The sequence below is a fragment of the Streptomyces hygroscopicus subsp. hygroscopicus genome, from assembly GCF_030269125.1.
Classification (GTDB): Bacteria; Actinomycetota; Actinomycetes; order Streptomycetales; family Streptomycetaceae; genus Streptomyces; species Streptomyces hygroscopicus_C.
This window is the reverse complement of record NZ_BSSM01000008.1, coordinates 115,343-173,013: the sequence shown is the minus strand read 5'-3', so window position 1 is coordinate 173,013 and position 57,671 is coordinate 115,343. Positions and strand designations below refer to the sequence as shown.

Here is a 57,671-nt window from a genome sequence, read left to right as displayed (position 1 = left end):
CGCACCCTGCTGGTCGTCGGCGACGTCATGGGCCACGGCCTGGAGGCGGCCGTCGACATGACCGCCTACCGCTCCTCGCTGCGCTACATCGCCTCCGCCGACCTGCCCCCGCACCGGGTGCTGCGCCAGCTGGACGACATGGCCTCCGACGAGCCCGAACGCAGGCCCGCCACCTGTCTGCTCGCCCAGGTCGACCCGAACCGGGGCCTGGTGACACTGGCCAGCGCCGGGCATCTGCCGCCGTTCACGATCGACACGGACGGCCGGGCCGCCCCGCTGCCGGTGCCGGTCGGACCACCACTCGGCACCGGGCTCGGCGGCTATGAACCGGCCACCTTCCGCCTGGCGCCGGGCCGGACCCTGATCCTGTTCACCGACGGGCTGGTCGAGCGGCGCGGGGAGGACATCGACCGCTCGCTCGACCGGCTCGCCGCCCTCGACTTCGGGACCGCGCCGGCCCTGGAGGACATCCTCGACACGGTGGTCGCGCGCCTCGACGCCCGTCACGCCGAGGACGACGTCGCCGTCCTGGCGGCCCGCCTGCGGCCGCGCTCGGGACCGCAGCCGGGATGACCGCCGCGGTCCCGTCCGGAGACCGGACGGGACCGCGTGGAGGACATGGACCGCGGCGCCGGCGGCCGCAGTTCAGCTCCGCTGGTAGAACTCCACCTCCGCGAGCGCGACATGACGGCCGGCCCTCAGCCCCGTGACCGAGTGCAGCACCAGCCGCACGCGCACCACGTCGCTGATCCCCGTGGTCACCGTCTGCGGACCCGCCTTGTCGCTGAGGGAGACGGACTCGCGGTGCACCGTGCCGTCCGAGGACGTGACCTCCATGTCCATCCGGAGCGCGCGGGCCTCGGTCGCGTACTGCTCGGGCGAGTCCGACGCGCCGTTGGTGATGATGAGGTCCACCAACCGGAACGGCTTGCCGAAGGTGTACGTCACCGAGGCCCCCGGTCCCGGCGCGCCCCAGTAGCGGTTGCTCAGGCCGTCCTCGGTGTTCGACGCGGGATGCCCGGGGACCGCGGCACTCGCGGTCACCCGGGTCGCGGTGACGGCCTTGGTGCCGCCGAGCTTGTCCCGGGTGTCCTCGAACAGGGCGCGTCCGGCGGGCAGCAGCAGGAAGCCGCCCGCGCACAGCGCCAGCACCACGAGAAGGATCACCAGCAGCCGCACCCACCGACCGGAGCCCGCCCGCACCCGGCGCCGGAACGGCCACACCGTCCGCCACCACGGCAGCGGCGCGGGGGCCGCCTGCGGATTCAGCGGGGTGGCGCAGCGCCGGCAGAACTTGCGGCCGGGCGGGTTCGGCGTCCCGCACGCGGGGCACGGCGGGCCGACCACCTCCTCGCGCGCCGCCACCGGCCGCACGACGGGCCGCGGCGCGACCGGCTTCCCGGGCAGCACGGGGGCGGGCTGCCGGGCCTCCGGCTCGGCAGCCTCGGGCGCACGGGGCGCGCGAGGGGCCGGGGACGCCGGTCGCGCGGGGGAGACCGCAGACGGCGCGGACGGCGGGGACGTCGGTGATGGCGGAGGAACGGATGGCGTGGGAGACGGCGCGGGAGGCGTACGGGGTGCCGGAGGCGCCGCCGGTGCGCCGGGCGTACCGGACGTGCCGGACGACGCGCTGGGCGTACGGGGTGTGCCGGACGTGCGGGACGACGCGCCGGGTGTACGGGGTGTGCCGGACGCGGTGGGCGCCGTACGAGGGGCCGGCGGGGCCGGGACGTCCCCGGCGTCGTCGTCGGTGCCCCCGGTACGCGTCGTGCGGCCCTCCTCCGTGCGGCGGGCCGTACCCGGCTCCTCCGCACGGGGCCGGGCGTCGGCCGCCGCTCCCGGACTCCCCGCGCTCGCGGGCTCGTCCGCGGAGCCGGTGTCCGTGACCGCGGGACTCGACGCGGGGCTCGGACTCCCGTCCGCCGCGGGGCCGTCGTCCGTCGTCGGCGTCCGTGCGGCCCCTTCCGAGGACCACCCCAGGTACGCCCCGCAGTTGCCGCAGAAGTCGTCGTCGGGGCCGTTGGACGCCCCGCACGCGGGACATGCGCGCATGGCGTCACCTCCCTTCGTCGGCGGGCGGGCCGGAGAGGATCTCGACCCGGCAGGGGACATGGACGGGACAATGGGCGCGGACGATGTCGCGGACGCGGTCCGCGTCCACGACCGGCTCCCGGCCCGGCCACACCCGGACCAGCGCCTCGCCCGACGGCGCCGGCGGCAGCGGGGTGCCCGGGGTGCGGGACCACACCGCGCCGCCGTCGCCGGTGACATCGGCGTCCACCCCGAGCGTGAGCCGCAGCCGCTCCACCAGGCCGCGCCGGGTGCCGCGCCACCGGTGCAGCTCGACCGCCCGTACCACCGCCTCGCGGCGCAGCCCGGCCGGCCACTCGGGCTCGTCGGCGGCGCCCACCCACGACGCCAGCCAGGCCACGAAGTCCGCCGGGGCGACCCGGGGGTCGAGATAGGCGGCCAGATTGTCGAGGGTGGAGAACACGGGCGCGAGGACGGTGTCCAGGCCCGCGGTGAACCGCTGGGCGAAGTCGTCCTCCGCGTACAGCGCGGGCAGCATCCCCCCGATCGGATGCCGGCTCGGCAGACCGGGTACGGCGGCGCGGCTCATGGGCGGGCCTCCGGCTCGATGGGCTGGACGACGACCTGGTGCTGGTAGGAGAAGACCAGTGCGCCCGGACCGACGTCGATGCGGTCCACCGGCGCGCCGCGCCGCCCGGTGATCGGGTCGGCGGCGAACAGCCGGATCTCCTCCACCAGCGCGTTGCCGGTGGCCCGCTGGAGCACGCCGAACACCTCGCCGTACTGCACCGGACGCCCGAACGGCCACCCGGTGCCGTCCGGCCCGCCGCGCAGCGGGTTGAGGTACCGGAACAGGGCGGCGAGCGCCGCGTCCCGCACCCGGTCGGTGTCGGCGGGCGCGGTCGCGAGCCGGGCGACCACGGTGACGCCCTGGTAGACCGGCGGCTCCACCACCAACCGGGTACCGATCAGGCGCCGTTCGTCCAGACTGTCGGTGATCGCGGCCAGCACCTGGTCCGAGGGGATGAGCTGTTCGAAGCGGAGCCGGTCGCCGTCGTCGGCGACCGCGTCCGGCACCACCAGCACCCGGACCGCGCCCGCCCCGTCCCCGGCGGGCAGACAGCGCACCCGGCGCACCGAGGGCGCCGCCTGCCGCGCGATGATCTCGTGGTCCTCCGCGGTGACCGCCCGCTCCTGCATGCGCAGCGCGTCCGGGGCACGCAGCTTGGCGTTCGCGACGCTCTCGCCGTCCACACCCCCGCGCGCCGCCTCCCGGTTGACGACCCGCGCGATGTACGGGACCGAGCTGCGCAGCACCGAGATAGCGCCGCGGGCCACGTTGCCGGCCGGGCCGCCGCCGGTGCGGTAGCGGGCCACCCGGATGTGGGCGCCCTTCTCCGGCACCGCGCCGCACAGCCGCAGCGTGCCGTCCGGTTCGCGCAGCGCCGGCGGGAAGCTGAACTCGCCGGTGGTGGCGTCCACCCGGACGTGCCGGTCGCCGGGACCCGAGCGGCCGAAGTGCTCGACCACCTCCCAGCGCTGCCAGCCGTCGGCCGAGGAGACCTCCACCAGCGGCGGCCCACCGTCCAGCAGTACGGGCGGGCGGCCGAGCCGGAACGTCTGGCCCGCGACCCCCTCCGAGGTGCCGAGCGGCACATCGGTGACGGTCTCCGCGTGCTCGACCGGGGTGGTGCCGCCGACGGTGAACACCGTCGCCTCGCGCACCGTCGGTGACTCCGAGTAGAACGGCTGGCCCGGCTCCGCCTCGGTGACCCGGCAGCGCAGCCAGCCCGCCCGGGTGCCGCCGATCACCGACGCGGTGTGGCCGCCCGGCACGTACACGATCACCTCGCCGGGCCGGTTCAGGCCGCCCGTGCTGTCCGAGCCGGTCTCGCACGGCCGCCAACGGCCGCCGTCCCACGCCTCCCACACCAGCGGCGGCTGGCGCGGGTCCACGCCGACACCCTCGACCCGGCTGTCCAGGCGCACCGCCACGATGCACCGCGGCACCGCCGTGGGCAGCCCGAACAGCAGGGCGTCACCCGGCTGCGGGGCGGCCTGGAAGCACCGCACGTCGCGGCCCTCGGCGAGCTCCCGGGTCCGGTCGGTCTGCTCACCGGTGCGCGGCGCGGTCACCAACCGGGTCAACTCACTGGGCATGATGCGCAGTTCGTCCTTGGTGGCGAACACGACCGGCTCCTCGGCCTCGCCGTCCGCGGTGGTCACCTCGGTGCCCGCGGGCAGCGTCACCGCGTCCTGCTGCGGCGCCGACAGCCAGAAGTCGACCTCGGCCCCGGCCGCCGCCGGCGGGAAGAGCCGGATGCCCAACAGGTCCAGGAACGCCGTGTAGTTCTTGTCCGGCACCCGGTTCAGCCGGTACAGCAGCTGGTCCACGATGTAGGCGAACGTCTCGATCAGGGTGACACCCGGGTCGGAGACGTTGTGGTCGGTCCACTCCGGGGCGCGCTGCTGCACATAGCGCTTCGCCTCGTCGACGAGCTGCTGGAAGCGCCGGTCGTCCAGATTGGGGGAGGGCAGGGCCATCAGTCCGCGACCGCTTCCTCGGCCCCCTCCTCGGAGGGGATCGTGTAGAAGGGAAACACCAGGTTGCGCCGGTCGTTGGTGGAACGGATCGTGTAGCGCACATCGATGTAGAGGGTGCCCGCGTCGACCTCGTCGAAGGCGACGACCACCTCGTCCACGCCGATCCGCGGCTCCCAGCGCTCCAGCGCCTCGCGCACCTGCTGGGCGATCCGGCCCGCGGTGGCGCCGTCGCCCGGCGCGAAGACGTAGTCGTGGATGCCGCAGCCGAACTCGGGGCGCATCGGCCGCTCGCCGGGAGCGGTGCCGAGCACCAGCCGGATGGCCTCCTCGATCTCCCGCTCCCGCTCCACCAGCGCGATCCCGCCGGTCGGGCCGACCCGCAGCGGGAACGCCCAGCCCCGCCCGATGAACCGCTCGCTCATCACAGCCCCCCGATCTGCACGTTCAGGGCCCCGAGCACGACGTTCGCGCCGCACGCGGTCTTGTCGCCCGCCCGTGCCGCCGGCAGGCCGCCGATCAGCACCTGGCCTTTCAGCAGTGAGGCGGGGCCGGGCAGGATCACGTTGGCCGGGCCCAGGGCCGCGTGCGGGGGAATCGGGCAGGTGTGCAGGCTGCCCACGACGGCGGCGGGCCTGCCGCCGATCAACACCCGCGCCACCGTCGCGGCGGCGCCGGGCGGCGGGGTGGCGACCACCCCGCCGTGGCTGGTGGGGTCGCCGGAACGGGCTGCGCCGGGCATGTGGGGCTCCTCCTGGGAAATCTCTGGGTCTGGCAGGTCAGTTGATGCGTACGAGGTCCGCCTTCAGCACCCCCAGCAGACCGCCGTCGAGCGTCAGGTCGGTCTGCCCGGAGACCGTCGCGGAACGGCCGTGCACCCGCACCGAGTCGGTGCCGTCGATGTCCACGGAGGCGCCCTTCACACTGACCTTCCCGGTGCCCGCGTCGAGGGTGATGCCGCTCTCGTCCAGACGCACCGAGGACAGCGCGCGCCGCCCGCCGGCCGCGTACACGGTCAGCTCGATCCGGTCGTTGCGGTCGTCGAGCAGCACCTCCATGCGCTCGTCCGCGGTGCGCAGCCGTACTCCGGAGGGGCCCGGCGCCCGCGCGTCGAGCAGCTCCACCCGGTGCCCCGAACGGGACACCAGGGAACGGCGGTTGACCTTGCCGCTGGTCCCGTCGATCAGCGGCACGTCGTGCTTGGACGGGGTGTCCACGCCGTTGTACAGACCGCCGATGACGTACGGGCTGTCCAGCAGGCCCTGTTCGAAGCCGACCAGCACCTCGTCGTTGACCTCGGGACTGACCACGCCCCCGCCGCCCTTGCCGCCCCACTGCACGGTCCGCACCCAGTCGGACACGTACGTGTCGTCCAGCCAGGGGAACTTGAGCCGCACCGCGCCGCTCTGCGCACCGCCCGGCTCCCGCACGTCCGTCACCACACCGATCGCGAGGCCCGGGATGCGCGGCCCGCGACCGGGCGCGTTGGCGCCGGTCGCCAGGCCCGCGAGGGACCGGTCCGGGCTGGCGCTGACCCACACCGTGGTCCGGTAGCCGCCGTGCGGGTCCAGGCTGTGGTGCACGGCCGTCGCCGTGTAGCGGCCCGAGAACGCGGGCCCCACGTTGCCGAGCGCCACCGGCACCCCCGCCCGCAGCCGCGGACTGCCCTCCACCACCACTTCCAGCTCGCCGAACCCTGCGGCCACTTGCGCGGAGATCGCCGCCGCCGCGGCCGTCGTCTCGGCCTGTGTGCGGTACGGGGTGTCGGTCACCGTCAGCTTGGCGCTCGCCCCGAACGCGGACGCCAGCGAAGGGGAGAGTCCGGGCTGCACCGTCTTGCTGGTCACCGACGGCTGCCGGGCCACCAGCGGTGTCTTGGTGGTGACGTCCCAGCCGCGCACCTCCACCTGGGCCGCGCCGTCCGCACCCGACAGCGCGGCCCGCAGCGCCAGCAGGTTGCGCCCGTACTCCAGCACCATCGGGCTCTGCGTCGCCGGGGTCGACGGCGCGGGCGCCCCCGACGCCGGCTCGGGCCGGGTGAACTGGAGCACCCCCTTGTCGTCCACCCGCACCTGCGCACCGCTCTCGCCCGCCAGGTACTGGAGGAACTCCCAGTCGGAGACATTGGCCTGCGACAACTGCTTGTACGTGACCGGCGCGGCCTCCACCTTCCCGCAGGGCAGACCCGCGCTCGCGGCCACCTTGCGCACGATGGCGGCGGCCGTCATGTTCCGGTACGCCACGACCTTCCGGCCCCGCTGGAGCCGGTGCGCCTTGGAGTAGGCGCGCACCACCGTGAACGACCCGGTGCCGTCCCGGTCGATCTCGACCGCCGTGACCTCGCCGTTGAACAACTGCTCGCGCGCCTGTCCCGCGACCGTCACCACCGACACCCGCAGCGGCGTGCCGAGCGTGATGCCGGTCGACTTCAGGAACTCGTTGTCCGGATCGCGATAGGTGAGCACCGCCGTGTCCGGCAGCCCCACGTTCTCGTCCACCGCGCAACTCACCAGCTGCGCCGCCCAGATCTGCGGCAGCTCACCGGGCGCCTCCACCACGGGGTCCGCCGCGAACGACCGGCCGCCCCGCGCCTCGGGTGTCGTCACCGCTCCTCCTCACCGCCCGCGTCCCCGAGCGCCGGCACCACCAGTTCGGTGCCCGGCGGCAGGTCCATCGGGTCGTCGATCCCGTTCGCCTCCGCGATCACCCGCCAGGCCGTCGCGTCGCCGTACTCCCGCCAGGCCAGCAGTGCGAGGCTGTCCCCGGCCACCATGGTGTGCGTGCTGCGGGCCGTGCGCGCGCCCGAGGTGGGGTTCTGCCCCGCCGGGTCGACGCTCGCCTCCTCCACCGACAGCGAGCAGGTCGCCCGCAGCGGCTTGCCGTCCACGTCGAACAGCGTGTACGTCACCGAAAGCCCCGACATCACCCCGTCGAACGACGTGGTGCGGGCCGTGCCCCACTCGAACCGCACCCACGGGCTCGCCGGCTTCTTGCGGGCGAGGCTCGCCGGGGTCGGCACACACGCCTTCATCAGCTTCTCCACCGCCTGCTCGACCGAGTCGTCGTGCGTCGACGTCGCGTCGAGGAAGACCTCCAGGCTCAGTTCCCGGGGTCCGCTGCCCACGAACTCCGGCAGCGCCGACTGCCCGGCCATCCGGGAGGGGGTGCGCCGCCAGGTGGTGCTCTTGCGCAGCTGGAGCGTGGACGGATTGAACTGGAGGTTGAGCTGCGCGATGGTCCCGCCGGGTTTCGCGCCCACCGCCGACGGGGGCTCCTTCAGGGTCAGTTGGGCCCGAGCACGGCTGGTGCGGGGGGCGGCGGACATACCGGGAACTCCTTTCGGACGGATCGGGGGCGACGGGGTGCACGGGGGCGGGTCAGGAGGGCCGCAGCCCCTCGTGGGCGATCTCCAGGGTCTCCACCGCGGCCTGCGAGTTGGCCGGGTCGAACGACGGCCCCTCCCAGCGCACCGGCACGATGCCGAGCACCTGCCAGCTGATGATCCGCGACAGATCCGGTTTCAGCGCCACGATCTCCCCGTCCTTGGGCTCCACACGGCGCAGGGTCTGGTCCAGCCAGCGGCTGATCTTCATCGTGTCGGCGGTGACCGGCCGGGTCAGTGTGATGTTCGACCAGGTCACCCGGCCCGGCAGCTGCCAGGTGAAGCCGTTGTTGCCGCCTTCCGCGTAACTCTCCAGCTCCACCTGCGCGCCCATGCCGGAACACGTGTGGAAGGCGCCCAGATCGTTGCCGCCGATCTGGAGCCGGAAGAACACGCTCGTCGCGAAGATGTTGTCCGTCATCCGTGGGTCATCCGTTCCATGTCCGCTAGCGCCGTCCGTCGTAGGGGCGTCCGGCGCGTTCCCGTCCCCGCCGCATGTCGGCCCGGAGCAACCGGGCCAACGGGTCCAGCAGCCGCCGCGCCAGGTCCTCCAGGTCGACCCCGGGGTCCTGCGGCGCGGTCTGCCTCCTGTCGGCCGTCGCGGCCGGCGCCGGGAAGGAGGGCGGGGCGGAGGCCGAGCGCGGCCGGCCGCCCGCGGCTGCCTTGGCGTTCTTGGCGTCGCGCTGGACGAACTCGACGGGAACGGCCCCGGAGAGCACGGGGTCCGGCTCGGCCGGGCGGGTCGCGCGGACCACGGGCACGGGGAGGCCGGCGGGCGCGTCCGGCGGGGCCGGGGACGCCTGGAGCGGGGGAGCCTGCGCCTCGGTCAGGGGCAGGGCGGCACCGGTTGCCGCCCGCTGGACGGGGGTGTCAGGTCGTACGACGGGAAGCCCGGGGCGTGCCACGGGGGTCTGCCGCGCCTGGGGCGACCGGGGGGCGGCCGACCGTGCCTCCGGCGCCGGGTCCCGACGCCAGGAGGCGGCCACGACGGGGGGTCCGGCGGGAGCGGCGGGGGCGCCGGCACGTTGCATGCCCTCCGGCGCACGGGTGTTGGGGGTGAGCGGGCGGGCGGACAGCAGGGACAGGGCCGCGGTGGTCGTGGACCGCCGGGGCGCCGCGACGGCACGGGCCGTGACGACCGGGCTCGTGCCGTTCCCGCCCCGGGGGCCCGGCCGTCCGGGCGCCGCCGTGGTGCGCTGTACGACGCCGGACGCGTCCGTCGCCGGGGTGTCCGGCCGCGCGCCGGGCCGGGTCACCAGGGGAGTGGCCTGCGCGGAGCCCCCGGCGGGCGACGAGACGGGCGCCGGGCCTTGGGAGCCGGCCGTACCCGCCGCCCCCAGCAGCGGAGCCGTGGACGTGGGTACCGGACCGGCGTCCGTGCCCGGCCTCGCCACCCCGCGCTGGACGGGGGACGGGGCAGGGCGGCCACCGGTTTCCGCGGGACCGCGCGGTGTGGCGGTCGGCGGCAGTGAGGGAAGGGGCGCACCCAGACCGCAACGGGCGCGGGCCGCCGACGAGCCGGTCCGCTCGGCTCGGCGGGACGGAGCGGTCTCTTCGGGGACGGCCCGCCCCGGTCCGGACCGCGCCGCCGGGACGGCCGCGGAGCCGGGCTGACCGGAGGCGTCCGGCCGGCGCTGTACGACCGGCAGCCCCGGCCCGGTCGACGGCTCGGCGGCGCCCGACCGGTGGGCCGTGGCGGGGAGTTCCCCGTCGGCGGCACCGGCCGAGTCCCCTCGGCGCCGCGTCGGCGACAGCAGCGGGGCCTCGGTGCCGGGCACCGCCGCCTGCCGCCGCTCGACGGGCACCACGGGTCCGGGTGTCCGCCGCGCGTCGCCCGGGGTGGAGCCGGAGGCGTCCGCCTGGCGTTGGACGACGGGGAGCGCCGGTCCGGTCGCGGGGGACGCGTCGGGCGCGTGGGCGGCGGTCGGGGCGGGGGTCTCGTGTCCGGCGCCGGGAGCGTCCATCCGGCGCCGGACCCCGGGGAGCAGCGGCCCGGTCGGCGCCTGGGCGGCGGGCGCGGTGGAGCCGGCGGCGTCCGCCTGGCGTTGGACGACGGGGAGCGCCGGTCCGCTCGTGGGCGGGGTGCCGGGTGCGGGGGATGCCGCGGGCGCGTCGGCGGCGGGCCGGGCGGGGGTTTCGTGTCCCGTGGTGCCGGAGGCGTCCACTCGGCGCTGGACTCCGGCGAGCAGCGGCCCGGTCGGCGCCTGGGCGGCGGGCGCGGTGGAGCCGGCGGCGTCCGTCTGGCGCTGGACTCCGGGGAGCAGCGGCCTGGCTGTCGCCGGGGCGTCGGCCGCGGCGGCGCGAGAGGTCCCGGGGCCGCCGGCGGTCGGGAGTTCGCTGCCGGTGGCGTCGGGAGCGCGCTGTACGACCGGCAGCACCGGATCGGCGGCCGGCCGGGACTCGGCGGCGGCGGCGCGGACGACCTCCGGGCCGTCGGCGGCGACGGAGCCCGCGGCGTCCACCCGGCGCGGCACGTCAGGGAGCAGCGGCCCGGACGTGGTCCGGGCGTCGGAGCTGTCCGCCCCGGGCCGGACGACCGGGGGCAGCGGCCGGGTCGGCCGGACGTCGGCCGTGCCCGTCTCGCGCTGGACGACGGGAGACAGCGGGCCGGTGGCCGGGGAGACGCGGGCCGCGACGGCCGCCTCGGCGGGGGAGCCCGGAGCGGCTGCCCCGCGCCGCACGACCGGCAGCGCGGGACCGCTCGACGAACGGACCTCGGCCGTGACGGAACGGGCAGGACCGTCGGTCGCCAACGGAGCAGCCGTGGAGGGGAGTTCGCTCAACGGCGCACCCAGCGGGGCCCGCCCGGCCGGCCGGTCGGGGGCGGAGGCGCGCTGGACGGCACCGGTGGCGGGTTCCGGCCGCAGCGCGGCGACGCGGCGTACCGGACCGGCCGTCACCCGGCGGGCGACGGTCAGCGGGGGGCCCAGCGGCCGGGGTCGTACAACCTCCGCCCCGGCCCGCTCGGCACCCGTGGTCCGCGGCGCGGCTCCGGCGGCCGGAGCATGCGGCACCACGGCGACACGCCGTACCACCGGAAGCTCCGGTCCGGTCACCTGCCCGGCTCGCTCGGGGGTTTCCGAAGCGGCCGGAGAGCGCCGCGCCTGACCGGGGCCCCGTCCCCCGGCCCGCGCCACCCGCTGGACCCGGGCCGAGCCGGAACCGGACGCGGGAGCGGCACCCCCGCCGTCCCCCGCCTCCTCGGCCCCGTGTTCCGGCAGCGACCGCAACAGCAGCGGCCCGCCGCCCTCGTACCCCGATCTCTGTACGGCGGGTTGCGTGACGCCATGCACCAGGCCCGCCGGCGCCGAGGACAGCAGCCCGTGGCCGAGGCCCGTGTCGAAGGTGGGGTTCTGCCAGGAGGCGAGGCCGGAGCGGAAGGCGAGGCCGTCGCTGACGCCGAGCGGCGCGCGGGCCACGGTGAGCGTCGCGGGCGTCACCTGGCGCCAGCCACCGTCCCAGTCACCGGGCACGGACGACGACGCGCCCGCGGGCTCGGGGCCGGACGGAGCCGACGGCGCCGCCGAAGGCGTGTCCACGGGCCCGGCCAGTCGGCGTCGTACCCCCTCCCACCACCCCATGACCTCAACCACCCTCGTTCATACGGGCGTTGATACGAGCGATCTCGCCCACCCACTGCCGGCGCTCCGCATGGGTGAGGTCGAGGATCTCCTCGCGCTGCCAGTGGAAGTGATAGGCGATGTACGCGACTTCCTCCCGGAGCCGGGGAAGCGCGTACGTCACGATTCCCCCAGGCGCCCACCCGAGAGGTCGACCTCGAAGGCGCCCTCGCAGTGCGGGCAGGTCACCGCCGCGCGGGTGTGGCCCTCGCTGTTGACCCGACGGTAGAAGTCCTGGAGGAAGGCGACGTCGGTGGCGTACATCCGCTCCACGATCCCGGCGTGCACGTCGGTGATGCTGCCCAGCCGGGTGATCACCTGGCTGAGCAGCACCACACTGAGGTACGCGGGGTTCTCCTTGACCCGCAGATCGATCTGCGGCCGCAGCTCGTCGCGGGCCGTGGCGAGCCGCATCGACCCGCTGCGGTGCAGCGTGCCCGACTCGTCCACGTACCCGCGCGGCAGCTCGAACTCGAACTCGGTGCGCAGCCCGTGCTGGTGCGCGGCCGCGGGACCGGACGGTGGCGCCGGGGCCGGCGGCTGCTCGGGGGCCTGGGCGGGCGCCGTCGCGTCGAGGATCTCCTCCAGGCTGCCCGCCGTCACCGTACGGCGCCTCATTCGACGACGATCTCCTCGAACACGATGGTGACGGTCTCGGTCGCCGCCGCGGACTCACCCGCCTTGAGCGAGGGACCCTCCCAGCGGGAGGCCCAGCCCTGCATCAGCTGGATCCGGCGCACCGTCTCGCCCTTGGAGTCCTTGATCTCGATGGTCAGGTTCTGCCGGGCGGTGTCGACGGCACCGTTGTTCAGGGTCTCCTTGATCCACTTGGTGAACTCGCTGGACTTGTCGAGTCCCCGGGTGATCGTGATCTCACCCGCCTGCCGGGCACCCGGCTGCTTGCGGATGATCTGCTTGCCCTCCGAGGTGACCTGCCGTACCTCGACCACCTCCTCCTCGACGGTCAGCCCGCTGATCTCCTGGATCGACTCCACGAGATAGCCGCCGAGCTGCACGCCGAAGACATGGGTGGAAAGAGCATCGCCCTCTGCCATGACTGTTCGTCACCTTTCCTTGACCGACCCGCGGGTCACTGGTCTCACTCGTCGATGAGGCTGGTGCTGTCGGAGAACTGGGCCAGCCGGAAGACCACGAACTCGGCGGGCTTGACCGGCGCGACGCCGATCTCGCACACGACCCGGCCCTGGTCGATGGACTCCTGCGGGTTGTTGTCCCGGTCGCACTTGACGTAGAACGCCTCCTCGGCGGTACGCCCGAACAGCGCGCCCCGCCGCCATTCCTCGGTGAGGAACGCGGTGACATTGCGCCGGATGCTCGACCACAGCCGGTCGTCGTTCGGCTCGAAGACCACCCACTGGGTGCCCAACAGAATGGACTCTTCGAGGTAGTTGAACAGCCGGCGCACGTTCAGGTAGCGCCAGGCCGGGTCGGAGGACAGGGTGCGGGCACCCCAGATCCGGATGCCCCGGCCGGGGAAGGCCCGTACGCAGTTCACGCCGATCGGGTTCAGCAGGTCCTGCTCGCCCTTGCTCAGCCGCAGTTCCAGGTCGACCGCGCCGCGGATCACCTCGTTGGCGGGCGCCTTGTGCACACCGCGCTCGGCGTCGCTGCGCGCCCACACGCCCGCGACGTGACCGCTCGGCGGGACCGTGGTGTTGCGGCCGGCCGCCGGGTCGAAGACCCGAACCCAGGGGTAGTAGACGGTGGCGTACCGGGAGTCGTAACCGGCCTCGTCGTTGCGCCAGGTGCGCACCTGCTGGGCGGTGAGGCCCGGCGGGGTGTCCAGGACGGCCACCCGGTCGCCCATCTGCTCGCAGTGCGAGATCACCGCGAGCTGGACCGTGCGCACGCCCTCGGCGTCGATGTCACCGCGCTGATAGGCCCCCATCAGGTCCGGGACCGCCACCATGGTGATCTCGTCGATGGCCTCCAGACCGCCGAAGCCGGTGCGGGCGGCGGAGTCGCCGACGTACTCGGCCGGATCGAGGCGGGACACCTCGCCCGCGGCGGGGACCGCGGGGGCGCCCGGGGCGTCGGGCAGGGCCACCGTCTGGGCGGCGGGCCGGGCCTGGGTGGCGTCGCGCTGCTCGGTGACCTCGATCAGCTTGGAGGCGCGGACCTGGTTGACCACATAGCCCTTGACGTTCTTGCGGGTGGAGACGTCGTAGTTCTCCACCACCTGCTCACCGCGCCGGACCAGCAGCCTGAAGCGGTCCTCGGGGCTGTTGTCGCCCTCCGGGTCGGCGATCTCCACCGACACCCCGGACACGCCGGGCTTGGCCGCGACCAGGAACCCGCCGAGCGCAACCGGCTCGGGTGCCTGGACCTGCCGGGGCACCGACCCGCCGGCCGCGGGCGCGGCGGAGTCCCGGCCCGACCCGCCGATGCGGACCACGTAGGCCGCGCCGCCGCCGTTGGCGAAGTAGCCGTAGACGGCGTGGGCCAGGTAGGTGCCCTCGGTGAAACCGCCGAACAGCTGGGTGTACTGGTCCCAGTTGGTCACGAGGGTGGGTTCGTGGAAGGGTCCGGTCTGGGCGAAGCCGACGAACGCGGCGACGGCGGTGCCGACCCCTTCGATCGGTCGCGCACCGGACTGCACCTCCTCCACGTACACGCCCGGGGTGAGGTACGTCGGCATGCTCGCTCCTTCATGTGCCATCGGTGTCACCTGCGTCGACGTCGAGTCTCCGAGGCGGGTGCGGCATGGCGACAGGGGCGCACGGACCTGGGCGAGGGCAACCCCGCTGCCTTTCCGGGCGTCCGTACCCGGCACCGCCTTCCCTTTCGGGCAACGCGGGCCGCCGACAGGCCCCAGGACGGGGGAAGGCCGCTGGACAGCGGGTTCTTCAGGAGTCCGCCAGCACGTCCCGCGTCCACGGTCCGAACTCGCTCTCCAGTACGAGCCGGCCGAGCTTGCGGTACTCCTGCGCGACGGCCGCCACCAACTGCCGCATGGTGAGCGGAAGTCCGGACTCGGCCGCCAGGTACGCGGCGGTCACCGCGCACGCCCGGATGGAACCGCCGGCCAGTTCGAAGCGTTCCGCGCAGAAGCCGAGGTCGAGGTCGGCGGCGCGCGGCAGCTGCCCGCCCAGGCACCGCTCCCACAACGCGAGCCGCCCGCCGGTGTCCGGCACCGGGAAGTCCGCGATCACATCGATCCGCCGGGTGAACGCCTCGTCCAGGTTGGCCCGCAGATTGGTGGTCAGCACGGCGATGCCGTCGAACGACTCCATGCGCTGGAGCAGGTACGCCGACTCGATGTTGGCGTGCCGGTCGTGCGCGTCCTTGACCTGTGAGCGCTTCCCGAAGATCGCGTCGGCCTCGTCGAACAGCAGCACCGCGTTGACCGCGGACGCCTCGGTGAAGATCCGCTCCAGGTTCTTCTCGGTCTCGCCGACGTACTTGTCGACCACCGTGGACAGGTCGACCACGTACAGGTCCATGCCCAGATCGGCCGCGACCACCTCGGCGGACATGGTCTTGCCGGTACCCGACTCCCCGGCGAACAGCGCGATCACCCCCCGCCCGCGACCGCCGCCGGGCCGCATCCGCCACTGCCCGAGCACCTGCTCACGGTGCCGGGCGCGCACCGCCAGCTCCCGCAGCCGGCGGTGGGTCGGCGCGGGCAGCACCAGGTCGTCCCAGCCGACGGCCGGTTCCACCCGGCGGGCCAGCCGCGCGAGCCCCGCCCCGTTCTGCGCCCGTACGGCGGCCCGCAGATCGTCGGGACGCACCGCGCGGTCGGCCAGCGCGGCCGTGCGCACCGCGGCGCTCGCGGCCCGGCGCAGCTGCCCGCCGTCCAGCCGGTGCGCGGCGACCGCCGAGGCGAGCGCCTGCGCGTCGGCCGGGGCGATGCCGTCGGAGCCGGCCCGTTCGAGCGCGTGCCGCCAGCGCGCGGCCTGGCGCGCCGGCGAGGGCGGGGCCACCGGGAGGACCACCGGGGTGTCGGCGGCCCAGGCCGGGTCCCAGCCGTCCGTGCCGTACGTGAACAGCGGAATGCCGCGCAGCGCGGCGCACAGGTCACGGGTGACGCGCTCGCGTTGGGCGGGCTCCGGGGGCAGCGCCTCCAGCGGGCCGAGGACGACTCCCGCGCCGGACAGCCGGGCCTCCAGCGCCGCCACCCGGGCGAGCGCGGGCACCTCGGCGGAGCGCCGGGCGAGCGCGGCCGTGTCGAGGACCAGGGGGCGGAGCCCGGCCGCGAGCAGGGCCGCCACCGCGAGGCCGGACGCGTCGCCGCCCCGGTCCAGCAGGTGCACCAGTCCGGGGCCGGAGCGGGCCGCGGCGGCCGCCCGGTCGACGTCCGCCGTCCCGGCCGTGGGGTCCGGGCCGGCCTCGCCGAGCACCCCGGCGAGCCGCGCGTCCGGCTCCGTGCCGCCCAGCAGGTGCGCGCTCACCCGGTCCGGAACCGCCAGCACCCGCGACAGCGGCGGCCGCTCCGGCTCGGTGACCTCCAGCAGGCCGCCCGCGATCAGCGGAGCCCCGGGGGAGAGCCGGAAGCGGGCCGCCGACGCGGTGGGCAGGCCGCACAGTTCGAGCGCGAGGCCGACCGTCGGACGGCGGCGCGTCAGATCGTCGTTGAGATAGCCGTACAGCCGCTCGAAGCGGGGGTCGAGGTCCGGTGCGAGGGCGACCAGCAGCAGATCCAGGTCCAGTGGCGAGAGACCGAACCGCCCGGCCAGGAGGCCCGGTCCGGATGTCGGCGGCACCGGCGGCGGCTCGTGGCCGGGCAGGCCGAGGCCGCCCCGCTCGTCCAGGATCCGCTCGACCGCCTGCGGGGTCAGGTACTGGCCCCGGTACGGGTCGTCGGGATCCGGATCGACGGCGCGCCGCGCGGCCACCGCGTGCCGCACCCGCTCCTCGACCAGCCGCAGCCGCGCCCACAGGGCGTCCACCTCGGCCTCGGTGGCGTACATCAGGGCTGCCGCCTCCCCCTGCGCCGCCGGGCCGGAACCGGGGGCCGCTCACGCGGGCCGGCGAAGCCCTCCGTGCCGGGATCGCCCACCTCCTCGTACCGCAGCCGCCGTCCCGGCGCGGGCTCCTCCCCGGGCCGCGGCCCACCGGTGCGCACCACGAGTCCCTCGGTCACCGGCGGCGCGGCCGGACGCGCCGCGGCGGCGAGCGGAGCGCGCACCAGGACCCCGAGCGACGGCTTCAGCTCCCCGTCCAGCGCCGACCACACGTCGGACGCGGACGGCGCGTCGGCACCGGCCGCGGCGGTCTCCAGCGAGACGGTCAGCCCGAGGTCGGCGAGCGAGCCGGTGAGCAGGTGCTCCGGCAGCGCGTCCGCGCTCACCAGCGTGCCCAAGACCTGTGACAGCAGACGGTGTTCGTCCTGCGGACGGCTCGCCCACGCCGTGACGAGATACGTCAGCTCGAACCAGCGCGGCGGGGTGCGCCGCGCCACCACGTACCCCTCGGCGTCGTGCACCTCCCCGGCGCCGCTGCCGCGCCGGGTGGCGTCCTCCTGGATGTGGCACAGGAAGACGCAGACCGTGGGCGCGTTGCGGCGGGCCGCCCACTCGCGGGTCGGCGCGTCGAAGACCACCTCGACCCCGGACGCCTCCAGCCCGGACCCGGCGAGCAGCGCGCGCAGCGCCTCGTCGACCTCGTGGATCACCGGCGGGTCACCTCGTCGGGCGGCTGCACGCTGCCCGTCACGACCAGGAAGTCGGTCTTCACCGGGGAGAAGCCGGGTCCCCGCGCGGTGATGGTGCGCGGTCCCGTCTGGTCCTTGGCGAGGATGAGCAGCTGGCCGATGAAGGTGCCGTCCGGCCCCGGCACGGTCGGCGCGGCGGCGGCGGTGATGCCCGGCTTCCAGGTGAAGCGCACCGGCACGCCGGGCGGGAAGTCCTTGCCGCGCACCGAGGTGACGAAGCCGGGCTTGCCGATCGGCGGCACCGCGACGATCTTCGGCTGGAGGACGCGCAGGGTCGTGCCGGCCTTGTTGTCCCGCGGGTCGGCGTCCGTTCCGGTGGTGGTCAGGACGCCGGTGGCCCGGCCGGTCAGCGCGTGGTCGGGGGCGAGTACGACCCGTACGACGGTGCTGTCACCCGGCGACAGGTCCGGCAGCGCGCACACCCAGGAGCTGTCGCAGCCCGGCGGCGGACCGCCGTTCGGGATCCCGGCGGGCAGCGAGACGCGCAGCCGGAGCCCGGTCGCCAGCGCGTTGCGGCCGTTGCGCACGGTGTACGTCACCACGACGCGGCCGCCGACATAGCCCGGTTCGGGCTGGGCGGTCACCCGCACCCCGGGACCGGCCTCGGGCGCGGGCGGCGGAGGCGGCGGGGTGGGCGTGGGGGTCGGGGTGGGGGTCGGGGGCGGCGTCGGCGGGGCGGGCGGGCGCACCGGCACCACGGTCCGCGCGGCGTTGTCCCCGGGCCGCGGGTCGATCACACTGCCGGTGACCGACCAGTCGATCGGCTGGTCACCGGTCACGGTGCCGGTGACCGCCACGGTGACCGGCACCGTCCTACCCGGCGGCACCACCCCGAGGTCGCACTGGAGCGTGGCCGCGTCGCACGTGCCGCCCGGATAGGTGACCCCGGTGACGGTCACCCCGGCCGGCGGCGCCACGGTCAGCCGGGTGCCGGGCGAGGCGGCCGGGCCGTTGTTGACGACGTCCACCCGCAGGTGCGTGGAGCTGCCGACCGTCACCGGGGGAGCCGTGCCCGGGGCGTGCACCGCCAGGTCCACCGACTGCTCGACGCCGGGTTCCTTCTGCCGCCCCGGCAGCTGGGCGGTGAGCGGGGAGACGTGACCGGTCGCCAGGGTCAGCACGTAGAGGTGCTCGGGGCAGTTGACCGGAGCGTCGTCGCGCGCGCTGAACACGATCCGGGAGCCGTCCGCCGTCCAGGCCGCGTCGCGCGGCTGGTGCGGTCCGGTGACCGTGGTGTCGGGCAGCTGCCGGTGGCAGGCGTCCGCGGTGTTCCGCGCCGCCTCGGGCAGCAGCACCCGGCAGTCGCCGCCGGAGACGGAGGTGAGCACCAGGCCGTTGCGCTCGTCGACGAGGCCGCCGCCGTTCTTGCGGTTGAAGGCGATGGAGCGGCCGTCGGGGGAGAACGCGGGACTGTCGTCGATGACCGAGCAGGTGCCGGGGCAGTTCGCCGCGCTGAGGTCCTTCTGCTGGTTCAGGTCGTCGATCGGGACGGTCCAGATGTGCTTGTTGCCGCCGTTCCCGTCGATCACCTCGTTGCGGGTGAAGGCGAGCAGGGTGCCGTCCGGGGACCAGGTGGGCTGGGCGTCGCTGCCGCTCTGCTGCCCGGCCGGCGGAACCACCTCGTGCACGATCGCGCCCGTGCCGGCGTCGGCGATCAGGATGCGTCCGGGACCGGACGCGGAACCGACCCCGCCGGGCGAAGTCCGGGTGAACGCGAGGTACTTGCCGTCGGGGGAGAACGTCGGGTCGGTGTCCCAGTCCCGCGGACCGCGCCCCGCCAGCGGCATGGCCGCCTTGTTCGTGCCGTCGGCGTCCGTCGTCCAGATCCGCTCGATCCGCTCCTGGCCACCGCCCTCGAACCGGGTCACCACGATCCTGCGCCCGTCCGGCGTGTAGTTCTGCCGCTCGGTCCACGGGTCGTACCCGGCCGCCGGGTTGAACAGCGGGTCCTTGGCCGGGTCGGTGTTGGTGTCGGCCGCCGGGTCCTCCTTGAGCACGTCCACCCCGAGATCGCGCGGATCCGAGCCGTCCAGCCGCACGTCCTGGAGCGTCGCCACATGCGCCTCGGGCTCGCTGAGCCGGACCACGACGGGGTAGCCGCCGTCCGCCGGACCGACCCAGGTCGCGGAGGTGACCTCGCGGTTCTCGCTGAGGATCAGCTGCGGGGTCTCGTCCGCGCGCGCGTGGATCCGGAACACGTGGTCCCAGTCGCCCTCGCAGTTGCACGTGCGGTCGGTGCTCAGGAACAGCACCCGGTCCCCGTCGGGCAGCCACGCTGCCCCGTGGGTGCGCCAGTTCGCCCACGAGCCGGCGAGCAGCGGCTGGTCACCGTCAGGACCGCCGGTCTCCCGCAGCCGGGGCCCGGTCTTCGAGTCCGCGGTGTACGTGTACGCCAGGAGGTCCCGGTGCGCCGCGTCGTTCACCGGGTTGAACACCGGCTCGGTCGCCTTGCCGCCGAGTGCTCCGGTGAGCGCGGTCGGGTAGCCGCCGGCCAGCGGGCGCGCGTAGATCTGCGCCCCGGCCCCCGCGTCCGGGTTCGCGCTGTAGGCCAGCCGCTTTCCGTCCGCCGACACGGTGGGGCTCTGCTCGTCGTACGGCGTGTCGGTCAGCCGGGTCAGGCCGGTGCCGTCGGTGCGCACCAGCCACAGGTCGCGCTGCTTCTTGCCGTTCGGGCCGCCCGGCTCCGCCGAGTCGAACACCACCGAGCCGCCGTCCGGGGTCAGCCGCGGATGTGCCGCGTCCCGGCCGCTGGTGAGCTTGCGCACCGAGCCGTCCGGTGCGCGCAGGTAGATCTGCGGACGCCTCTCGTCGCGGCGGCTCGCGAACACCAGGGTGTCCCCGAGCGCCGTCGCCTGGACGTCGTAGTGCGCGGGGCCCGTGCCGAACAGCGGATCGCTGGACTCGGTGGAGGAGACCCGGCCCAGGCTGCGGTGCCCGGTGCCCGCGTACGCGACCCGCGCGGGCGCGGTCGAGGCGGCCGTGGGCCGGACGGGGTCGGCCCCGCTCGGTGCCGAGGCCGCGGTCACCGCGAGCAACGGGACCAGCAGCAGCAACGAGGCGCCGAATCTCCCCAGCCGGCGCTGCCCGCCGGGGCCAGCGGTGCCGTTCACGGTCCACCTCGCAGTCTCGGTACACATGGGTGCGCCCTGCCACTGTGCGGTACGGGCGCGCGGCGCGGCAGGGCGGCGGGGACTCTCCCGGGGGAAGGCCGGCTTGCGCTTTCGGGCAGCCCCCGGGTGCCCGGACAGCCGTCCGCCCGCCGCCGAGCCCTTCTCAGATCAGCCCGTTGCGCAGCGCGTACCCCACCGCGTGGGCCCTGTTGCGCAGTTGGAGCCGTGTGGTCACCTCGTGCAGCACGTTCTTGACGGTCCGTTCGGAGTACGACGTCTTCTCGGCGATCTCGGCCGTGTCCAGACCCTCCGACACCAGGCGCAGCATGTCCGCCTCGCGCGCGGTCAGCGTGGACAGGGACAACCCGCGCGGATCGAGCGCAGAACGCTGAAGGCTGCCGACGTGGGTGAGGAGCTTGCCCAGCAGGTCGCCGGGCAGCACGCCCTCGCCCCTGGCCAGCGCCAGCACCAGGTGCAGCAGCCGGTCCTGGTCCGCCTCGGAGCGCCGCAGCACCGCGCCCACCCCGCACTCGATCACCCGTTGCAGCGCCGCGGATTCGAAGGTGCCCACCACCAGTCCGGTACGGGTGGCGGTGTTGCGCTGCAGCCGTTGCAGCAGGGCCGTCACCTCGTCGTCCACGGTGTCCACGACCACGAGCGAGATCTGCGCCCCCTCCGCGTCGCCTTCGGACAGGAGCTCTAACTCCGGGCGCTGCCGCAGCTGCTGGACGACGCCGATGTGCAGGACCAGATCCTGGGCATAGACGGCCACGGTCACCCGGGCCGGGCGGCCTACGGAGGCGGGTGCGGTCCCGCCGGGCATATGGACGATCATGAGCGTACTTTCTTTCGCAAAGCCGGACGTGGCTGGCGTACTTCAGGACGCGGCCCGAGCGACGGCGGTGGCGCCCGGGTCGGTGGGATGGAGCACACATGACGCCTCGCGGCGTCAGCGGCCGTACCTGTCGGTGGAGTCGGCCTTGGCCGCTGCGGGCACCTCGACTGCCCGGGTGTTGCCCCCGCATCTCTCGTGGCACGTCGGCCGGGGCCCTACCGTCGTGGCGTGACGCCATCTGCAGCCTCTTCCGGACCCGGCGCCCCCGGCCTCGACATCCCGGCCGTGTCGGTGACCCCGGGCGGCACCGCGACCACCAGTCTGACCGTGCGCAACGACAGCGACATCGTCGAGGCGTACACGCTGGAGGTGGTGGGCGACTGCGCGCCCTGGGCGACCGTGGAACCCGCGCGCATCTCGCTCTACCCCGGCACCTCCGAGACGGTGACCATCACCCTGGCCCCGCCCCGCTCGCCCGAGGTACGGGCCGGCGACGTGCCGCTCGGCGTGCGGGTGCTGCCGGCCGAGCATCCCGAGTCGGTCACCGTGCCCGAGACCACGGTGCACGTCGAGGAGTTCCACGAGCTGCGGACCGAGATCCTCCCGCGGCGCCGGCGCGGCTGGCTGCGCGGCCGCTACCGGGTGGCGGTGCGCAACGAGGGCAACACCCCGACGCGGATCGGCTTCCGGCCCGAACAGGCCGGTGAGGAACTGCGGTTCGGGTTCACCCCGGCCAACCTGGACCTGGCGCCCGGCGAGTCGGCGGAGACCCGGCTGCGGGTGCGCATCGGCAAGCCGGTGTGGTTCGGCAAGCCGGCCGTCTGGCCGTTCACCGTGCACACCACCGACGGCGCGGCCGAGGAGCATGCGCAGGCGGATGCGGGCGCCCGGCCCGCGACGAACGTACGGCCCCCGCTGGACGCCGAGTTCGTCCAGATCCCGATCTTCCCGAAGTGGCTGCTCGCACTGCTCGCGGCCATCCTCGCGCTGCTGCTCGCCTGGTTCGCCCTGGTGCGTCCGGCGGTGCGCAGCGCGGCCCGGCAGGCCGCCGACGAGGTGGTCCAGCCGCGGCCCACGCCCGGTGGCGGCAAGAACGGGCAGTCGCCCGGCACCGGCGACGGCACAGGCGCCGGCAACGGCACGGGGAAGGAACAGGGTGGCACCGGGCAGGGCGTGCCCGCGGGCGGCGGGTCCGGCGGCACCGGCGCCGGCACCTCGGTGGGCGGCGGTGAGCAGAGTTCGACCACCATCGACGTGGAGACGTCCGGCGGGCAGGACAAGACCGGCAGCTACACGGTCCCGCAGGGCAAGGTGTTCGGCATCACGGACATCGTGGTCGCCAACTTCCAGGGCGACGAGGGGGTCATGACCATCACCTTCGGCGATCGGAAGATCACCACGATCGCGCTGGAGACCTTCCGCAACCAGGACTACCACTGGGTCACCCCCATCGAGATCCCCGCGAACGCCACCGTCACCGCGAAGGTCACCTGCGCGAAGCCGGGCACACCGGCCACGGGCCGTCAGGCACAGCAGTGCCATGAGGTACTGAATGTAAGCGGTGTCCTCGCTGACGTCGCACGATGAGGTGGCTTTTCTGAAAATAGTTCGCCTGGTGTGGCCGGTGAGGGAAGGGGAGACTTTCACTCCGTCCGAAAACCGATACCGGGACGATCCGCGCGAAGAACGCGCAGGTCAGTCTGGATGACCTGAGAATCCAAGGTCGTCCGCGGGCAGGACCGAGACCGGGGGTTCCTCCGCCGCCGGAGGGAATGGCCAGATCTTTACCGTTCATGTGGGGGACGGGCGTGAGAGGGGGCGCACGGGCACGCGTACGCCCCCCTGCGTCCCGAGGGGTGCCCTTTCCGACGCCGTGAAACTGCCCTCCCGGGCACGGCGAAGGGCGCCCCCCGGGCAACGGCCCGGGACAGGCGCCCCTTCCGGGAGCGTGGCGCTACGATCTGCGCCGGCGCTCCGACGTCCGGGTCGCGGACTCGACCTCCTCCGCCACGGCGTCCAGCCCCCCGTCCTCCAGGACGTGATCGCCGTACAGGTCCTGGAGCCAGTTGGTCTGGTAGACGGTGTCGAGATAGCGCTCGCCCATGTCGGGCGCGATGGCGACGGCGGACAGTCCGCGGGCGTCATGCCGGGCCAGCCAGTCGGTGGCCCCGCTGACGACCGTCCCGGTGGAGCCGCCGAACAGGAAACCCCGGCGGGCCATGCGGTGGCACATGCGGATGGTGTCCGCCTCCTCCACCCGGATCACCTCGTCCACGATGGACTCGTCCAGCAGTGGCGGGCGCATGCTCATGCCCAGGCCCGGGATCATCCGGCGGCCCGGCTCGCCGCCGAAGGCCACCGAGCCCACGCTGTCCACGGCGACGATCCGCACCGACCGGTGCCACTGCCGGAACCAGCGGGCGCAGCCCATCAGGGTGCCGGTGGTGCCGGCCCCGATGAACACCACGTCCAGGTGCGGGAACTGCTGGGCGATCTCCGGGGCCGTGGTGCGGTAGTGCGCCCGCCAGTTGCCCGCGTTGGTGTACTGGCTCAGCCAGATGTACCGGTCGTCGGAGGCGCACAGCTGGCGCACGTACTCGATCCGCGTGCCCAGGAAGCCGCCGTTGGAGTCCTGGTCGGCGATGACGTGCACCTCGCTGCCGAGCGCCTCCATCAGCAGTCTGGTGGACAGGTTGCAACGGGAGTCCGTCACACACAGGAACTGGTAGCCCTTGCTGGCGGCGATCATGCTGAGCGCCACGCCGAGGTTCCCGGAGGAGGACTCGACGAGGATGGACTCCGGCGTCAGGAGTCCGTCCCGCTCGGCGCTCTCCACCATCTCGTTCGCGGCCTTCAGCTTGATGGAGCCGGCGAAGTTGAAGCCCTCGCACTTCAGATGGAGGGGTTGTCCGCAGATCGACTCCAGGTCGACGAAGAGGTGGCCCTCGTTGAAGGCGTAGGGAGCGGAAATGACAGGCACGGCGGACCTCCTGGTGCCGGGCCGAGGACGGGCCTCAGCCGTACCGGCGCAGGTCGTGGAAGAAGTCGTCGATGAGGCGGAGGCTGCCCGCCCGGGATACCTCGTCGTAGACGTACTTGCCGACGGCGAGATCGAGGACACCGAGTCCGAAGGGCGAGAAGATCACCGGCCGGTCGGCCGGCGGCACTGCCTGCCCGCACAGCACGTCGTTGAGCGTGCCGTTCAGGAACTCGCGCTCGCCGGTGAGCTGTTCGACCAGATGCGGCGAGGTGTCGGCCTTCAGGCAGTGCTCCACGTCGTCGACGAAGTTCGCGGCGTCCAGGAGGACTTCCGGGGCCAGGTCCCGCAAGGACACGTGCAGGACCACGGGGTTGTGGTCGAACCAGGCCGGATCGGTGACGTGCGGAGTGCCGGCGACGGTCGCGAAGACCACGAGATCGCTGGCGCGGACCAGGTCCTCGGCACTCTCGTGCACGGTGACCCGCCCGCCCGCACCGCTCTGGCCCAGATAGCCCCGGAACCCCTCGGCGCTGTCGGCGGACACGTCGTGCACGCCGATCGCGTCGAACTCCCAGCCGGTGCCGGCCAGGAAGGTGTGGATGTACCGGGCGATCAGCCCCGTGCCGAAGAACCCGACCCGCGCGGGCCGGGAGGGCCGGCCGCGGCTGAGCCAGTCGGCCGCGAGCGCCGCGGACGCCGCGGTGCGGGTGGCGCTGATGATGGAGCTTTCCAGACAGGCGAAGGGGTAGCCGGTCTCCGGGTCGTTGAGGATCAGCACCGCGGAGGCCCGCGGCAGCCCCGAGCGCACGTTGTCCGGGAAGCTGGAGATCCACTTCAGGCCGTCCACGTGCACCGAACCGCCGATGGAGGCCGGCAGCGCGATGATCCGCGAGGAAGGACGGTCCGGGAAACGCAGGAAGTACGAGGGCGGGTTCACCGACTCCCCGGCACCGTGCAGCCGGTAGGTGGCCTCCACCAGCGCCACCAGTTCCTTCTCGCGCCCGGCCAGCGCCCGCTGCACCTGCTCCCCGGAGATCACCGAGAAGGTCGGCGCCGAGGGGGTGCCCGCGGCCCGTTCGGCCGCTGTCGTCAGCAGGTCGGTCATCGCTCGCTCGCCTCCGGGGTCGGGCGGCCGTCGGCGAGCCGGTGCGGCTCCGCCATGCCCACCAGCACCTCGCGGTCGCCGGTGAACGGCTCCCGGCTGTGCGCGGTACCGATGTTGTCCACGAGCAGCAGGTCCCCGGCCTGCCAGGGCTCGCGCCGGGTGTGTGCCTCATAGGTGGCGTTGAGCTGCTCGATCACCTCCTCGGCGATCGGAGTCCCGTCTCCGTAACGGGTGTTGAAGGGCAGCCCGTCCTCGCCGTACATGTCCACCAGGTACTCGCGCACCTCCGGGGACAGCGTCCACTCGTTGAGGAACGCGATCTGGTTGAACCAGCCGCGCCGGCCCGTGACCGGGTGGCGCACGACCGCGCTGCGCCGCTGCTCGGTGTACAGGGAGCCGTCGGCGCGCCACGTGCACTCGATGGCGTGCGCCCGGCAGTAGCGCTCGATCTCCCCGCGGTCCTCGGTGCCGAAGGACTCGGCCAGCGAGGCCCCGATCTCGTCGTTGTAACTGCGGGTCAGCGTCCAGCCCTCGCGCTCGAACCGCTCGGTCAGCGAGGCGGGCAGCGCGTCCAGCACCTCCCCGGCGTCGGCCACCGCCGTGGCCCCGCCCTCCGCGGGCGCGGTCAGGCACGCGAACAGCATCAGCGAGGGCACGTCCAGCGTGTAGCTCAACTCGTGGTGCATGCACATCGGCTGGTTGGCCGGCCACGGCGTGGACGTGTACACCCCGGGCCCGCGGGCCTCGCGCGGCGCGAACGCCTCCCGCTCCGTCATGAGTCCACCGGCGATCCGGGCGAAGACGGCGCCGACCCGGTCCGCGTCCCGCAGTCCCAGACCGCGGACGAGCAGCGCCCCGTGCTCGGTCACCAGGGCGCGCAGCGCCTCGCGGTGCTCGCCCGCCCAACTCGGCGCGTCGCCCGGTGAGTCGACGCGCAGCAGCGCCGGTCTGTGCGGCCGCAGCTCCACCTCGAGCGGCGCTGCCAGTGATGAGAACGGCATCTCTGTTTCCTTTCGGTAGCCCGTCTGGAGGGTCCGCGCGGCTCAGGACATGGCCAGGGGTACGGCGGCCAGCACGGCCCGCGCCGCATCGGCCGGCCGGGTGCGCGGGAAGTAGTGCCCCCCGTCGGCGAGTTCGTGCAGCTCCACCCGGTCGGCCAGCAGCAGCCAGTCCCGGTGGCGCTCGGCGGAGCCGGCGGTGTGCGGGTCGTCGGCCGCGACGACCACCGTCAGCGGCGCCGACAGCCTGGGCGGCGACGAGTTCTGCAGGGCCGTACGGAAGTAGCGGTGCGCGGCCACGCAGTCGTGCCGGTAGGCGGCGCCGATGTGCTCGGCGTGCGCCTCGTTCAGCTCGGCGAGCTCGGTGTAGCCGCTGTCCGCGGTGAGCCGCGCCGCGATCTCGGCGTCGCCGAGTCCGGTCAGCTCGGCGGCGGCGGCGCCGCGCTCCTCGGCGCTGCCGAGGAGCTGGGCGCCGATGAACACCCGGCTGACCCGCACGCCCCGCTCGGTCAGCCGCCGCGCGGTCTCGATCGCGGGCGCGGCGCCCGAGGAGTGTCCCCACAGCATCACCCGGCCCAGTCCGCGCGCGACGATCTCCGCCGCTACCTGCTCGGCCACCTGTGCGATCGAGACGAAGGGTTCCTGGTGTGCGGCGAGGTCGTGGCCCGGCAGGTCCACCGCGAGAACGGTCAGCCCGCTGTCGGCCAACACACTCGCCATCGGCTGGAAGTTGACCGCGTTGCCGCCCGCGTAGGGGAAGCACACCAGCGCGCCCTCGGCCCCGCCGCCCCCCTCCGCGAGCGGCTGCAGCAGCTCGCCGTGCTGCCTGCTCGCGCCGTCCAGCAGCGCGGCCAGGTCGGCGAGGACGGGGTGCCGGGTGATGTCCTTGAGGGACACCGCGCGCTCCAGCGCGATGCTGAGCTTGACCGCGGTCAGCGAGGTGCCGCCGGAGTCGAAGAAGTGGTCCGACCGGCGGACCTGCTCGACGGGCACGCCCAGCACCTCGGCCCAGGCCGCGGCGAGCCGCCGTTCGGCCGGGCCGAGCGGGACGTCCGCCGCCGCGGTCCCCTCCGCGACCGGCGCGGCCTGCGCCGCCAGCGCGGTCAGCGCCTTGCGGTCGATCTTGCCGTTGGCGGTCAGCGGCAGCGCGTCCTGCCAGTGGAAGGCCGAGGGCACCATATAGGCGGGCAGCACCGCGCCGAGAGCCTCGCGCAACTCCTCCACCGGCCGGGCCGGACCCGAGCAGAAGGCGATCAGATGCCTGCTTCCGCCGCCGCGCTCGGTGACCACCACCGCCGCGTCCCGCACCCCGGCCACCCGCAGCAGCGCGTTCTCGATCTCGCCGATCTCGATGCGGAAGCCGCGGATCTTCACCTGGTTGTCCCGGCGGCCCAGGAACTCCAGTTTGCCGTCCGGGTGCCAGCGCCCCCAGTCACCCCCGAGATAGAGCCGCTCGCCGGGCCGGTACGGGTCCGTGCGGTACGCCTCCCGGGTCCGCTCGGGATCGTTGACGTACCCCCGGCCCACACAGACGCCGGAGAACGCGATCAGGCCGGGCGCGCCCAGCGGCACGAGGGACAGCCGCTCGTCCACCACGTAGACGCGCACGTTGTTCACCGCGCGCCCCAGCAGCACCCGCTCCGGCACCCGGTCCAGGACCTCGTGATTGGTGTCGTCCGAAGTCTCGGTCAGTCCGTAGGCGTTGAGGAGCCTGATGCCCGGCTGGATCGCGAACCAGCGCTGCGTCAGCTCGCGCTTGAGCGCCTCGCCGGTCACCGACACGCAGCGCAGGTCGGGCAGTTCACGCGGCCGCCGCTCCAGGTACGAGACCACGACCTCCAGATAGGAGGGCACCAGCTGCGCCACCGCGACCCGCCCGGCGGTCAGCGTGTCCACGAAGCGCTCCACGTCCGTGATCTCGTCCTGCCCGACGATCAGGGTCCGCCCGCCGACCATGAGCGCGGACACCAGCTGCCACAGCGAGATGTCGAAGCACTGCGGCGCCGTCTGCGCCACCACCGAGCCCTCGCCGATGCCCAGGTCGTCGATCTTGGCGAAGAGATGGTTGAGCAGGCCCGCGTGCTCGCACATCGCCCCCTTCGGCTCGCCGGTGGAGCCGGAGGTGAAGTAGATGTACGCCAACTGGTCCGCGTCCACCCGGACACCGAGGTCGTCCTCGGCGTGCGGCTCCGCGTACGCCTCCTCGACCAGCAGCCGCCGCGCCCCCGCCACCGAGGCCAGCGCCTCGTCCAGGGTTCTGGTACTGCCGGACTCGGCCAGCACGAGCCGGCATCCCGCACGCGACAACGTTGCCGCGATCCGCCCGGCCGGGAAGTGCGGCTCGATCGGCAGATAGGCGCCGCCCGCCTTGAAGACGGCGAGCGTGGCCGCCAGCCAGTCCAGGTCGCGCTCCATGACGACGGCGACCACGTCCTCCCGCCCGAGACCCCGCTCGACGAGTGCCCGCGCCAGCCGGTTGGCCCGCCGGTTCAGCTCGTCGTACGTCCACTCCCGCTCGCCCCGCACGGCCGCCACCGCGTCCGGCCGCGTCCGCACCCGCTGCTCGAACAGCTCGTGCGCCCGCGCCTTTGGCAGCGGCCGGTGCGGCCCGGCCAGCCCCTCCAGCTGTTCGCGCACCTCGGCGTCCGACAGCAGGCTCCGCGCGCCGTGGTCGGCGTCGGGGTCGGTGGCCAGCAGCATGAGGGCGGTCAGGTGGTAGCCGCCGATCCGGGCCGCCGCGGCGGCGTCCAGGACGTCCTTGCGGTACCCGAGGCGCAGCAGCAGCCGTCCGCCCCGGTCGGACCAGCGCACCTGAAGGACACCGTCGTCGGCGTGGTTCTCGTCGGCCCCGATCGGCCCGAAGACCACCTCGTACGGCGGCTCGGCCAGCCCGAGTTCGCGGCGCAGCTTCTCCACCGGGAACTCCCGGTGCGCCAGCACCTCCGCCTCGGCGTGCTCGGCCGCCGCCGCCAGTTCCCGCCAGGACCCCGGGCGCACGGCCAGCCGGCAGGGCAGCGGTTCGCCGCGCACCCCGGTGGTGTACCCGGTGACCACCTCGGCCTCGCCGGACAACGCGGCCAGCACCTTGGCGTGCGCCGCGAGCAGCAGGGCGCTGACCGGCACCCCCTGGTGCGACACCAGCTCGCGCACCGCCCGTGCCACCTCGTCCGGCACCGGCGTCTCGTGCTCGGCCGTCCCCGGCGCCGGTTCCCGCACCCAGCGCGGCACCGAGGTGACACCGCCGGCGGTCAGCACCCGCTGCCAGAACTCCCGGTCCGCTTCCACGCGCGTTCCCATCGAATGGCCTTCCTCAACTCACGGTCGCCGCAGGGGCGCTGGCTGTAGTCGCGGACCCGGCGGGGGTGACGGCGGCTCCGTCGGCCGCCGGCATCTCCACCGCGGGATTGCCGCCCCACCGCGCGTGCGGCGGCACTTCCTCGCCCTTCATGAGGAAGGAGTCGGAGACCAGCACCGAGCCCTCGCCCATCGTCACGCCGTAGTGGACATGGGCGGAGACGCCCAGCGTGACGCCGGTGCCCAGCCGGATGAAGTCGGATTTGAAGGTGCCGTCCTCCTGCGAGTGGCACTGGATCTTGCTGCCCGCGTTGAGGGTGCACTCGTCACCGATGACCGCGAGGGTCCGGTCGGTGATGTAACAGCCGTCGTCGAACACCCTGCGGCCCACGCGCACGCCCATCAGCCGCCAGACCAGGCACTTGAAGGGGGTGCCGTTGAAGATGTTGAGCCACTGCGACGGAACCTTCCACAGGCGCTCGATCCGCCAGAAGTCCCGGTCGTAGATGGAGCACAACTGTGGTCGCAGCCCGCGGAACCCGGTCATGCAGCGCTCCAGCACGATGTAGTACGCGGTGGAGAAGGCGAGCGTCAGCGCCAGATAGGCCGCTATCACCACATGGCCCGCCATGCCGTACAGATCCACCGAGGCGAGCGCCAGCAGGGTGAGCGCGAAGACGTGCAGCCAGCGGGCGCCCAGCCACCAGGCCATCGAGCGCAGGTTGTAGCGGTTCTTCGCGCCGAGCCGCCGGCTCAGTTCGTCGCCCTCGCGCAGATGGTCGAACCGGGCGTCGCGGTCGACGGAGCGCGGGATCTCGAAGCACGGCGATCCGAGCAGGCCCACGCCCTGTCTGATCTCGCCGTCCAGCGGGATCATGACCTTGGTCGCGAGCAGGCAGTTCTCGCCCGTCCTGCCGCCCGCCGGGTAGGCGATGTTGTTGCCCAGGAAGTTGCGCGGCCCGATCGACACCTTCGACAGCCGGAACGACGTGCTCGAATAGTCCGCGTTGAGGACGGACAGTCCGTCGGCCACCATGGTGCCGCTGCCGACCGAGACCAACAGCGGCGTCTCGTGCTGCATCTCGGTGCCGAAGTTCGACCCGGTCTGCTCGACGTGCGACAGGTCGTACCCGAGTCCGCGCAGGTAGTGCACGATGAACGAGCTGTCCCCGAAGAGCCAGGCGTAGAACTTCACGTTCGTCATGCGGGCCGTCGTCCGGTGCAGCGCGTAGTGGAGGCCGTAGAGCGGATAGACCCGGTCGGGCCGGACGACCATCCCCAGCAGCCGCGGCAGCGTGTACAGGACGACCAGGCCCACGACCACGAAGCCGAGGAACAGCGCGAGGGAGAGCAGCAGCGAGTCCGTGAGCAGCTCGGCCGGTGCGAGCGACTGCGTCCGCGGATCGAGCCGCTTGCCGATCGCCGGTACCTGGGTGAACAGCATGTACATTCCGCCGACGGCCAACGGAATGTAGAGGAACAGCAGTTGGAGCAGGGTGCCGAGGCCGTACCAGGCGCGCCGCAGGGTGCCGCACCGGGCGGGAGCGACGCGCAGGTAGTCGGTACCCGCCGGTTCGGCGGGGGAGCCGTGCCAGCGTTCGCCGGCCGGGACCGACTGGCCGCGGTGCAGCGCCGAGGCGTGCCCGAGCTGCGATCCGTCGCCCATCGAGGTGTCGATGTCGAGGGTGGTCTTCTCGCCGACGAACACACCCTCGCCCAGGGTGACCCGGCCGGTCTGGATGCGTCCCGCGTGCGCCCGGTAGCCGAGGATGAAGGAGTCCTTGCGGATCACCGTCCCGGCGCCGATGGTCACCAGGTCGGTGCAGACCGGCAGGGTGTGGGAGAGGATCGTCACCCCTTTGCCGATCCGCGCGCCCAGGGCCCGCAGATACAGCACGTACAGCGGGGTGCCGGCGAGGAGGACCATCGGGTTCGCGTGCAGCAGTACCTTGACGAGCCAGAAGCGCATGTACGCGGGGCCCCAGACGGGGAACTCGGTCTGTTTCCAGCGGCCGACCAGCACCCACTTCGCCAGGATCGGGAAGACGCACAGGGCGAGGAAGCCGCCGCCGCCGAAGAGCAGCGACCGTACGTAGATGTCGGCGACGCCCCTGCCGTCGGCGACCCACTCGTAACCGGTGCCGGCGGCCAGGCCGGAGACGAGCGAGTAGCCGAGGAAGACCACCAACTGGAAGGTTCCGCACAGGAAGTGGGTCAGCCGGCTGGTGTGCTGCGGTGGCGCGGGAGGCGGGACGGGTGCCGCTGCCGCCGGAGCGGCCGTGGCGTCGGCCGGCGCGGGGGTGGCCGGTGCGAGGGCCGCGGCCAGGTCCCGGACGGTGGGATACCGGTAGATGTCCCGCATGGACGGGGACGGCAGGTCGGGCCGCTTGCGTACCCGTGCGCAGAACTGGGCCATGAGCAGGGAGTTGGCGCCGAGGTCGGTGAAGAAGTGGCTGTCCACCGCGACCTGTTCGGTGCCCACGACCTCGGCGAGCGCGTCCGCGAGTCTGCTTTCGGTCTCTGTCCTGTCCGGGCCGGCGCCGCTCACGGGGAGGGCGGGTGCGTCCGGCCCGCTTATATCGATCTCGGAAGACTGCTCCACCATTCCATCTCCTCGAGAACGTTCTGGATCGTTGATGAACATTTCTGATCACGAACCGCCAGTTCAGTGTGGACAGGGCACCGTAAGCCTGTCATTTCGAACCAATCGCCCGACTCGCCGGAAATGCCGTCCAGAGCCGTGATCCTTGGCAGTGCGGGGCTGGGGAGCGATACGGATCACCCGAATGGCGGTTCACTCGTGCGGCAGTGCAAGGTTCAGGCGGAGTTCGTGGCGGTGGTTTCGGGCGGGGGGCGCGGGAGCGCGGATCGGCGGGTCAGTAGCGCAGGGCCGTGCCGACGGCCGCCCGCACCTCGCCGTGCAGCCTGCGGTTGCTGCGCGCGGTGCCGTGGCCGGAGGAGTGCGCGGCCACGTTCCCGACCGTCAGCACGACGACGTCCAGCAGATTGCCGCCGCCGTCCGTGAAGTTGACCTGGACGGCGAAGGACTTGGCGGAGGACGCGGTGTTGCGGGCGGTCACCGTGGTGGTGGCCCTGCCGTCGCGGTCGAAGCCGACCGCGCCGAGGCTCACCTGGTCCTTGGCGGACAGCCCGCCCCTGGCCTCGGCGAGTCTGCGGCCGGCCTCGGCCGAGGCGGAGGCGAGCGCGTCCCCGCCGCGGGAGGCGAGCGAGGCGGCGGCGGAGGCGGCCGAGGCCGCCTGTTCGGCGGGGCTGGGGGAGTTCTGCCCGCCGCTGCCGCAACCGGCCGCCGTCACCAGGGTCAGCGCCGCTGCCGTGCCCGCCGCCACCCGTCTCCAGTGCCCTGCCATGTGTGACTCCCGTGCTCTGGGGCCCGATTCGTTCCCCTCAGTGAAGGGTGGGCGGCGGCGCCCCGCACACCGGATGCGACACCCGGGCCGCGCGGGCACCCGAAAGGCCCCGGAGGCGCCGCTGAACAGGCGATGTACCCGCTGTGGGTGCCTTCACCGGGCGGTACGGCGCACTCTGACGGATAGTGGTGGGGGACCAGTTCCCCCGGCAGCACCCGTCTTGGTACAGGAGGCCCGATGCGCGCTTCACGGTCACTGGCCGCGCTCACCGGTTCCGCGTTGCTCGGCATCGCGCTCACCGCCTGCCAGGACCAGGCGTCCGGTCAGATCGTGGCCCGCCACAACGGACGGATCGTGCAGAACCTCACCAACCCCTCGGTCAAGGGCTGCCACCGCTTCCCCGAGGGCATCACCCAGGTCACCAACCAGACCCAGAGCAGCCTCCGCCTCTACACGACCCCCGACTGCACCGTGCCCCCGGGCGGCTCCTACGCCTTCCTGGACATCGGCGCGACGGACCAGGCGGTCAGGGCGACGGGTCTGTGGAACAGCTTCTCGTTCGCGCCGGAGTGACGGCGCGGGCCGCCGCGCCCGAGGGCTCGGGCGGCGGCGCGTGAGCGGGCACCGGACGGGTGGGCGGGGGCCGTTCCGGCCGGGCCGGGGTGCTTGAGCGACTCCGGTGGGGGCCCACCGCGCCCGGTGCGCCGCCGCTCCGCGCGTCAGCGCGCGCCACCGCCTGCTACGTTCGCCCTGTGTCGAGCGTGGAACGCAGGGACCGGTACCGTCGCCGGTACGCGTGCGGGCACCCCCGCAACCCGTACGCGGGGCAGCCATGACCGCGCCCCCGGCCCCGCCCCGGCAGATGTGGCCCCTGTACGCCGCGGGATTCACCACCGCCTTCGGGGCACACGGAATCGCCGCCAACCTCGGCGGCCACACGAAGGGCGCGGTCACCTCCCTGCTCGTGCTGGGCGGGCTGCTCGCGCTGTACGACGGCGCCGAGGTCGTCCTCAAGCCGGTCTTCGGCACCCTCGCCGACCGCGTCGGCGCCCGCCCGGTGCTGCTCGGCGGGCTCGCTGCCTTCGCCGCCGCGTCCGCGCTGTACGCCGGCGCGAACAGCCCCGGCTGGCTGTGGGCCGCGCGCCTCGGCCAGGGCGCCGCGGCCTCCGCCTTCTCACCGTCCGCGTCCGCGCTGGTCGCCCGGCTCAACCCGGCGGCGGGACGGGGACGGGCGTTCGGGAGTTACGGCTTCCACAAGTCCCTCGGCTACGCGCTCGGCCCCCTGCTCGGCGGAGTCGTGGTGTGGGTCGGCAGCCTGCGGCTGCTCTTCGCCGTCCTCGCGGTGCTCGGCGGCGCGGTCGCCGCCTGGGCCGCGCTCGCCGTGCCCGTCGTACCCCCGCTGCCCAAGGCGCGGCAGACGGTGCTGGACCTCGCCCGGCGACTGGCCGACCCGGCGTTCCTCGCCCCGACGGCGGCGCTCGCGGCGGCGACCGCGGCGCTGTCGGCCGGGGTGGGCTTCCTGCCGGTGTCCGGCCGCGCCGACGGGCTCGGCACGGTGGCGACCGGCGCGGCGGTGTCGGTGCTGGCGTGCTGCGCGGCCGTGGTCCAGCCCCGGGCCGGACGCGCGCTGGACGCCGGCCGGATCGAGCCCCGCGGCGGCCTGGCCGTCGGCCTCGCGGTCACCGCGGCGGGCCTGGCCTGCGCGATGCTGCCCGGCCTGACCGGCATCCTCCTCGGCGCCGCCCTCACCGGCACGGGCACCGGCCTGATCACCCCGCTCGGCTTCGCCGCCCTGGCCGCGAGCACGCCCGCCGAACGCCTCGGCCAGACCATGGGAACCGCCGAACTCGGCCGCGAACTCGGCGACGCGGGCGGACCCCTCCTCGTGGCCGCGACCGCCTCCCTGGCCACCCTCACCTACGGCTTCGGCGCCCTCGCGGCGCTGATCGCCCTGGGCGCCCTCGGCGCGTTCGCCGCCCTGCGGCCGCGCACCGGAGGGCAGTGAAGGGGCCTGCGGACGGGTCCGGCGAAGGGATCACCGGCCACCGGTTCCTTGTCCGGTGCGCCGTCGGGAGTCCACCCGCCTCGGGGTACGCCGCCTCGTCGATCTCGCCGGAGGCGAAGCGCCGGGCGAGGATCTCCTCCGGGCTCCCGCCCGGCGGCCCCGGCCGCCGCGGGGCCGCGTGAGCCGGACCACCGCCCCCACCCGAGCAGTCCGAGCAGCGCGATCCGCACGAGGGACGTGAGGGCCGTCCAGCGAGGGGCATGGAGGCCGTCCAGCGCCGGCCACCGCCGCCGTCCCGGAACGTCATCGCGTCCACCACCCGCCGAGAAGGCCCCGGCACCTCCACCATCGCCCCGGAACGGAACCGGCGACCGGGCTCCTCGGCCCTCCGCCCGCGACCGGTCGGCACCTCTGCGGGGAGTGTGTCCACGGGGTGCCCGACCGGCGTGCCCCGGCCCGACCGGACGGCGGCGTACCGGCACCGGGGCCCGGTTCGACCGATGACCACCGCTCCGCTCAAGGCCCTCGTCCGCCCCCTGCTTTCGCCCCTTTGTCGATACGATGGCCGTCATGGCGAGTCGGGGGAGTGCTGGGTGGAACCGTTGACGGACTTGGTGTTCTCGGCTGTCGGCACGGTCGCCTCGGGCGCCCTGTCCGGTGCGGGCGGCGAGATGGGCAGGCGGGTCTCGGAGCGACTGCACGGACTGCTCAGCCGGGCGGGGACCGAGCCGGGCACGCCGTCCGGTCAGCAGGTGCTCGTCCTGCCCCGCACCGAGCGGGAACGCCGGGCCGCCGCCTTACAACTGGTCGAACTCGCCCGCACTTCACCGGAGTTCGCCCGCGAGGTGCGGGAGTGGGCGCGGGAGGCTTCCTGGCTGGCGCCGCGCGTGGTGGCGGCCGTGGCGCCCGCGGAGTCCCGCCCGCGGATGCTGCCGCCCGCGACGGCGGCGTTCACCGACCGGGAGGACGTACTCGCCTGGATCGAGGACCTCCTGGACGACGCCGACCGGTCGCCGGGCGCGCCGGTCGTCGCCACCGTCACCGGGCCGGGCGGTATCGGCAAGACCGCGACCGTCGTACGGTGCGCACACGAGCTGAGCGAGCGCTTCCCCGACGGGGAGCTGTTCGTCGATCTCGCCGGCGCTTCCGCGGGGACCGCCCTCACCCCCTCCGAGGCCCTCGTCCGCCTCCTGGAGGGCCTGGGGACCGGCACCATCCCCGGCGACGAAGCACGCCAGCGGGACCTCTTCCGGGACTGCACGGCCGGCCGGCGCATGATCGTCGTCCTCGACAACGCACTGGACGACGCCCAGGTCCTCCCCCTGCTGCCCGCATCGCCCGGCTGCCTCGTCCTGGTGACCAGCCGGCACCGGCTCGGCCGGGTCGTGGCCGAGCACGGGGCGCACCCCTTCACCCTGCGGCCGCTGTCGACAGCGGACTCCGTCCTGCTGCTGCGGCGCGTCGCGGGGCGCACGCGGTCGGCCGCTCCGGAGGAGGTCGTACGGGCCGTCGCGGAGGGCACCGGCGGCATCCCGCTCGCGGTGTGCACCACCGGCGCCGGGCTCGCCGTCCGCGAACACCTCTCCTGGGACCGCGTGGCGCGCGGACTCTCCGAGCGGGTCCACGACGCGGGGCGGACGGGAGCAGCCATGGCGGGCATCGGCCCGCACGACCCCGTCCGGCTCGCGCACGACGTGTCGTACGGCGAACTCTCCCCCGAGTGCGCCGCCTTCTACCGCGCGCTCGCGGTATGGGCCTGGCCCACCGTGAACGTCCTGTGCGCCAGGCACGCGGCAGGTGTCGAGGAGGCCGAGGCCCGGGACATGCTGGAGCAGCTGGCCCGCGTCCATCTGCTGGAGGAGGTCGCGGAGGAGCGCTACCGCTTCCACGACCTCGCCCGCGCCCACGCCCGCGAGCTGGCGGTCGCCGAGGACGGGGAACGCCGGATGCGTGACGCGGTCCGCCGGGTGGCGGTCGCGTATCTGCGGTTCGCGGCGGCCGCGGACCTGCGGGTGATCGGGCAGCGCTGGCACCTCGGCCCCGTCTACGACCGCCTCGCCCCGCCGGCCGATCCCGAACCGGGCGACGGTGCAAGGGCCCTGGCGGAGCTGCGCGCCGAACGGGAGAACATCGCCGCCGTCATCCACGCGGCCGACCACCACGGCTTCGACGACCTCGTCTGGCAGCTGTGCGAGGCGATGTGGAGTCTGCACTTGCGGCTCGGCTTCCACGCCCAGTGGATCGACACGCATCTGCGCGGTGTCGCGGCCGCCCGCCGCGGCGCCGAGGAGTTCGGCGACCGGCGCGCGGTCGGCCGCATGCTGGTCCAACTCGCCTTCGCCTACATGGGAGTCGGCGAAGCCGACAAGGCGGAGGAGGCCCTGGAGCAGGCCGCCGCGGCGGACGAGGCCTGCGGTCATCGGCGCGGCCAGGCGTCCGCCCTGGAGGCCCTCGGGCTGCTCCGCCTCAAGCTGTGGCGCCACGACGAGGCGCGGCACGGTTTCGAGGAGGCCCAGCGGATCCTCGGCCGCATCCGCGAGGGCGACGAGGGATGGCGGGACGTGCCCCGCGCCACCGCACTCCTGGCGCACCACATCGGCCGAGTCCTGGCCCGCGAGGGACGATTCCCCGCCGCCTACGAGCGGTTGAACGACGCACTGGTCCGCTTCCGCACCCTGCCCGACGGCTCCGACACCTACAACGAGGGCCGCGTCTACATGAGCCTGGGCGAGGCCCACCTCAGCGCGGGCGACGCCGAACTCGCCCTTGTCTGCCTGGACAAGGCCGTCGAGATCATGACGGCGGAGGGCGCGCTGCTCCAGCTCGCCGACGTGCTGGAGCAGCGCGCCGAGTGCCACGACCGCTCGGGCCACCCGGCGCGGGCCGCCGAGGATCTGCGGGCCGCCGCCGCGTGCTACGAGGAGCAGGGGAACACCGTCGGCGCGGAACGGGTCCGGGCGCGCCTCGCCGCGCTGGAGGTCTGAGCGCTAGGCCGGGGGCGGTGACAGCCGTTCGACCGTCACCCGGCGCGTCACCGCACCGGTGCGTACCACGAGTCGCGGAACGGCCTCGGAGAGCTTCCGCCCGCTCGCGACCCAGGCGTGGAGCGCGGAGGCGTACGCGGCCGGATCGCACAGGTCCGGCCGCCCGTCCGGTCCGGGGGCCGCGGACAGTCGCAGCAGATCGCCCTGCCGGGTGCGTACGACACAACGGTCCGGCCCGTCGGCGTAGGCCACCAGCGCGCAGTACGGGTAGCGCGCCAGCGCCTCCGCGGTCCACGCGGCGGGCGGCCCGAGCCGGGGATCGTCCGCGGGCGCCTGCCGCAGGACGACGTCCGCGACGCGCAGCCTGCCCGTCTCCCGGGTCTCCTCGTCCACCGCCGTGTGCGCGAGTTCGGCCCGCGCCGCCAGTCCCTCCGCCGGATCGGGGGCGTCGCCGGACACGGGGTGCCGTACGACCGCGACCTCCGGCGTCCGCCCGTCGGCGACCTCCGCGAAGACCCGGACCGGCGCGGTACGACGGGCCGGTTGGTGGGGCGGCAGCGGCAGCGGATCGAGGAGCGCGGCGTGGCCCTCGGGCTCCGGCAGGTCCATGAGCCCGTAGAAGAGCCGGCGCAGCAGCCCGGCCGACTCGCCCGGGGAGGAGCTGGCCTGCTCGGCGAAGCGCGCGTAGCGGCCCGGCTCGTGGGTGGCGATCGCCGCGTCGATCTGCGCGCGCAGGCTGCCCCGCCGGACGAGACGGGGTGCCGTACGCCCGAGCGCGGCCACCGGGGAGTGCGGGTCGAGCGCGTCCTGCGGGAACGCCCCGAGGAGCACGGGGACGCCGATGGCCGCCGCGTAGTAGGTGACGCTGGAGTGGTCCCCGAGCACGCAGTCCGCCGCGATCAGGGCCTGCCGCCACCAGTCGAGCGGCGGCACGGCGGCCAGACCGGCCCGCCGGGCGTGGTCCAGCCAGGCCCTGACCTGCCCCGGGCCGTGTCCGTACCAGATGTTCGGGTGCAGCACGGCGACAGAGCGGTACTCGTCGGCAGGCAGCTCCGTGGACAGGCGGGACAGCAGCCAGGGCAGCAGATCGTCCGCGCCGTCCTCCTCGGCCGCGTCCATGGCGCCGAACAGCGACCGCGACGACCAGGTCGAGCTGAGGACGACCAGCTTCTGACCCGGTGCCACCCCGAGGGAGCGCCGGAAGAGCTCACGCTGCGCGAGCGCGCCGATGAGCCGGTCGTAGCAGGGGTCCCCGGCCAGTACGGCGGTGGGCGCGGCCTGCGGGCAGGCGGCGCGCAGCCGCTCCAGCTGTTCGGGGTGCGACAGCACGGTGGCCGCGGCGAGCGGACGGCCGTCGTGGAGCAGCCAGTCGGGGGAGAGCCCGAAGACCGGTGCGGACGACCGGCGTTCGGGATCGCCGGGGGTGGCGAGCCGCTTGTTGTAGCCCATTCCGTGGGACAGGACGACCAACTCCGCGCGGATCTCGTCCAGTTCTCCGCCGTAGCTCGCCGAGACGGCGAGGTCGAACGTCGTCTCCTTGGCCTGTTCCCACGGCAGGACGGGCAGCCCCATGCCCGTGAGGAGTTCGACCACGCCCGCGAGGAACGGCGACGACCCCGTGCACGTGGCGAACAACTGAAGCCGCACATCGCCGTCGAACAGCGGCAGCACGTCCAGCAACCGGGTCGCGGACGTCACGTTGTGCACGACGAGGAGGACACGCCGGCACCCCGCCCGCGTGACCCAGCGTTCCGCGTCCGCCCCCACCGGCACCCGCAACCGAGCTGCCCCAACCGTCACCACTGGCGCGTATCCCCGTCCCGGCCTGATCGATTCGGCCCTCCCCGGCTGCCCGCCCGATGCTATCGGGCGGTAACCCCGGGGACACGCACAGGTGTGCGGAGGTGCCGGGGGCGCACCCAGGCCGAGAGCGCGGCCCGCTTCCTCGTCCGGCACCTCGTGCGGAAGGGCGGCGGGACACCTTCGCACCCTCCGCTCCCGCCTCCGCACGCGGACGACGGCACGGATGTCGATCAACCGGAGTTCGAGAACGACGGCTTGGCGCACGGCGTTTATGAACCACCCGTTGCCTGGTAGCACTTCACAGCAAGCCGATCTTCGTACCACCGCACTCCGTACCACCGCACTCTCCGTACCACGGCACTTCGAACCACCCCGCTCTTCGCACCACCGCCATCTACGAAACGAGGAACCCATGCGTGTGGAAGTCGACCAGCCCAGGTGCGTCGCCTCCGGGCAGTGCGTCCTGGCGGCGCCGGCGGTCTTCGACCAGGACGACGAAGGCATCGTGCGGCTGCTGGACGCCACCCCCGGTCCCGAACACGAGGAGGACGTACGGGAGTCCATGGCGATGTGCCCCGCCGCCGCGATCCGGCTGGTGGAGGGGTGACGGCCGCCGCGCCGCGCCGCGTCGTCGTCGTGGGCGCCTCGGCGGCCGGTCTGACCGCCGCCGAGACCCTGCGCCGGGCGGGCTACGACGGCTCGCTGACCCTCGTCGGCGGCGAGCCGCACCTGCCCTACGACCGGCCGCCGCTGTCCAAGCAGGTCCTCACCGGCGCCTGGGAGCCCGAGCGGGCCCGCCTGCGCCGCCCGGCCGATCTCGACGCCCTCGCCCTGGACCTGCGGCTCGGCGTCCCCGCCGCCGCCCTCGACCCGGCGGCACGGGCGCTGACCCTCGCCGACGGCACACGGCTCACCTACGACGGTCTGATCATCGCCACCGGAGTCCGGCCCCGCCGGCTGCCCGAGTGCGGTACCCCCGGCGTCCACGTCCTGCGGGACCTGCCGGACGCCCTCGCCCTGCGCGAGCGGCTGGCGGCCGGGGGCAGGCTGGTCGTGGTGGGCGCCGGGTTCCTCGGGGCCGAGGTCGCCTCCGCCGCCCGTACCCTCGGCGCGAGCGTCACCCTCGTGGAACCCGCCCCCGTCCCGCTCGCCCACGCCGTGGGACAGCGGGTCGGCACGCACCTGGCCCAGGTCCACCGCGACCACGGCGTGGACGTGCGGACCGGCACCAAGGTCGCCGGGATCACGACCGGCGCGGGCCGCGCCACCGGCGTGCGCCTCAGCGACGGCACCACCATCCCGGCCGACGACGTCCTGGTGGCCATCGGCTCCGAACCCAACACCGAATGGCTGTCCGGCAGCGGCCTGCGGCTGGCCGACGGCGTGGTCTGCGACCGCTACAGCGCCGCCGCGCCCGGCATCTACGCGGCGGGCGACGTGGCCCGCTGGCACAACCCGCTGTTCGGCACCGACATGCGCGTGGAGCATCGTACGAACGCGGCCGAACAGGGCATGGCCGCTGCCCGCAACCTCCTCGCCCCCCAGCAGGCGAAACCGTTCGCCCCGGTGCCCTCCTTCTGGTCCGACCAGTACGACCTCAGGATCCAGGCCTTCGGGCACCTGCGCGATCACGACGAGGCGCGGGTGGTCGACGGCGATCCGGCGGACGGCGGCTTCCTCGTCGCCTACCGCAGGGGAACCGTGCTGACCGGAGCACTGGCCGTGGGCATGCCGCCGCGCGCCCTGCGCCCCTGGCGCACGGCGCTCGCGGCCGGAACCGAGTGGACGCGTGCCCTGGACGGCCCACCCGAAGCGGACCAGGCTTGACATGGGGTAGCTCAAGTTTTATTCAGGCTCTATAGGCAAGGAGGTTCGGGGAACACGGTGGGGGAGCAGCCACGAGAAGGAGGACTCACCATGGCGCGTTCGGTCGGTATCGACCTCGGGACGACGAACTCGGTGGTCTCGGTCCTGGAGGGCGGCGAACCCACCGTCATCACCAACACGGAGGGCGCGCGCACCACTCCGTCGGTGGTGGCGTTCGCCAAGAACGGCGAGGTCCTGGTCGGCGAGGTGGCCAAGCGGCAGGCCGTGACCAACGTGGAGCGCACCGCGCGCTCGGTCAAGCGGTACATGGGCGATCACTCCTGGCGCTTCCCCGACCAGGGCGACATCGACGGCAGGCGCTACACCGCCCAGGAGATCTCCGCCCGGGTGCTGCAGAAGCTGAAGCGGGACGCGGAGGCGTACCTCGGCGAGGACGTCACGGACGCGGTGATCACCGTCCCCGCCTACTTCGACGACGCCCAGCGGCAGGCGACGAAGGAGGCCGGGGAGATCGCCGGCCTGAACGTCATGCGGATCATCAACGAGCCGACGGCGGCCGCGCTGGCGTACGGCCTGGACAAGGAGAACGACCAGACGGTCCTCGTCTTCGACCTGGGCGGCGGCACCTTCGACGTCTCGCTGCTGGAGATGGGCGACGGCGTCATCGAGGTCAAGGCCACCAACGGCGACACCCACCTCGGCGGCGACGACTGGGACCAGCGGGTCGTCGACCACCTGGTGCAGCAGTTCAAGAACCACTACGGCGTCGACCTGGGCAAGGACAAGATGGCCGTGCAGCGGCTGCGGGAGGCGGCCGAGAAGGCGAAGATCGAGCTGTCCAGCTCCTCGGAGACCACGATCAACCTCCCGTACATCACCGCCTCCGCCGAGGGCCCGCTGCACCTGGACGAGAAGCTCACCCGCGCCCAGTTCGAACAGCTGACGGCGGATCTGCTCGACCGCTGCAAGGCACCCTTCCACAACGCGATCAAGGACGCCGGGATCAAGGTGTCCGACATCGACCACGTGGTGCTGGTGGGCGGCTCGACCCGGATGCCCGCCGTCTCCGGCCTGGTGAGGGAGCTGACCGGCAAGGAGCCGCACAAGGGAGTCAATCCGGACGAGGTCGTCGCCATCGGCGCCTCACTGCAAGCCGGTGTCCTCAAGGGCGAGGTCAAGGACGTCCTGCTGCTCGACGTCACCCCGCTGTCCCTCGGCATCGAGACCAAGGGCGGCATCATGACCAAGCTGATCGAGCGCAACACCACGATCCCCACCCGCCGTTCGGAGATCTTCACCACCGCCGAGGACAACCAGCCCTCGGTGTCCATCCAGGTCTTCCAGGGGGAGCGCGAGATCGCGGCGTACAACAAGAAGCTCGGTATGTTCGAGCTGACCGGTCTGCCGCCCGCGCCGCGCGGCGTCCCGCAGATCGAGGTCGCCTTCGACATCGACGCCAACGGGATCATGCACGTCTCCGCCAAGGACCTCGGCACCGGCCGGGAGCAGAAGATGACCGTGACCGGCGGCTCCGCCCTGCCGAAGAACGACATCGACCGCATGGTCCGCGAGGCCGAGCAGCACGCCGAGGAGGACCGGCAGCGGCGGGAGGCCGCCGAGACCCGCAACCAGGCCGAACAGCTCGTCTACCAGACCGAGAAGCTCATCGCCGACAACCCCGAGAGCGTCTCCGCGGAGGACCGGCGCGAGACCGAGGCGGCGCTCGCCGAACTGAAGACGAGGCTCAAGGACGAGAACACCGACACCGCCACCATCCGCCAGGCCACGGACCGGGTGGCGCAGTCCGCCCAGAAGATCGGCACGGCGATGTACGAGCGGTCGCGCACCCAGGGCGAACAGGCCGGCGGCACGGCCGCGTCCGGTGGGAGCGCGTCCGGCGGGTCCGCCCCGGAGGACGACGGGGTGGTGGACGCCGAGATCGTCGACGACGACAAGCCGGAGGCGGGCTGACGATGGACGAGGTCCGGACGCGGGACGCGGACCCCGCGCGGCTGCGGTGCCTGCTGGAGGAGCGCACGGCCGACCTGCAACGCGTGAAGGCCGAGTACGACAACTACCGCAAGCGGGTGCACAGGGACCGGATGGCGGTACGGGAGATCGCCGCGGCCAACATCCTGCGCACCCTCCTTCCCGTCCTGGACGCCGTCGACCGCACCTGCGCCCACGAGCCCCTGACTCCGGGCCTCGCGGACATCGCCGACACCCTGCGGATCCAGCTGGGCGCCCTGGGCCTGGAGTCCTTCGGGGAGGAGGGCGACCCCTTCGACCCCGGCCGCCACGAGGCCCTCGTCCACCATGTCGCCCGGGACGCCACCCCGTTGACCTGCACCAGGATCCTGCGGCCCGGCTACCGCGCGGGGCCGCACCTGCTGCGCCCCGCCACCGTGGAGGTCACCGGACCGCCGCCGGTCTGATCAGGGCTTCCGCACGACGAAGCCCTCGATGTAGAGACGGTCGAGGGAGGTGCGCAGGAACGTGTCGATCGCGGTCGACGGATCCATGATCAGGGGCTGGCCCTTCACGTTGAACGAGGTGTTCACGACACACCCCGTTCCCGTCCGCTCCTTCACGGCCTTCAGCAGGCTCCAGAACACGCTGTTGTACTCCTCGCGCACGTCCTGGATGCGCGCCGTGCCGTCCGCGTGCACGATGCCCGACACCGCGTCCCGCTGTTCCTCCCGCACCCCGGCGGTGCACAGCATGTAGCGGGTCGGCGCGAAGGCCCGGGTGGTGAAGATCCGGTCCCGGTCCTCGGCGAGCACCGCCGGGGCGAAGGGCCGGAAGGGCTCGCGGAACTTCACGAGGCTGTTGATGCGCTCCTTGATCCGGTCCCCCTTGGGCAGCCCGAGGATGGACCGGTTGCCGAGGGCACGCGGCCCGAACTCCATCCGCCCGTGGAACCAGGCGATGATCCGGTCCTCCGCGATGTCCCGCGCGGCCGCCGCGTAGTACTCGGGCGTGAGCCCGACGTACGTCCAGTCGACGCCGCCCGCCCGCCGGACGAGGGCGTCGCGCACCTCGTCGGCGGTGTACGACGGCCCCGTGTACGGCTGGAACCCCCCGGCGTCGCCCACGTACCGGCTGCCCTCCCGGTGGCTGACGTGGGCGGCCGCGCCGAGCGCCGTTCCGTCGTCACCGGACGCGGGCTGCGCGAAGACCCGCTCGACCGCCGGCAGATCGCAGATGGACTGGTTGGCCTTGCAGTTGAGGAAGGTGCCGCCCGCCAGACAGAGCGAGGTCTCACCGGTGCGGTCGAGCCAGTGGGAGACGAGGGAGACCAGCACCTCGGTGAGCCGGGCCTGCAACGCGGCCGCGAAATCGGCGTGCTCGGGTACGACGTCACCGCTCTGCGTCGGGGACGGGAAGGCGGCCTCCTCCAGGTACCGCATGGCCCGGGGATAACCCGACTCCGGTGCGCGCAGGGCCCCGTTCGGCCAGTCGACCCGCACCGAACCGGTCGCGTCGTCGAAGGTGACCAGCCTCTCGAAGAACCGCCGGTAGGGCTCCGGGTCGCCATAGGCGGCGAGCCCCATCACCTTGTACTCGTCCGAGTTGGAGGCGAAGCCCAGGAACCGGGTGCAGATCGAGTAGAGGAAGCCGAGGGACTGCGAGATCGGCTGGGTGTGCAGCTTCTTCAGGTGCCCGTCGCGCGCCTGGTACACCGAGAGCGACTCCGTCTCGCCCATGCCGTCGGACACCACGCACAGCGCGGAGTCGTAACCGCTCGGGTAGTAGGCGGAGGCGGCGTGCGCGACGTGGTGGTCCACCGGGTGGAAACGGCCCGCCACGTCGCCCCATCCCGACTCGCCCAGCGCCTCGATCACGGTGCGGCCGCTGAGCACGGAGTCGAAGTAGTCGCGGGACGCGGCGAACACGCGCCGGTGCCGGTCGTAGGCGAAGCCATGCGCTATCGCGTGCACCTGATCCCTGCCGATCCCGCCGGCCCGCAGGACGTAGTCGATGGCGTGGGCCGGGAAGCGTCCGGTGCCCTTGTCCCCGTCGAACCGCTCCTCGGCGGCCGCGGCGACGACCCGGCCGTCGACCATCAGGCAGGCGGCGCTGTCCAGCCCCTGCACGTTCCGTACGTCCAGGGGGTGCGGGTCGGCGGTGTTGGCGAGCAGGTGGTCCTGTGCGTGGGGCAGACCGCTGAGGCCCAGTACGATCATGGCAATCCTTTGGTCGGTGGCGAGTTGCGCGTCAGGGAGCCTCGGTGGCCCAGTCGTGGACGACGACCCGGTACGGCCGCCCGCCCGCCAGCGCCACGGCGGCCGCGCCGCCCGAGGGCGGGGGAACGTTCCGGACCGTCCAGGTGCCGCGCAGGGGTGGCCGGCGTGACCGCACCACGGAGGTGGTGCCCGGCACCCCCACCTCCTGCCCGACCCCCAGGGCCATCCGCGCACCGGCCGCCTTGACCAGGGCCTCCTTGCGGGTCCACAACTGCACGAAGGCCAGGGGCCGTCCGGCCGGCGGGCTGGTCAGGAGGAACTCCCGTTCCGCCGGCGGGAAGTAGCGGCGGACGAAGGCGTCGAGGGGGAATCCGGGGCGAGGATGGTCGAGGTCGACGCCGACGGCTCGGCCGGTCGTCAGGGCGACCAGGGCGTGCCGCCCGGCGTGCGCGAGACTGAACGACAACGAGCTCCCGGCACAAGCCAGTTCGGGCTTTCCGAGCGGGCCCCGGCGGATGGGTATGTCGGCGGGCGGCAGCCCGAGAGCGTGACCGAGCAGCCTGCGCAGGACGCCGTGGGCGACCGCGTGACGCGCACGGGCCGACGCGTGCGTGTAGCCGGCGAGCCGGGCCGACTCGGCCGGTCCCAGATCCGCTTCGGGACCGGGGGCCGGCCCGTCGAGATCGATGTGCCACACGTGCACCCGATCGATGTCGTCCACGGACGTGCCCTCCTTTCCGGGCCGCGGCGGGATCAGGCGGGGGAGAGGTCGCCGCGGGCGAGGGCCTGGGAGACGGTCATGCGCTGGATGTGCGAGGTGCCTTCCATGTGCTCGATGCCATGGGCGTCCCGTGCCCACCGGTCGAGCAGCGGATGTTCGAGCCGCGCCCCGGGGCCCAGGAGGCGCAGGGCGGTGGTCGTCGCCTCGACGGCGAGGGCCGCCGCGGCCGTCTTCGCGGCGGCGGGCAGATGGGCGTTGCCGGGATCGGCGTCCACCGCCCGCGCGGCGGCCATGGTCAGGCTCCGTACCCCCGCGATCCGCGCTCCCAGCTCGGCGAGGCGCCGCCGCCGGGTGACGTCCTGTTCGGCGAGCCGCGCCGCCACGTGCAGATGGGCGGCCCGCGCGAGGCCGACGCCCATCGCGGCCGCCACACAGCGCAGCGGGTTGAAGGCGTGCAGCCAGCCCCACATGCCCCGGCGGGTGGCCGGGAGATGCCGGCCCAGCAGTGCCTCCTCGGGGACGGGCAGATCCTCGAAGCGCAGGGCACCGAGCGCGCCCCGCATGCCGAGGGTGGGGATCGGCGCCGCGCTGAACCCCGGCGCGGAGGTGTCGACGAGGACGCACCGGATGCCCAGCGGGCCGGGGCGGGTGCGCGCGGTGACGACGCCCGTGCGGGCGCGGTGCGCGTTGCCGACGTAGCGCTTCTCGCCGTTGAGGACGAAGGAGGAGCCGGCGGGTTCGAGGGTGGTGTGCAGGCGGTTGGCGTCGGATCCGCCCTGGGGTTCGGTCATGGCGAGGAAGGTCCAGGTGGGCCGCTCGTGCAGACGCCCGAAGAACGCGCTCTGCTGCGCGTCGTCGCCGAGCGCCGCGACCAGCATGCCCGCGGTGAGGGAGCCGGGCGCGGACAGCAGGGCGGCCGCGTCGCCGTACGCCGCCGCCTCCTCGTGGAAGACGACCCGCTCGACCGCGCTGAGGACGAGGTACTCCTCGCCGTCGAGGACCAGGGGGTCCCGGGCGTACTTCCGCGGGATCTGGAGCGTCGCGAGCCGGTCGAGCAGCGGGGCCCGAGGGGGCTCGCCGTCCGGTTCGCGGGCCGCGGCCCGCAGCGCGGGCGCCTCGGCGCGGACGTACTCCTGGAGGGTGCGCAGACGGCGTGTCATCGCGTCTCCCCCGAGTACGCGGCCGGGGCATACAGGTCGGCCAGAAGTTCACAGACGTAGGCGCCGGCGCCGGGACCGTCCTCGGTGAGGCCGTACGCGCCGAGCAGGTCGAGCAGCAGGCGGCCGGTGGCGCCCAGGTCGTGGTGCAGCACGCGCAGGGCGGTGCCGTCCAGGTCCGATCCCGCCTCCCCGGCGTCGGACAGCCGGCTCTCCACCCGGAGCAGCCCGACGACGGCCTCGGCGAGCGTGTCCTTGAGCACCGGGTGCCTGCTCAGCCGGGTGTCGCCGAAGGACCGTTCGCCGAGGTACGCGCTCACCGCGTCGAGCAGCCGCTCGGTCATCCCGAGCCGGAGCCACAGCACGGCGGCGTGCCAGGCGGGGTCGAACCCTTCGGGCCCGGCGCTGTGGACGGCGGCGAGTCCCATCCGCGCGAGCAGCGGGGTGGTCAGGTCGCGTTCGCCCGCGGTGACCCGGTCGCCGATCGTGCCCGCCCGGCAGGAGCGCGTGGCGGTCGCGACCAGTCGCGCGGGGGCCAGTGCGTGCCCGGACGGCCCGTGCACCAGGGTGTCGTCCCCGGCCCGCCGGTGCAGCGCGGCCAGGGCCCCGTGGGGCGGGTCGTGCCGCGCGATGGCGCGCAGCGGCGACGGGGTGTCCGGTGGAGCGAGGGGAACAGGCATGCCGGCGCTTCCTGTGCGGTCGGACGGGAGGGAACGCGGGAGTCAGCCGCCGAGGGTCTCGCGGACGTACGACGAGAGGCCGTCGACGGTTTCGAAGGTGCCGGCGCCGAAAGTGTCCGGGTCGAATTCGATGTCGAATTCGGCCTCCAGACGCATCAGCAGTTCCAGAATGTTGGTGGAATCGAAGTCGAGATCCTGGCGGAAACGCGTCGTCCCGGTGATCTCCCGCGGCGCGAGCTTCGCCATGGCGGCGACCGCGCGGATGACGTCCGCGGTGATGTCGCGGCCGGCCGCGGAGCTGGTGGCGCCGTCCGGCAGTCCCTGCGCTGCGTCCATGGTGGTCGTGGCCCTTCGTCGTGGTCTGCGCCGAGGCCGCGGGGCGCGGCATGGTGCCAGCAGGCTGCCCGGGGCGGGGACCTCCGCCAAGTCACCGATGGGCGCTCCTCGGCCCTGACGAGGCAGGCATACCCGAAGGAGGAGCTGCCGCGAGGCGCGTCGGGCACCGGAGTATGAGGGCGGAACCTGCGCCCCGGAAGGCATCTCTCGGCAGCTCGCTCGCGAGGTTCTCGTCCCCCGTCTCCTGGTCAAGAAGGGCGAAATCCGGCTATGGCCCGCGGAGCGACCGAACGAAGCGACCCTCGTTACCGGTGTGTCGGTATCGGTGTCGGACCTGCCAATCTGAGCCTCGCCTCACTCCTGCACGGGCATTCCGACGTGCGCAACGTCTTCTTCGACAGCAAGGCCGAATTCGGCTGGCACGAGGGACAGCAGATTCCCGGTACGTCCCTCCAGGTCTCCCTCTTCAAGGACCTGGTGACGCTGGCCCAGCCGACGAGCCCGTTCTCCTTTCTCGCCTATCTGCACGAGCAGGGGAAGATCTACCACTTCCTGAACGCCCGGTTCGACGCGGTGCCCCGGCAGGAGTTCCGCAACTACATGCGCTGGGCGTGCGAGCGGAACCCCAACATCGTCCTCGGCGAGCGGGTGCGGTCGGTGGACTTCGACGGCGAGTTCGTGGTCGCCACCGACCGGCGGACCGTGCGCGCGGACAACGTCGTGCTGGGCATCGGCACCCGTCCGCGGCTGCCGGAACAGGCGAGCCGGGACGCGGCCACGCAGTTCCACGCCGGCGAGTTCACCGCCAGGTCGGGCGGACTCGGCGGCAAGCGGGTGTGCGTCGTGGGCGGCGGCCAGTCGGGCGCGGAGGCGGTGCTGCACCTGCTCGGCAGGAGCGGGGCGGAACTGCCGCGCCGGGTCTCCTGGGTGTCGCGGCGTGCGAACTACTTCCCCATCGACGACTCGCCGTTCACCAACGACTTCTACATGCCGTGCCACTCGGAGTACTTCTCCCGGCTCGACCGGCCGGTCCGCGAGGACTTCAACCGCAGCAACGTGCTGTCCAGCGACGGGATCTCGGAGCGGACGCTGCGCGACCTCTACCAGCGCCTGTACGCGCTGCGGTTCATCGAGGGCGCGGGCGACCTCTTCGCCCTGTTCCCGAACCGGACCGTGCGGACGGTCGCCGGAGCGGACGCGGACGGCTGGAGGCTGACGCTGGCCCACAACGACCAGCCGCACGAACCGGAGGAGATCGACGCCGACGTCGTCGTGTGGGCGACCGGTTACCGGACCCGGGAGGCCGAGGTCCTCGCGCCCCTCGCCGGGCGGATCGAGCGCGAGGGCGGTGAGTTCCGGATCGACGGCAACTACGCGGTGCACTGGGACGGCCCCGCCGACCGGAACATCTTCGTGCAGAACAGGGCCCGTGGGCAGCGCGGTCTGGCGGATCCCAACCTCAGCCTCAACGCGTACCGCAGCCAGCGCATCGTGGACCGGATCCGCGGGGTGCGCTCGGACGGCCAGCTCCCGTCCTTCATCGAGTGGTCGGCGAAGCCCCGGCTGGACCTGACATGGGAGGGATGAGCATGTCGCCCGCGGACACGACGAGCGTCCTGGACGTCGTCATCGTCGGTGCCGGGATCATCGGCTGCATGGCGGCCCGTGAGCTGGTGGCCGCCTTCCCCGGCGCCGCGGTGGCCGTCATCGACCGCGACCAGGTCGGCAGCGGTGCCAGCCGGAGGTCGGCGGGCCTGCACTTCCCCCGGGGGTCCTCGGCGCGGGTGCGGGGGATGGCTGCGCTGAGCGAGCGGCGCTACGGCGAACTCCGGGAAGAAATACCCGGGTTGCCCATTCACGACGTCCCCACCACCGTCGTCGCCGCGGAGTCGAACGCCGGCCGGCTCACCGAGCACTACCTGCCGAGCGCGGGGCTCGACCGGGTGCGCCGGGTGCCCGCGGGGCCGGCGGGCACGGTCCGGCTCCCGGCCGGCAGCGGTGCCTGGAGCGTACGCGGCGGTCAGTACGCCGACGTGCACGGCGTGGCGCAGCTGCTCGCCGCTCGGCTGCGGCCCGGCGTACGGTTCTTCGAGGGCGCCCGGGTGGTCGCGATCGAGTCGTGCCCGGACCGGGTACGACTGCGCCTCAGCACGGGCGAGGTGCTGGCCGCCCGGACGGCGGTGCTGGCCCCCGGTCCCTGGATCGAGGACCACGCCTGGCGGGGGTGGACCGCACCGCTCGGCCTGCGGGTGAAGAAGGTGGTCGCCCTCCACGTCGAGCAGCGGCCCCGGCCCGACGACGGCGTGATCGTGTTCGAGGACGAGGACGCCTTCCTCCTGCCCCTGCACCACCGCGGACACTGGCTGTTCAGCTACACCTGCGCCCAGTGGGACGTCTCGCCCGAGGGTACGCACTCCCATCTGTCGACCGTGGAGATCGCCGAGGGCCGGGCCGTCCTGGAGCGCTTCGCCCCCGGGCTGGTACGGCACTGCGGCACGGGCCGGGTCTTCTGCGACGCGTACAGCGCGGAACGGGCACCGGTGGTGCGGCCGGTGGACGAGCAGGGCCGTGTGATCTTCGCCGGGGCGGCCAACGGCTCCGGGTACCGGCTGGCACCCGCCATCGCCGCGGAGACGGTGCGAGCGGTGGGCACGGTGGACGCCTGGACGACGGCCAGAGCCGCGGGGGCGGCGCGGACCGCGCGGACCGTGGAGGCGGTGGAAAAGGCGGAGATCGCGGGGTCCGTGGATTCGGCGGAGGCCGCGAGGACGGCGTGCGCCGTGGAAGCCGTGGAGGCGGTGGAGGCCGTGGAGGCGGCGCAAAGCGTGTGGATCGCGGGGTCCGTGGACTCGGCGGAGGCCGCGAGGACGGCGCGCGCCGTGGAAGCCGTGGAGGCGGTGGAGGCCGCGGGGGAAGCGCGACCCGCGGAGCCCCTCCGCGCGTCCCGCCCCACCCATCCGACCACCCCCGCCCCCGATCTCCCCAGGAGTGCCCAGTGATCAACAGCAGCTACGACGCGAGCGCCCTGCGTGCCGCCCTCGGCATCGGGATGTCCGGGATCGACGGGCTCGGTGTGGGCGCGGCCTGGGGCCGGGTCGAGCCGGGCCGGGCGACGACCCCGGACCGGCACGACGAGACGGAGGTCTTCGTCATCACCGCAGGCCACGGGGACGTGGTGGTCGACGGGGTACGGCACCCGGTCGCCGCGGGGACGGTGGTCGGCTTCGAACCCTTCGAGACCCACGTACTGGAGAACACCGGCGACGAGGACCTCGTCTTCGCCACCCTCTACTGGCGCGACGCCCCGCGCGCCGCTCTCGCCGCCGGACGCACCGGCCAACGGCGCTCCGGCAGACCCCAGTTCGTGTTCTCCACGCCTCCCACCCCCAACGGGGACCTGCACCTCGGCCACCTCTCGGGCCCGTACCTGGGCGCCGACGCGTACGTACGCTTCCAGCGGATGAACGGCCGGGAGGCCTGGCACCTGACCGGCAGCGACGACTTCCAGAGCTACGTCCTGGCCGCCGCCGCGGCCGAGGGCCGCACCCCGGCCGAGACCGCCGCGCACCACGGCGCCGAGATCGTGGCCACGCTGAAGCTGCTGGACGTGGTGCCCGACCAGTTCACCGCCACGAACGCCGAACCGGGCTACCGGGACGGACTGCGGGCCTTCTTCTCCCGCCTCGTGGCCTCCGGCGGCATCACCGCCCGGGAAGCCCCGGCGCTGTTCGACGCCGCGTCCGGGCGCTACCTGTACGAGGTCGACGTCAGCGGCGGCTGCCCGGCCTGCTCCCGCGGCACCAGCGGCAACATCTGCGAGGAGTGCGGGGAGCCCAACTCCTGTGTGGACCTGGTCGATCCGGTGGCCACGGCCGACGGCACCACGCCGCGCACCGGGACCGCCACCCGCTACACGCTGCCGCTGCACCACCACCGCGCCGACATCGAGGAGCACCACGGCCGAGGCCGCGTCCCCGCACGACTGCGCGACCTCGCCGACCGTGTCCTCGGCCGCGGCGAGCGCGACATCGCCGTCACCCACCCCTCCGCCTGGGGCGTCGAACCCGCCGAGGCCGATGCCCGGGGACACGTCGTCTGGGTCTGGCCGGAGATGGCCTACGGCTTCCTGCACGGCATCCAGTCCCTCGGCCGTCGCCTCGGCCGGCCCTGGCGCGCGGCGGCACCGCGGGACGACTGGCGGATCGTCCACTTCTTCGGCTACGACAACAGCTTCTACCACGCGGTGCTCTACCCGGTGCTGTACAAGCTCGCCCACCCCGGCTGGAACGCCGACATCGACTACCACGTCAACGAGTTCTACCTGCTGGAGGGCGGCAAGTTCTCCACCAGCCGGCGCCACGCCGTGTGGGGCAAGGACATCCTGAACGCCGACTCGGTGGACGCGGTGCGCTACTTCCTCGCCCGCACCCGGCCCGAGGGCCGCCGCACCGACTTCACCTGGGAGCGATTCGGTTCGGCGGTCCAGGACGACCTGATCGGCACCTGGCAGCGCTGGCTGGGCACCGTCGGCGACCGCCTGGCACGGGAGTTCGCCGGTACGGCCCCCGACGCCGGGGTCTGGCGCCCCGAACACTCCGCGTTCCTCGACCGGTTGGAGATCCGGCGCCGGGCCCTCGCCCAGGCCCTGGACGCCGACGGCTTCTCGCTCAACCGGGCCGCCGAGGAACTCCACGGCCTCGTCACCGACGCCGCGCGCTTCACCCACGCCGAGACGACGGCCCCCTCCGGGCACCGACACGGTGAGGCCCGTACGACCATGGCCCTGGAACTGGCCGCGGCCCGCCTGCTCGCCCACTGCGCCACCCCGGTCATGCCCCGCTTCGCCGGTCGACTGTCCCAGGCCCTCGGCGAGGAGCCTCCCACCGTCTGGCCGGAGTCCGTGGAACTGCTGCCCCCGGGCACCAGGGCGAACCTGTCCGGGCAGGTGTTCTTCACCCCGATCGGAGCCGCCGCCAAATGATCCACTCGGCCCTGAACCACCTGGTCACCACCCCACCCGAACCCGGCCACCACATCACCTTCCGCGGCGCGGGCACCCCCGAGACCCTGCCGCTCGAAGAGTTCTACGCCCGCTCCGGCCGGCTCGCCCGGCAACTGCGCGCACAGGGCGTGCGACCGGGCGACCGCATCGGCGTCCTCGCCGCCAACTGCCTGGAATGGGCCCTGCTCGACCTGGCCGCCCTGCGGCTCGGCGTGCTGACCGCCGGCTTCGAACCGGGCAAGTTCCCCGCGGACGGCACCCTGCTGGACCGCTACGGCCTCCGGCTGCTCTTCACCGACCAGGAGAGCGACCACCCGGCCGTACTGCCCATGACGCGGGCGCGGTCGATGGCCGCCACCGAGTCGGACGAGAAACTGCCCGCGGTGTCGTACGGCCCGCACGACGCCACCACCCTGAAGTTCACCTCCGGCAGCACGGGCACCCCGAAGGGACTCGCGGCCACCGCGGGCAGCATCGACAGCTCCCTGCGCGCCGTACAGGAGATGTTCGCCCACGGCCCCGGGGACGAACTCTTCGTCTTCCTGCCCCTGTCCCTGCTCCAGCAGCGCTATTGGGTGTACTCCGCGCTGTGCTTCGGACACGACCTCACGATCAGCACCTACCAGTCGGCCTTCGCGGCGCTGCGGGGGACCCGCCCGACCGTCGTCATGGGCGTACCGGCCTTCTACGACCTCGCCAAGCGGCACATCGAGACCCGCGCCGCGCGCACACCGGGCGCGAACCCCGCCGACGCCCTGCGGCAGGCGGCACACCACCTCTTCGGCGGCCGGATCCGCTACCTCTGGACGGGCTCGGCCCCCGCCGCGGTCGACACACTGCGCTTCTTCACCTCGTGCGGGCTGCCGATCTACGAGGGCTACGGCATGAACGAGACCTGCATCGTCACCAAGAACCACCCCGGCGCCTGGCGCGAGGGCAGCGTCGGACGCGTCGTCACCGGCAAGGAGGTCCTGCTGGACGAGGACGGAAACGTCACCGTCCGCAGCGACTTCCCCGTCGGCACCGCCTACACCTACGCCGCCCCGGGCGCCTCCGAGCAGGTCTTCGCGCCCGACGGCACGGTCCGGACGGGCGACGTCGGCTACGTCGACGCCGACGGCTTCCTCTACATCACCGGCCGCGCCGATGCCGTCGTGTCCCTCGGCAACGGCCGCAACATCACGGTCCGGCCCGTCGAGGACCGCATGCGGCAGAGCCCCGCGATCGCCGAATGCGTCCTCTTCGCCCACGGCGACGAACTCGTCGCGGTCGTCTCCCCGGCCGACCGGACACCCGACCGGACCGCCATCGAAGCCCAGCTGCGAACCGCCAACGAGCAGGGCGGCCGGCACGAGCGGATCGGCCGCGTCATCGTCGCCGACCAGCCGTTCAGCATCGAGAACGGCCTACTGTCCTCCCAGTACAAACCGCTGCGCCCCCGTATCCGCGAAGCCTTCCGGACCCGGATCGAGGACCCGGACGCGGGCCTCACCGCCTGACCGGTCCCCCGGGCCGGCCCCGCCCGACCGGCCCGGGGGACCAACCGCACCACCCACCGCACACACCAGGAGAACGCCCCATGAGCTGGGCCGAGTCGGCACCCGCCACGCTCGAGAACGAGCACGTACTGCTGCGTCCGGTCACCGAAGCGGACCGCGAGGACCTGCACGCCATCGCCCTGGACCCCGACATCTGGCGCTACTTCGTCAGCCGGGTCGACACCACCGAGGACTACCACGCGTTCTTCGACGCGGCCCTCGCCGACCAGGAGGCCGGGCGGCGCGTGGTCTTCCGCGTCACCGACCGGCACACCGGGCGCGCCGCGGGCAGCATGAGCTACGGCAACATGGCGGAGGCCGACCGCCGCCTGGAGATCGGCTGGTCCTGGCTCGGCCGGGACTTCCGCGGCAGGGGCGTCAACCGCTGGGCCAAGTACCTGCTGCTCCAGCACGCCTTCGAGACGCTCGACGCGCAGCGGGTGGAGTTCAAGACCGACGTCCTCAACGAACAGGCCCGGCGCGGGCTGCGCAACATCGGCGCGGTGGAGGAGGGCACCCTGCGCAGCTACAACTTCATGCCGGGCGGCCGCCGCCGCGACGCCGTCTTCTACGGCGTCCTGCGCGCCGAGTGGCCCGGCGTGCGCGAACTCCTGCGCACCGGACACCGTCCGGCCGAGCGGACGGCGCGGTGACATGGACGTAATCCCGCTTCCCTTCGTACGCGCCGCGGGCGACCCGTACGAGCTGGGACTGCGGCACGGCGGCGAGCGGGCCGCGGCCCTCAACGCCTTCCACGACGACTCGTTGTGCCGCCTGAACAAGGTGCTCGCCCGGCCGGTCACCCCGGCTGGGCTGGCCCCCCGCATCGAGGCGTACCGGCGCGCGATCGAGGAAGCCGTACCGGACCTCGCCACGGAGATCCGGGGCCTCGCCGCCGGGGCCGGGCTGACCGAGGCCCAGGCCTTTCTGCTCCAGATACGCCGCGAGATCATGGGCTACCGCACGGTGCCGGCCATGGGCGACTGCACCACCTACGCCCGCACCGGTGAGGCAGGCCCCGTGGTGGCGCAGACCGTCGACCTCAACGGCGACCTGGACGACCAGATCACCGTCCTGGAACTCTCCCGCGCCGACACCCCCCGCCGGTCCCTGCTGCTGAGCTTCGGCGGACTGCTCGGCTACCTCGGCCTCAACAGCTCCGGTCTGGCCGTGGGCCTCAACCTGGTCCTCGCCGGGACCTGGCGCCCCGGCGTGCCCCCGTACCTGGCCGTCCGCCACGTCCTGGACCACGCCGACACCGTGGACGAGGCACTGACCCTCCTGCGCGGCCTGCCCCTGGCCAGCTCCCGCTGCTTCACCCTGTGCGACGCCCGCCGCGCGGTGTGGGCCGAGTACGACGGTGGCACCTGGCGCGTCGCCGAGGGACCGGAGACCGCGCACACCAACCACTTCCTGCACCCGGACCTGGCACCCCGCGACGAGATCAACGTCTTCGCCCGGCGCTCCTCGGTCAGACGCCTCGACACCTGTCGCGCCCGCCTCGCGGCCCTCCCCGCGACCGCCACCCCCGAGGACCACTTCGCCCTGCTGTCCGCGCCACCGCTGTGCGTCGCGGACAACGGCGACATCCGGCGCGAACGCACCGTCGCCGCCGCGGTCCTGCTCCCGCGCCAGGGCGAACTGCGGCTGCGCCCCGGGGACCCCTCGTGCAGTCCGACCCATGTGTTCCGACTGTGCTGAGGGACCCCGACCCGCCCGTACGCACAAGGCCATGGCTGTCTGGCCATGGCCGGACGGGGCGATTGTGAACGTCCCGCCCCGGCTCATAGTGTCCCTGCGTCAGCAGGACAGCACCACGGGCCCCCGGCCCGGAAGATCACACCGATCACACCGATCACACCGCCCGTCCGGCACGGCGCACCGCGCTGCCGCGACGCGGCCGACCCTTGGGGGACGGGTGACCCAGACAGCACGGTTCACCGATTCGAGCTGCTACCACGCGGCACTGGCGACCCTCCTGACCGCCACCGAGCCGCACACGGATCCCTTCTCCGTGCTCGGGAACAACGCCGCCACGGCCGCGCGCCTGACCACCGACGGGGAGCTGACCTTCAGCGACCCGCTGGAACCGCTGACCGCCACCTTCGCCCGCCACGGCCACCGGCTCGCCCACCACCCGGTGCGCACCGAGGCCGACTGGCGGCAGGCACTCGACACGCTGCGCTCCGGCCGGGCCGTGGCCATCGCCGCGGACGCCTTCCACCTGGAGCACTACTGGGTGGGCTTCCGCACCAGCCACGCGCTCCACGTCGTCGTCCTGGAGGACTTCGACGCGGCCACGGCGACCGTGCGCCTCGTGGACCCCGGCGAGGCCGTCTTCTTCGACGGCCGCCTGCCCGTCGCCCGGCTGACGTCCGCGATGTGCGAGGGCGACGCCGGACAGGCGTGGATGGAGATCCTCCCGCTGGACACGGGACGCACGGACACCGGCGCGCTGCCGGATCTCGCGCGGCAACTGTCCGGCGACGG

The 57,671-nt window shown here is 73.7% G+C and carries 45 protein-coding genes (2 of these 45 running past the window's edge); 16 read left to right on the top strand and 29 right to left on the bottom strand.

What is annotated here, in order from left to right; genetic code table 11:
- Positions 1-573, top strand: the 3' end of a protein-coding gene (locus QSK45_RS19430) for a SpoIIE family protein phosphatase (RefSeq protein ID WP_285558540.1). The gene continues 591 nt to the left of window position 1, outside the view; the window shows 573 of its 1,164 coding nt (coding positions 592-1,164); its start codon lies beyond the left edge, outside the window; the stop codon is at positions 571-573.
- A 72-nt stretch (positions 574-645) separates the two neighbouring features.
- Here QSK45_RS19430 and QSK45_RS19425 read toward each other — a convergent pair whose 3' ends face one another.
- From QSK45_RS19425 to QSK45_RS19345, 17 genes are all read right to left on the bottom strand, one after another.
- Complete coding sequence (locus QSK45_RS19425) at positions 646-1,410, bottom strand: zinc ribbon domain-containing protein (RefSeq protein ID WP_285558538.1); 765 nt, start codon at positions 1,408-1,410, stop codon at positions 646-648.
- A gap of 646 nt (positions 1,411-2,056) precedes the next feature.
- Positions 2,057-2,620 (bottom strand): phage tail protein, encoded by a 564-nt coding sequence (locus tag QSK45_RS19420; RefSeq protein ID WP_285558536.1) that lies wholly within the window; start codon positions 2,618-2,620, stop codon positions 2,057-2,059.
- Positions 2,617-4,575 carry a putative baseplate assembly protein gene (locus QSK45_RS19415; protein ID WP_285558534.1) on the bottom strand — a complete coding sequence of 653 codons (1,959 nt, stop codon included), beginning with the start codon at positions 4,573-4,575 and terminating at the stop codon, positions 2,617-2,619. The genes QSK45_RS19420 and QSK45_RS19415 overlap by 4 nt, the downstream gene beginning before the upstream one ends.
- The gene (locus QSK45_RS19410) at positions 4,575-4,997 is read right to left on the bottom strand and encodes a GPW/gp25 family protein (protein ID WP_285558531.1); all 423 of its coding nucleotides are present in this window, start codon (positions 4,995-4,997) and stop codon (positions 4,575-4,577) included. Before QSK45_RS19410 ends, QSK45_RS19415 begins: the two co-directional genes overlap by 1 nt.
- Positions 4,997-5,314: a PAAR domain-containing protein gene (locus tag QSK45_RS19405; RefSeq protein WP_285558529.1), complete on the bottom strand. Its 318-nt coding sequence runs from the start codon at positions 5,312-5,314 to the stop codon at positions 4,997-4,999. The genes QSK45_RS19410 and QSK45_RS19405 overlap by 1 nt, the downstream gene beginning before the upstream one ends.
- Before the next feature lie 37 nt (positions 5,315-5,351).
- Positions 5,352-7,178, bottom strand: a complete 1,827-nt coding sequence (locus QSK45_RS19400; protein WP_285558526.1) for a VgrG-related protein — start codon at positions 7,176-7,178, stop codon at positions 5,352-5,354.
- Complete coding sequence (locus QSK45_RS19395) at positions 7,175-7,897, bottom strand: CIS tube protein (RefSeq protein WP_285558524.1); 723 nt, start codon at positions 7,895-7,897, stop codon at positions 7,175-7,177. Before QSK45_RS19395 ends, QSK45_RS19400 begins: the two co-directional genes overlap by 4 nt.
- Positions 7,898-7,949: 52 nt before the next feature.
- Entirely contained in the window at positions 7,950-8,375 is a 426-nt protein-coding gene (locus tag QSK45_RS19390; RefSeq protein ID WP_285558522.1) for a phage tail protein, read from the bottom strand.
- A gap of 25 nt (positions 8,376-8,400) precedes the next feature.
- The gene (locus QSK45_RS19385; RefSeq protein WP_285558521.1) at positions 8,401-11,535 is read right to left on the bottom strand and encodes a hypothetical protein; all 3,135 of its coding nucleotides are present in this window, start codon (positions 11,533-11,535) and stop codon (positions 8,401-8,403) included.
- A 4-nt stretch (positions 11,536-11,539) separates the two neighbouring features.
- Entirely contained in the window at positions 11,540-11,698 is a 159-nt protein-coding gene (locus QSK45_RS19380) for a DUF6760 family protein (protein WP_164932503.1), read from the bottom strand.
- A complete protein-coding gene (locus QSK45_RS19375) occupies positions 11,695-12,192 on the bottom strand; it encodes a hypothetical protein (protein WP_285558512.1) in 498 nt (165 codons plus the stop codon). The genes QSK45_RS19380 and QSK45_RS19375 overlap by 4 nt, the downstream gene beginning before the upstream one ends.
- The gene (locus QSK45_RS19370) at positions 12,189-12,629 is read right to left on the bottom strand and encodes a phage tail protein (protein ID WP_285558508.1); all 441 of its coding nucleotides are present in this window, start codon (positions 12,627-12,629) and stop codon (positions 12,189-12,191) included. The genes QSK45_RS19375 and QSK45_RS19370 overlap by 4 nt, the downstream gene beginning before the upstream one ends.
- Before the next feature lie 44 nt (positions 12,630-12,673).
- Positions 12,674-14,233: a phage tail sheath family protein gene (locus QSK45_RS19365; RefSeq protein WP_285558506.1), complete on the bottom strand. Its 1,560-nt coding sequence runs from the start codon at positions 14,231-14,233 to the stop codon at positions 12,674-12,676.
- A gap of 208 nt (positions 14,234-14,441) precedes the next feature.
- Entirely contained in the window at positions 14,442-16,508 is a 2,067-nt protein-coding gene (locus QSK45_RS19360) for an ATP-binding protein (RefSeq protein WP_285558504.1), read from the bottom strand.
- The gene (locus tag QSK45_RS19355) at positions 16,508-17,212 is read right to left on the bottom strand and encodes a Pvc16 family protein (protein WP_285558502.1); all 705 of its coding nucleotides are present in this window, start codon (positions 17,210-17,212) and stop codon (positions 16,508-16,510) included. Before QSK45_RS19355 ends, QSK45_RS19360 begins: the two co-directional genes overlap by 1 nt.
- Entirely contained in the window at positions 17,209-20,361 is a 3,153-nt protein-coding gene (locus QSK45_RS19350; RefSeq protein ID WP_490993588.1) for a hypothetical protein, read from the bottom strand. The genes QSK45_RS19355 and QSK45_RS19350 overlap by 4 nt, the downstream gene beginning before the upstream one ends.
- 163 nt (positions 20,362-20,524) lie before the next feature.
- On the bottom strand, positions 20,525-21,196 hold the full coding sequence (locus QSK45_RS19345) for a helix-turn-helix transcriptional regulator (protein ID WP_285558501.1): 672 nt from the start codon (positions 21,194-21,196) through the stop codon (positions 20,525-20,527).
- 228 nt (positions 21,197-21,424) lie between these two features.
- On the opposite strand from QSK45_RS19345, the gene QSK45_RS19340 reads away from it, so the two are divergent.
- Positions 21,425-22,783: a COG1470 family protein gene (locus QSK45_RS19340; protein WP_285558498.1), complete on the top strand. Its 1,359-nt coding sequence runs from the start codon at positions 21,425-21,427 to the stop codon at positions 22,781-22,783.
- 367 nt (positions 22,784-23,150) lie between these two features.
- Here the strand turns inward: QSK45_RS19340 and sbnA are convergent, their stop codons facing one another.
- The 6 genes from sbnA to QSK45_RS19310 form a co-directional block, all read right to left on the bottom strand.
- Positions 23,151-24,176: a 2,3-diaminopropionate biosynthesis protein SbnA gene (sbnA, locus tag QSK45_RS19335; protein ID WP_285558496.1), complete on the bottom strand. Its 1,026-nt coding sequence runs from the start codon at positions 24,174-24,176 to the stop codon at positions 23,151-23,153.
- 34 nt (positions 24,177-24,210) lie between these two features.
- Positions 24,211-25,281, bottom strand: coding sequence for a 2,3-diaminopropionate biosynthesis protein SbnB (gene sbnB / locus QSK45_RS19330; RefSeq protein WP_285558494.1), 1,071 nt, complete (start codon positions 25,279-25,281; stop codon positions 24,211-24,213).
- On the bottom strand, positions 25,278-26,282 hold the full coding sequence (locus tag QSK45_RS19325) for a TauD/TfdA family dioxygenase (RefSeq protein WP_285558492.1): 1,005 nt from the start codon (positions 26,280-26,282) through the stop codon (positions 25,278-25,280). The genes sbnB and QSK45_RS19325 overlap by 4 nt, the downstream gene beginning before the upstream one ends.
- A gap of 42 nt (positions 26,283-26,324) precedes the next feature.
- A complete protein-coding gene (locus QSK45_RS19320; RefSeq protein WP_285558490.1) occupies positions 26,325-29,576 on the bottom strand; it encodes a non-ribosomal peptide synthetase in 3,252 nt (1,083 codons plus the stop codon).
- A gap of 13 nt (positions 29,577-29,589) precedes the next feature.
- Entirely contained in the window at positions 29,590-32,178 is a 2,589-nt protein-coding gene (locus QSK45_RS19315) for a Pls/PosA family non-ribosomal peptide synthetase (RefSeq protein ID WP_285558488.1), read from the bottom strand.
- A 271-nt stretch (positions 32,179-32,449) separates the two neighbouring features.
- Positions 32,450-32,941 (bottom strand): hypothetical protein, encoded by a 492-nt coding sequence (locus QSK45_RS19310; RefSeq protein ID WP_285558487.1) that lies wholly within the window; start codon positions 32,939-32,941, stop codon positions 32,450-32,452.
- Positions 32,942-33,178: 237 nt separating this feature from the next.
- Between QSK45_RS19310 and QSK45_RS19305 the strand changes: the two genes are divergently transcribed.
- From QSK45_RS19305 to QSK45_RS19295, 3 genes are all read left to right on the top strand, one after another.
- On the top strand, positions 33,179-33,514 hold the full coding sequence (locus tag QSK45_RS19305) for a hypothetical protein (RefSeq protein WP_285558485.1): 336 nt from the start codon (positions 33,179-33,181) through the stop codon (positions 33,512-33,514).
- Positions 33,515-33,773: 259 nt separating this feature from the next.
- Positions 33,774-34,946: an MFS transporter gene (locus QSK45_RS19300; protein ID WP_285558483.1), complete on the top strand. Its 1,173-nt coding sequence runs from the start codon at positions 33,774-33,776 to the stop codon at positions 34,944-34,946.
- 593 nt (positions 34,947-35,539) lie between these two features.
- Entirely contained in the window at positions 35,540-37,930 is a 2,391-nt protein-coding gene (locus QSK45_RS19295) for a tetratricopeptide repeat protein (RefSeq protein ID WP_285558481.1), read from the top strand.
- Between the two features lie 3 nt (positions 37,931-37,933).
- On the opposite strand, the gene QSK45_RS19290 is transcribed toward QSK45_RS19295, so the two are convergent.
- Positions 37,934-39,733, bottom strand: coding sequence for a hypothetical protein (locus QSK45_RS19290; RefSeq protein WP_285558480.1), 1,800 nt, complete (start codon positions 39,731-39,733; stop codon positions 37,934-37,936).
- Between the two features lie 412 nt (positions 39,734-40,145).
- On the opposite strand from QSK45_RS19290, the gene QSK45_RS19285 reads away from it, so the two are divergent.
- The 4 genes from QSK45_RS19285 to grpE all read left to right on the top strand — a co-directional run bounded on the left by QSK45_RS19285 (position 40,146) and on the right by grpE (position 43,995).
- Entirely contained in the window at positions 40,146-40,340 is a 195-nt protein-coding gene (locus QSK45_RS19285) for a ferredoxin (RefSeq protein ID WP_285558478.1), read from the top strand.
- Positions 40,337-41,560: an NAD(P)/FAD-dependent oxidoreductase gene (locus QSK45_RS19280; RefSeq protein WP_285558476.1), complete on the top strand. Its 1,224-nt coding sequence runs from the start codon at positions 40,337-40,339 to the stop codon at positions 41,558-41,560. Before QSK45_RS19285 ends, QSK45_RS19280 begins: the two co-directional genes overlap by 4 nt.
- Positions 41,561-41,650: 90 nt before the next feature.
- The gene (dnaK, locus tag QSK45_RS19275) at positions 41,651-43,531 is read left to right on the top strand and encodes a molecular chaperone DnaK (RefSeq protein WP_285558473.1); all 1,881 of its coding nucleotides are present in this window, start codon (positions 41,651-41,653) and stop codon (positions 43,529-43,531) included.
- Positions 43,532-43,533: 2 nt separating this feature from the next.
- Complete coding sequence (gene grpE, locus QSK45_RS19270; protein ID WP_285558471.1) at positions 43,534-43,995, top strand: nucleotide exchange factor GrpE; 462 nt, start codon at positions 43,534-43,536, stop codon at positions 43,993-43,995.
- On the opposite strand, the gene QSK45_RS19265 is transcribed toward grpE, so the two are convergent.
- Genes QSK45_RS19265 through QSK45_RS19245 form a run of 5 tightly spaced genes read right to left on the bottom strand, consistent with a single transcriptional unit; the run spans position 43,996 to position 48,641 of the window.
- A complete protein-coding gene (locus QSK45_RS19265) occupies positions 43,996-45,747 on the bottom strand; it encodes a carbamoyltransferase family protein (RefSeq protein ID WP_285558469.1) in 1,752 nt (583 codons plus the stop codon).
- 31 nt (positions 45,748-45,778) lie between these two features.
- On the bottom strand, positions 45,779-46,468 hold the full coding sequence (locus QSK45_RS19260) for a 4'-phosphopantetheinyl transferase family protein (RefSeq protein ID WP_285558467.1): 690 nt from the start codon (positions 46,466-46,468) through the stop codon (positions 45,779-45,781).
- Between the two features lie 32 nt (positions 46,469-46,500).
- Positions 46,501-47,628 carry an acyl-CoA dehydrogenase family protein gene (locus QSK45_RS19255; RefSeq protein WP_285558465.1) on the bottom strand — a complete coding sequence of 376 codons (1,128 nt, stop codon included), beginning with the start codon at positions 47,626-47,628 and terminating at the stop codon, positions 46,501-46,503.
- On the bottom strand, positions 47,625-48,305 hold the full coding sequence (locus tag QSK45_RS19250; RefSeq protein ID WP_285558464.1) for a hypothetical protein: 681 nt from the start codon (positions 48,303-48,305) through the stop codon (positions 47,625-47,627). Before QSK45_RS19250 ends, QSK45_RS19255 begins: the two co-directional genes overlap by 4 nt.
- A 42-nt stretch (positions 48,306-48,347) precedes the next feature.
- A complete protein-coding gene (locus QSK45_RS19245; RefSeq protein WP_285558462.1) occupies positions 48,348-48,641 on the bottom strand; it encodes an acyl carrier protein in 294 nt (97 codons plus the stop codon).
- Positions 48,642-48,911: 270 nt separating this feature from the next.
- Between QSK45_RS19245 and QSK45_RS19240 the strand changes: the two genes are divergently transcribed.
- The 7 genes from QSK45_RS19240 to QSK45_RS19210 form a co-directional block, all read left to right on the top strand.
- Complete coding sequence (locus QSK45_RS19240) at positions 48,912-50,228, top strand: lysine N(6)-hydroxylase/L-ornithine N(5)-oxygenase family protein (RefSeq protein WP_285558461.1); 1,317 nt, start codon at positions 48,912-48,914, stop codon at positions 50,226-50,228.
- Positions 50,225-51,640 carry an NAD(P)/FAD-dependent oxidoreductase gene (locus QSK45_RS19235; protein WP_285558459.1) on the top strand — a complete coding sequence of 472 codons (1,416 nt, stop codon included), beginning with the start codon at positions 50,225-50,227 and terminating at the stop codon, positions 51,638-51,640. The genes QSK45_RS19240 and QSK45_RS19235 overlap by 4 nt, the downstream gene beginning before the upstream one ends.
- A complete protein-coding gene (locus tag QSK45_RS19230; protein WP_285558458.1) occupies positions 51,637-53,622 on the top strand; it encodes a class I tRNA ligase family protein in 1,986 nt (661 codons plus the stop codon). The genes QSK45_RS19235 and QSK45_RS19230 overlap by 4 nt, the downstream gene beginning before the upstream one ends.
- The gene (locus QSK45_RS19225; RefSeq protein WP_285558456.1) at positions 53,619-55,142 is read left to right on the top strand and encodes an AMP-binding protein; all 1,524 of its coding nucleotides are present in this window, start codon (positions 53,619-53,621) and stop codon (positions 55,140-55,142) included. The genes QSK45_RS19230 and QSK45_RS19225 overlap by 4 nt, the downstream gene beginning before the upstream one ends.
- 80 nt (positions 55,143-55,222) lie before the next feature.
- The gene (locus tag QSK45_RS19220) at positions 55,223-55,834 is read left to right on the top strand and encodes a GNAT family N-acetyltransferase (protein WP_285558455.1); all 612 of its coding nucleotides are present in this window, start codon (positions 55,223-55,225) and stop codon (positions 55,832-55,834) included.
- A 1-nt stretch (position 55,835) separates the two neighbouring features.
- On the top strand, positions 55,836-56,882 hold the full coding sequence (locus tag QSK45_RS19215; RefSeq protein WP_285558454.1) for a C45 family autoproteolytic acyltransferase/hydrolase: 1,047 nt from the start codon (positions 55,836-55,838) through the stop codon (positions 56,880-56,882).
- A 217-nt stretch (positions 56,883-57,099) separates the two neighbouring features.
- Positions 57,100-57,671, top strand: partial view of a cysteine peptidase family C39 domain-containing protein gene (locus tag QSK45_RS19210; RefSeq protein ID WP_285558452.1) — the 5' portion only. 430 nt of this gene lie beyond the right edge of the window; 572 of the gene's 1,002 nt are visible here — the first part of the coding sequence; the start codon lies at positions 57,100-57,102; its stop codon lies beyond the right edge, outside the window.

What these genes read in the sequence shown, in the direction of transcription:
- QSK45_RS19255 (WP_285558465.1), bottom strand. Translation starts at nt 47,628, where the DNA reads ATGACACGCCGTCTGCGCACCCTCCAGGAGTACGTCCGCGCCGAGGCG.
- QSK45_RS19235 (WP_285558459.1), top strand. Translation starts at nt 50,225, where the DNA reads ATGAGCATGTCGCCCGCGGACACGACGAGCGTCCTGGACGTCGTCATC.
- QSK45_RS19250 (WP_285558464.1), bottom strand. Translation starts at nt 48,305, where the DNA reads ATGCCTGTTCCCCTCGCTCCACCGGACACCCCGTCGCCGCTGCGCGCC.
- QSK45_RS19345 (WP_285558501.1), bottom strand. Translation starts at nt 21,196, where the DNA reads ATGATCGTCCATATGCCCGGCGGGACCGCACCCGCCTCCGTAGGCCGC.
- QSK45_RS19240 (WP_285558461.1), top strand. Translation starts at nt 48,912, where the DNA reads ATGGCCCGCGGAGCGACCGAACGAAGCGACCCTCGTTACCGGTGTGTC.
- QSK45_RS19415 (WP_285558534.1), bottom strand. Translation starts at nt 4,575, where the DNA reads ATGGCCCTGCCCTCCCCCAATCTGGACGACCGGCGCTTCCAGCAGCTC.
- QSK45_RS19310 (WP_285558487.1), bottom strand. Translation starts at nt 32,941, where the DNA reads ATGGCAGGGCACTGGAGACGGGTGGCGGCGGGCACGGCAGCGGCGCTG.
- QSK45_RS19215 (WP_285558454.1), top strand. Translation starts at nt 55,836, where the DNA reads ATGGACGTAATCCCGCTTCCCTTCGTACGCGCCGCGGGCGACCCGTAC.
- QSK45_RS19320 (WP_285558490.1), bottom strand. Translation starts at nt 29,576, where the DNA reads ATGGGAACGCGCGTGGAAGCGGACCGGGAGTTCTGGCAGCGGGTGCTG.
- QSK45_RS19395 (WP_285558524.1), bottom strand. Translation starts at nt 7,897, where the DNA reads ATGTCCGCCGCCCCCCGCACCAGCCGTGCTCGGGCCCAACTGACCCTG.
- QSK45_RS19385 (WP_285558521.1), bottom strand. Translation starts at nt 11,535, where the DNA reads ATGGGGTGGTGGGAGGGGGTACGACGCCGACTGGCCGGGCCCGTGGAC.
- QSK45_RS19420 (WP_285558536.1), bottom strand. Translation starts at nt 2,620, where the DNA reads ATGAGCCGCGCCGCCGTACCCGGTCTGCCGAGCCGGCATCCGATCGGG.
- QSK45_RS19375 (WP_285558512.1), bottom strand. Translation starts at nt 12,192, where the DNA reads ATGAGGCGCCGTACGGTGACGGCGGGCAGCCTGGAGGAGATCCTCGAC.
- QSK45_RS19225 (WP_285558456.1), top strand. Translation starts at nt 53,619, where the DNA reads ATGATCCACTCGGCCCTGAACCACCTGGTCACCACCCCACCCGAACCC.
- QSK45_RS19360 (WP_285558504.1), bottom strand. Translation starts at nt 16,508, where the DNA reads ATGTACGCCACCGAGGCCGAGGTGGACGCCCTGTGGGCGCGGCTGCGG.
- QSK45_RS19305 (WP_285558485.1), top strand. Translation starts at nt 33,179, where the DNA reads ATGCGCGCTTCACGGTCACTGGCCGCGCTCACCGGTTCCGCGTTGCTC.
- dnaK (WP_285558473.1), top strand. Translation starts at nt 41,651, where the DNA reads ATGGCGCGTTCGGTCGGTATCGACCTCGGGACGACGAACTCGGTGGTC.
- QSK45_RS19315 (WP_285558488.1), bottom strand. Translation starts at nt 32,178, where the DNA reads ATGGTGGAGCAGTCTTCCGAGATCGATATAAGCGGGCCGGACGCACCC.
- QSK45_RS19390 (WP_285558522.1), bottom strand. Translation starts at nt 8,375, where the DNA reads ATGACGGACAACATCTTCGCGACGAGCGTGTTCTTCCGGCTCCAGATC.
- QSK45_RS19245 (WP_285558462.1), bottom strand. Translation starts at nt 48,641, where the DNA reads ATGGACGCAGCGCAGGGACTGCCGGACGGCGCCACCAGCTCCGCGGCC.
- QSK45_RS19365 (WP_285558506.1), bottom strand. Translation starts at nt 14,233, where the DNA reads ATGCCGACGTACCTCACCCCGGGCGTGTACGTGGAGGAGGTGCAGTCC.
- QSK45_RS19265 (WP_285558469.1), bottom strand. Translation starts at nt 45,747, where the DNA reads ATGATCGTACTGGGCCTCAGCGGTCTGCCCCACGCACAGGACCACCTG.
- QSK45_RS19370 (WP_285558508.1), bottom strand. Translation starts at nt 12,629, where the DNA reads ATGGCAGAGGGCGATGCTCTTTCCACCCATGTCTTCGGCGTGCAGCTC.
- QSK45_RS19285 (WP_285558478.1), top strand. Translation starts at nt 40,146, where the DNA reads ATGCGTGTGGAAGTCGACCAGCCCAGGTGCGTCGCCTCCGGGCAGTGC.
- QSK45_RS19220 (WP_285558455.1), top strand. Translation starts at nt 55,223, where the DNA reads ATGAGCTGGGCCGAGTCGGCACCCGCCACGCTCGAGAACGAGCACGTA.
- QSK45_RS19300 (WP_285558483.1), top strand. Translation starts at nt 33,774, where the DNA reads ATGACCGCGCCCCCGGCCCCGCCCCGGCAGATGTGGCCCCTGTACGCC.
- QSK45_RS19405 (WP_285558529.1), bottom strand. Translation starts at nt 5,314, where the DNA reads ATGCCCGGCGCAGCCCGTTCCGGCGACCCCACCAGCCACGGCGGGGTG.
- QSK45_RS19325 (WP_285558492.1), bottom strand. Translation starts at nt 26,282, where the DNA reads ATGCCGTTCTCATCACTGGCAGCGCCGCTCGAGGTGGAGCTGCGGCCG.
- grpE (WP_285558471.1), top strand. Translation starts at nt 43,534, where the DNA reads ATGGACGAGGTCCGGACGCGGGACGCGGACCCCGCGCGGCTGCGGTGC.
- sbnB (WP_285558494.1), bottom strand. Translation starts at nt 25,281, where the DNA reads ATGACCGACCTGCTGACGACAGCGGCCGAACGGGCCGCGGGCACCCCC.
- QSK45_RS19410 (WP_285558531.1), bottom strand. Translation starts at nt 4,997, where the DNA reads ATGAGCGAGCGGTTCATCGGGCGGGGCTGGGCGTTCCCGCTGCGGGTC.